General features: G+C 50.1%; 40 protein-coding genes, 1 tRNA gene and 3 pseudogenes (2 of these 44 cut by a window edge). 35 read left to right on the top strand and 9 right to left on the bottom strand.

What is annotated here, in order from left to right; genetic code table 11:
• The 13 genes from EK22_RS00480 to EK22_RS00420 form a co-directional block, all read left to right on the top strand.
• Positions 1-35: the 3' portion of an NADH:ubiquinone reductase (Na(+)-transporting) subunit B gene (locus EK22_RS00480; protein ID WP_020157113.1), read on the top strand. It extends 1168 nt beyond the left edge of the window; 35 of the gene's 1203 nt are visible here — the last part of the coding sequence; its start codon lies beyond the left edge, outside the window; it ends in the stop codon at positions 33-35.
• Positions 28-876, top strand: coding sequence for a Na(+)-translocating NADH-quinone reductase subunit C (locus EK22_RS00475; protein WP_036246988.1), 849 nt, complete (start codon positions 28-30; stop codon positions 874-876). Before EK22_RS00480 ends, EK22_RS00475 begins: the two co-directional genes overlap by 8 nt.
• Entirely contained in the window at positions 873-1553 is a 681-nt protein-coding gene (locus EK22_RS00470; RefSeq protein WP_020157111.1) for an NADH:ubiquinone reductase (Na(+)-transporting) subunit D, read from the top strand. The genes EK22_RS00475 and EK22_RS00470 overlap by 4 nt, the downstream gene beginning before the upstream one ends.
• Positions 1553-2161, top strand: coding sequence for an NADH:ubiquinone reductase (Na(+)-transporting) subunit E (gene nqrE / locus EK22_RS00465; RefSeq protein ID WP_020157110.1), 609 nt, complete (start codon positions 1553-1555; stop codon positions 2159-2161). The genes EK22_RS00470 and nqrE overlap by 1 nt, the downstream gene beginning before the upstream one ends.
• A 12-nt stretch (positions 2162-2173) precedes the next feature.
• Complete coding sequence (nqrF, locus tag EK22_RS00460) at positions 2174-3394, top strand: NADH:ubiquinone reductase (Na(+)-transporting) subunit F (RefSeq protein WP_020157109.1); 1221 nt, start codon at positions 2174-2176, stop codon at positions 3392-3394.
• A 61-nt stretch (positions 3395-3455) separates the two neighbouring features.
• The gene (locus tag EK22_RS00455) at positions 3456-4505 is read left to right on the top strand and encodes an FAD:protein FMN transferase (protein ID WP_036246986.1); all 1050 of its coding nucleotides are present in this window, start codon (positions 3456-3458) and stop codon (positions 4503-4505) included.
• Between the two features lie 4 nt (positions 4506-4509).
• Positions 4510-4689 (top strand): (Na+)-NQR maturation NqrM, encoded by a 180-nt coding sequence (nqrM, locus tag EK22_RS00450; RefSeq protein ID WP_020157107.1) that lies wholly within the window; start codon positions 4510-4512, stop codon positions 4687-4689.
• A 94-nt stretch (positions 4690-4783) separates the two neighbouring features.
• The gene (locus EK22_RS00445) at positions 4784-5182 is read left to right on the top strand and encodes a CBS domain-containing protein (RefSeq protein ID WP_020157106.1); all 399 of its coding nucleotides are present in this window, start codon (positions 4784-4786) and stop codon (positions 5180-5182) included.
• A gap of 23 nt (positions 5183-5205) precedes the next feature.
• Positions 5206-6657, top strand: coding sequence for an exodeoxyribonuclease I (sbcB, locus tag EK22_RS00440; RefSeq protein ID WP_036246984.1), 1452 nt, complete (start codon positions 5206-5208; stop codon positions 6655-6657).
• 158 nt (positions 6658-6815) lie between these two features.
• The gene (locus EK22_RS00435; RefSeq protein WP_036246982.1) at positions 6816-7379 is read left to right on the top strand and encodes an SRPBCC family protein; all 564 of its coding nucleotides are present in this window, start codon (positions 6816-6818) and stop codon (positions 7377-7379) included.
• Positions 7380-7391: 12 nt separating this feature from the next.
• On the top strand, positions 7392-8351 hold the full coding sequence (locus EK22_RS00430; RefSeq protein ID WP_369798166.1) for a YVTN family beta-propeller repeat protein: 960 nt from the start codon (positions 7392-7394) through the stop codon (positions 8349-8351).
• A 5-nt stretch (positions 8352-8356) separates the two neighbouring features.
• Positions 8357-8686, top strand: a complete 330-nt coding sequence (locus tag EK22_RS00425; protein WP_036247163.1) for a YqcC family protein — start codon at positions 8357-8359, stop codon at positions 8684-8686.
• Between the two features lie 15 nt (positions 8687-8701).
• Complete coding sequence (locus EK22_RS00420) at positions 8702-8989, top strand: hypothetical protein (RefSeq protein WP_036246978.1); 288 nt, start codon at positions 8702-8704, stop codon at positions 8987-8989.
• Positions 8990-9022: 33 nt separating this feature from the next.
• On the opposite strand, the gene EK22_RS00415 is transcribed toward EK22_RS00420, so the two are convergent.
• The 5 genes from EK22_RS00415 to EK22_RS00395 all read right to left on the bottom strand — a co-directional run bounded on the left by EK22_RS00415 (position 9023) and on the right by EK22_RS00395 (position 14633).
• Positions 9023-9451: a YcgN family cysteine cluster protein gene (locus EK22_RS00415; RefSeq protein ID WP_036246976.1), complete on the bottom strand. Its 429-nt coding sequence runs from the start codon at positions 9449-9451 to the stop codon at positions 9023-9025.
• Entirely contained in the window at positions 9448-10467 is a 1020-nt protein-coding gene (locus tag EK22_RS00410) for a M14 family metallopeptidase (RefSeq protein WP_369798165.1), read from the bottom strand. The genes EK22_RS00415 and EK22_RS00410 overlap by 4 nt, the downstream gene beginning before the upstream one ends.
• Positions 10464-11897: a glutamate-cysteine ligase family protein gene (locus EK22_RS00405; protein WP_036246972.1), complete on the bottom strand. Its 1434-nt coding sequence runs from the start codon at positions 11895-11897 to the stop codon at positions 10464-10466. Before EK22_RS00405 ends, EK22_RS00410 begins: the two co-directional genes overlap by 4 nt.
• 94 nt (positions 11898-11991) lie before the next feature.
• Entirely contained in the window at positions 11992-12828 is an 837-nt protein-coding gene (locus EK22_RS00400; protein ID WP_036246970.1) for a PHP domain-containing protein, read from the bottom strand.
• Positions 12829-12830: 2 nt separating this feature from the next.
• The gene (locus EK22_RS00395; RefSeq protein WP_051961558.1) at positions 12831-14633 is read right to left on the bottom strand and encodes an ABC transporter ATP-binding protein; all 1803 of its coding nucleotides are present in this window, start codon (positions 14631-14633) and stop codon (positions 12831-12833) included.
• A gap of 122 nt (positions 14634-14755) precedes the next feature.
• Between EK22_RS00395 and EK22_RS00390 the strand changes: the two genes are divergently transcribed.
• From EK22_RS00390 to EK22_RS00340, 10 genes and pseudogenes are all read left to right on the top strand, one after another.
• Positions 14756-16630, top strand: a complete 1875-nt coding sequence (locus tag EK22_RS00390) for a transglycosylase SLT domain-containing protein (RefSeq protein ID WP_036246968.1) — start codon at positions 14756-14758, stop codon at positions 16628-16630.
• Between the two features lie 80 nt (positions 16631-16710).
• Complete coding sequence (gene fabA / locus EK22_RS00385; protein WP_020157094.1) at positions 16711-17226, top strand: 3-hydroxyacyl-[acyl-carrier-protein] dehydratase FabA; 516 nt, start codon at positions 16711-16713, stop codon at positions 17224-17226.
• 11 nt (positions 17227-17237) lie between these two features.
• Positions 17238-18458: a beta-ketoacyl-ACP synthase I gene (gene fabB / locus EK22_RS00380; RefSeq protein WP_020157093.1), complete on the top strand. Its 1221-nt coding sequence runs from the start codon at positions 17238-17240 to the stop codon at positions 18456-18458.
• A 75-nt stretch (positions 18459-18533) separates the two neighbouring features.
• Entirely contained in the window at positions 18534-19388 is an 855-nt protein-coding gene (gene ttcA, locus EK22_RS00375) for a tRNA 2-thiocytidine(32) synthetase TtcA (RefSeq protein ID WP_020157092.1), read from the top strand.
• A 5-nt stretch (positions 19389-19393) separates the two neighbouring features.
• The gene (locus EK22_RS00370) at positions 19394-20125 is read left to right on the top strand and encodes an SAM hydrolase/SAM-dependent halogenase family protein (protein WP_081917707.1); all 732 of its coding nucleotides are present in this window, start codon (positions 19394-19396) and stop codon (positions 20123-20125) included.
• A gap of 18 nt (positions 20126-20143) precedes the next feature.
• The gene (locus EK22_RS00365) at positions 20144-23749 is read left to right on the top strand and encodes a hydantoinase B/oxoprolinase family protein (protein WP_036246965.1); all 3606 of its coding nucleotides are present in this window, start codon (positions 20144-20146) and stop codon (positions 23747-23749) included.
• An 85-nt stretch (positions 23750-23834) separates the two neighbouring features.
• Positions 23835-23925 (top strand) — tRNA-Ser (locus EK22_RS00360).
• Between the two features lie 608 nt (positions 23926-24533).
• Complete coding sequence (locus EK22_RS00355; protein WP_369798169.1) at positions 24534-25484, top strand: DNA topoisomerase; 951 nt, start codon at positions 24534-24536, stop codon at positions 25482-25484.
• Positions 25484-26589: pseudogene (locus EK22_RS25110) on the top strand (transposase); the annotation flags it as partial. The gene EK22_RS00355 and the pseudogene EK22_RS25110, both read left to right, overlap by 1 nt.
• A pseudogene (locus EK22_RS00340) lies at positions 26556-27938 on the top strand (DUF5710 domain-containing protein); the annotation flags it as partial. The pseudogenes EK22_RS25110 and EK22_RS00340, both read left to right, overlap by 34 nt.
• Positions 27939-28927: 989 nt before the next feature.
• Here the strand turns inward: EK22_RS00340 and EK22_RS00335 are convergent.
• The 4 genes from EK22_RS00335 to EK22_RS00320 form a co-directional block, all read right to left on the bottom strand.
• Complete coding sequence (locus EK22_RS00335) at positions 28928-29791, bottom strand: AraC family transcriptional regulator (RefSeq protein ID WP_036246964.1); 864 nt, start codon at positions 29789-29791, stop codon at positions 28928-28930.
• 283 nt (positions 29792-30074) lie between these two features.
• Complete coding sequence (locus EK22_RS25405) at positions 30075-30206, bottom strand: hypothetical protein (protein WP_255360557.1); 132 nt, start codon at positions 30204-30206, stop codon at positions 30075-30077.
• Positions 30207-30218: 12 nt separating this feature from the next.
• The gene (locus tag EK22_RS00325) at positions 30219-30518 is read right to left on the bottom strand and encodes a type II toxin-antitoxin system RelE/ParE family toxin (protein ID WP_036246959.1); all 300 of its coding nucleotides are present in this window, start codon (positions 30516-30518) and stop codon (positions 30219-30221) included.
• Positions 30506-30778, bottom strand: coding sequence for a CopG family ribbon-helix-helix protein (locus EK22_RS00320; RefSeq protein WP_020157081.1), 273 nt, complete (start codon positions 30776-30778; stop codon positions 30506-30508). The genes EK22_RS00325 and EK22_RS00320 overlap by 13 nt, the downstream gene beginning before the upstream one ends.
• Positions 30779-31163: 385 nt before the next feature.
• Between EK22_RS00320 and EK22_RS23410 the strand changes: the two genes are divergently transcribed.
• The 12 genes and pseudogenes from EK22_RS23410 to EK22_RS00260 form a co-directional block, all read left to right on the top strand.
• The gene (locus EK22_RS23410) at positions 31164-31409 is read left to right on the top strand and encodes a transposase (RefSeq protein ID WP_152564964.1); all 246 of its coding nucleotides are present in this window, start codon (positions 31164-31166) and stop codon (positions 31407-31409) included.
• Between the two features lie 219 nt (positions 31410-31628).
• Positions 31629-31958 (top strand): IS3 family transposase, encoded by a 330-nt coding sequence (locus tag EK22_RS23405; protein ID WP_081917702.1) that lies wholly within the window; start codon positions 31629-31631, stop codon positions 31956-31958.
• Positions 31959-32042: 84 nt separating this feature from the next.
• Positions 32043-32213, top strand: a complete 171-nt coding sequence (locus tag EK22_RS25535) for an integrase catalytic domain-containing protein (protein WP_369798164.1) — start codon at positions 32043-32045, stop codon at positions 32211-32213.
• Positions 32183-32371: pseudogene (locus EK22_RS25530) on the top strand (IS3 family transposase); the annotation flags it as partial. The gene EK22_RS25535 and the pseudogene EK22_RS25530, both read left to right, overlap by 31 nt.
• Before the next feature lie 585 nt (positions 32372-32956).
• Complete coding sequence (locus EK22_RS00305) at positions 32957-33202, top strand: MbtH family protein (protein ID WP_036246957.1); 246 nt, start codon at positions 32957-32959, stop codon at positions 33200-33202.
• 723 nt (positions 33203-33925) lie between these two features.
• Entirely contained in the window at positions 33926-35101 is a 1176-nt protein-coding gene (locus EK22_RS00295) for a cupin-like domain-containing protein (RefSeq protein ID WP_235209186.1), read from the top strand.
• Between the two features lie 10 nt (positions 35102-35111).
• A complete protein-coding gene (locus EK22_RS00290) occupies positions 35112-45368 on the top strand; it encodes a non-ribosomal peptide synthetase (RefSeq protein WP_036246951.1) in 10257 nt (3418 codons plus the stop codon).
• Positions 45369-45516: 148 nt separating this feature from the next.
• Positions 45517-47700, top strand: coding sequence for a TonB-dependent receptor family protein (locus tag EK22_RS00280; protein WP_152564963.1), 2184 nt, complete (start codon positions 45517-45519; stop codon positions 47698-47700).
• Positions 47701-47833: 133 nt separating this feature from the next.
• Positions 47834-49153, top strand: a complete 1320-nt coding sequence (locus EK22_RS00275) for a PepSY-associated TM helix domain-containing protein (protein ID WP_036246949.1) — start codon at positions 47834-47836, stop codon at positions 49151-49153.
• Between the two features lie 52 nt (positions 49154-49205).
• A complete protein-coding gene (locus tag EK22_RS00270; protein ID WP_036246947.1) occupies positions 49206-50648 on the top strand; it encodes a cytochrome P450 in 1443 nt (480 codons plus the stop codon).
• The gene (locus EK22_RS00265; protein ID WP_081917699.1) at positions 50638-55344 is read left to right on the top strand and encodes a non-ribosomal peptide synthetase; all 4707 of its coding nucleotides are present in this window, start codon (positions 50638-50640) and stop codon (positions 55342-55344) included. The genes EK22_RS00270 and EK22_RS00265 overlap by 11 nt, the downstream gene beginning before the upstream one ends.
• A protein-coding gene (locus EK22_RS00260) for a non-ribosomal peptide synthetase (RefSeq protein WP_152564962.1) crosses the window boundary here: on the top strand, positions 55295-57671 show its 5' portion. The gene runs 2132 nt beyond the window's last position; only the first 2377 of its 4509 coding nucleotides appear in the window; its start codon is at positions 55295-55297; the stop codon falls past the right edge of the window. Before EK22_RS00265 ends, EK22_RS00260 begins: the two co-directional genes overlap by 50 nt.

Here is a 57671-nt window from a genome sequence, read left to right as displayed (position 1 = left end):
CAAATATTAAGAGAAGGATGAAACGTCATGCCTAACGCAGTCAAAAAATGTGAACATTACGAAAAATTCAAGGTTTACCGGGACAAGATCCTGGCTCTGCATAACGATAGTCTGGAAAAGACTATTGCTATTGCATTATCGCTGTGCTTGCTCTGCGCGGTTTTGGTTTCATTTGCGGCTGTCGCCTTGAAACCTTTGCAAATCGGCAACAAAGAACTCGACATGAAGAAAAATATTCTTGATGTGGCAGGGTTATTGGACGCTGATACCGATATCAACCAGGCTTTCGATGAGCGAATCGAGGCCAAGCTGGTCGATATTGAAACCGGTGATTATGTCGAGAATATGGATGTCGCGGCTTATGATCAACGCAAAGCGGCTAAAGATCCGGCGCAACGCCTGGCCATTCCATCGGAAAAAGATATTGCCAGCATTCGCGCCAAAGCGAAAATTGCCAAAATTTATCTGGTTAAGAAAGACGATGCTATTCAATCCATTATTCTGCCTGTGCATGGATACGGGCTATGGTCGACGATGTACGGGTTTCTTTCATTGGCGGCTGATGGTCAAACCGTACAAAGCATCAACTTCTACGATCAAGCCGAAACACCCGGGCTGGGCGGTGAAGTTGTCAATCCCAACTGGCGTGCGTTATGGAATGGCAAGAAAGTCTATTCCGAATCCGGAGAACCTGTTTTAAGGTTGATCAAAGGCGTGGTGGACACTAGTAAACCAGGCTCCGAATATCAGGTGGACGGTTTGGCTGGTGCTACCTTGACCAGTAATGGTGTAACCAATCTTATTAGATACTGGATGAGCAATGAAGGTTTTGCGCCATATTTAAATAAAGTAAGAGCTGGGGAGAATCAGTCATGAGTGCAATATTAACTAGCGAAACAAAAAAAGTATTGACCACCCCATTGGTCAACAATAACCCCATTACTTTGCAGGTTCTGGGAATTTGTTCGGCCTTGGCGGTAACGTCGCAGATGTCCACGTCGCTGATCATGGCGCTCGCGCTGACATCCGTGACAGCTTGCTCAAGTGCGGCGATCAGTGCCATCAGAAACCACATTCCAAGCAGTATCCGGATTATCGTGCAGATGATCATTATTGCGTCATTGGTAATCGTGGTCGATCAAATCCTGAAGGCCTTTGCTTATGAAATCAGCAAGCAGTTGTCTGTTTTCGTGGGTTTGATTATCACCAACTGTATCGTTATGGGGCGTGCTGAAGCCTATGCGATGAAAAATCCACCGCTGGCAAGTTTCATGGATGGTATCGGCAACGGTTTGGGTTACAGCCTGATTCTTGTTCTGGTGGCCTTTTTCAGAGAAACGCTGGGTTCGGGAAAATTATTGGGTATCGAAGTATTCCAATTGGCCAAAGATGGCGGCTGGTATGACCCTAACGGTTTGATGCTGTTGCCTCCCAGTGCGTTCTTTATCATCGGCTTGCTTATCTGGGCGATTCGACAATGGAAACCGGAACAAAATGAACAGCCGGATTTTAAAATCATGTCGATTGCTCATGGTGAAGGAGGGCATCACTAATGGAAGCATACATTAGCTTATTTATAAAAGCGGTTTTCATTGAAAACCTGGCGCTTGCATTCTTCCTGGGGATGTGTACATTCCTGGCGGTTTCCAAGAAAATTTCGACAGCTATGGGATTGGGCGTGGCGGTCATGGTGGTGCAAACCATTACGGTTCCGGCCAATAATGTCATTTACCATACATTACTAAAAGAAGATGCGCTGGCCTGGATGGGCATTACTGGCGTGGATTTGAGCTTTTTAGCCTTGTTAAGCTGTATCGGCATGATTGCCGCCCTGGTTCAAATTCTGGAAATGATTCTGGACAAGTTTTTCCCGGCCCTGTATTCGGCATTGGGTATTTTCTTGCCCTTGATTACCGTGAACTGTGCCATTCTGGGGGGCAGTTTATTCATGATAGAACGTGACTATAACCTCGGTGAGAGTGTTACCTATGGCATCGGCAGCGGTTTCGGCTGGGCATTGGCTATTACGGTAATTGCCGGTGTGCGCGAGAAACTGAAATACAGTGATATTCCGGCCGGTCTGCAAGGCTTGGGTATTACGTTTATTACTGCGGGTCTGATGTCGCTTGGCTTCATGGCTTTCTCTGGAATCCAACTATAAGAAGGTAGCATAATGCTGGAAATTGCATTAGGGATTATTATTTTCACGGTGATCGTGATTGCGCTGGTGTTTATTATCATCGGTGCAAAAAATAAACTGGTTGCCTCGGGGGATGTTGAAATTCTGATCAATGATGAAAAGAAAATTCATGTACCCGTAGGTTCAAAATTATTAACGGCACTGGCTGACAACGGCTTGTTTGTGCCCTCAGCTTGCGGCGGTGGCGGTACTTGCGCCCAATGTCGGGTAAAAGTACATTCAGGCGGCGGTGAAATTCTGCCTACCGAGACGTCGCATATTACTAAACGTGAAGCGGCTGAAGGCGAGCGTCTTTCTTGTCAGGTTACAGTTAAAAATCCTATGGAAATTGAAGTCGAAGACGATGTTTTCGGCGTCAAGAAATGGGAGTGCACGGTTAAATCCAATCACAACGTAGCGACTTTCATTAAAGAGCTGGTACTGGAATTGCCTGAAGGTGAAGAAATCAAATATCGCGCCGGCGGTTACATCCAGATTGAATGTCCTCCACACGTGGCAAAATACAGCGATTTCAATATCGAAGAAAGATTCCACGAGGATTGGGACAAATATAACTTGTGGCGTTATGTGTCCGAGGTAAAAGAACCGGCTCTGCGCGCTTATTCAATGGCTTCTTATCCTGAGGAAAAAGAAATCATGCTGAACGTGCGTATTGCGACACCGCCTCCGGGGGCTCCCGACAGCGTGCCGCCAGGTATCATGTCCTCTTACATCTTTAACTTGAAGCCCGGTGATAAATGTATCGTTTCCGGTCCTTATGGCGAGTTCTTCGCTAAAGACACCGATGCCGAAATGGTCTTCATCGGCGGTGGCGCGGGTATGGCACCTATGCGTTCTCATATCTTCGACCAACTGCGCAGGCTGAAGTCCAAACGGAAAATGACATTCTGGTATGGTGCTCGGAGCAAGCGCGAAATGTTCTATGTGGAAGATTTCGATATGCTGGCCAGAGAAAATGATAACTTCGAATGGCATGTTGCCTTGTCGGATCCATTGCCTGAGGATAACTGGGAAGGTTATACCGGTTTCATTCACAATGTACTTTTTGAAGAGTATATCAAGAACCATCCGGCGCCAGAAGATTGTGAGTTCTACATGTGTGGGCCTCCGATCATGAACTCGTCAGTCATTAACATGCTATTGGAAAATGGCGTTGAACCAGAGAATATTTTCCTGGATGACTTCGGCGGTTAAGTAAGACCTTGTATCTCGCCCCGCAAGGCCGGTCCTTGCGGGGGCGGGTGAGCGGAATAACATGAAATTTATCAACCAGCAACGAGGAGCATGGCTTTGTCTGCTTCTCGTTTTTTTATTGTCCGCATGTGGCAATAAAGCAGAGCAGCAGCAAGAGTACCCGTTTACTTATTCAGGATTAACCGAGGGTACCAGCTTCCACATCAAAGTGAGCCGGTTGCCTGAACCGGTGCTCCCGGAACAACTAAAGAATCAAATTATGGAGGTTCTGGATCAAATAGACGGGCAAATGTCCACTTATCTAAAAGATTCGGAATTGTCCCGTTTTAATCAAAATACCTCAATTGATTGGGTGCCTGTTTCAGCTCCTTTGTTCACGGTTTTGAAAGAAGCGCAAAGAATTAGCCATTTGACTGGCGGCGCCTTTGACGTAACCGTGGGGCCACTGGTTAATCTATGGGGATTCGGTCCGGATCCGATGAAGTTTGTCGCGCCAGATAATGTATCGATACAGGAGCGATTGAACAAAACGGGCCATAACCATCTAAGTATTAAAGAGGATTCATCCGCTATAAAAAAAGCGATTCCGGAGTTATATGTGGATTTGTCGGCTATAGCAAAAGGTTATGCAGTGGATCAGGTTGGCTTATTATTGGAAAAAAACGGCATAACGGACTACATGGTCGAGATCGGCGGAGAAATAACAGTCAAGGGAAAGAATATTAACGGCGGCCCATGGCGGATAGCTATTGAGCAGCCAACCGCAGAAAAGCGGACGGTAGGGAAGGTGGTTGCCATTACCGATATTTCCATGGCGACTTCCGGCGATTACCGGAACTTTTTTGAAGTGGATGGCGTACGTTTTTCCCATACTATTGATCCAAGATCGGGGAGGCCTATAACGCATATGCTTGCATCGGTCACTATCCTGAGTAAAACGACAATGGAGGCCGATGCATTGGCAACGGCTATTATGGTGCTCGGTCCGGATGAGGGCTATACATTTGCCGAGCGAAATAACATAGCGGCATTTTTTATTATTAAAGCAGCCGAGGGCTTCGACAAAAAAAGTACGCCAGCCTTTACTCGCTATACAGAATTAAAAGGGTAGTATCATGACTTATTTTTTAGTGACTTTTGTATTCATGCTTATCGTTATTGCAATAATGGCGATAGGGGTTATTTTCGGCAGACAGGCGATTAAAGGCTCATGTGGCGGCGCTAATAATGGGAATTGCGTCTGTGTTGAGAAATGTGATAAAAGAAAAAAACTGGAGGCCGAAGGGAAGGTCTAGGATAGCTGGCTTGGCATGCATTTGCCCGAGATAGGGATACGTGCAAAAACGGCAAACTCCAGATGAAATAATTAATAACAATGAGGAGTCCGTTATGTTAGCTAAAATTACTGTTGCAGATTACATGACCAAACGTTTGGTTACGTTGACCAAAGAAACCGACGTTTTTGATGCCATAAAGAAATTGTTGGCTCATAAGATTACCAGCGCTCCGGTTATTGATCAACATGACCACTTGGTAGGTATGTTTTCGGAAAAAGACGGGATGCGGGTTGTCGCGGAAAGTGCTTATAATCAAGGTATGAGCGGCAAAGTGGGCGAATATATGACGACAGATGTGATTCGCGTTGACGCGGATTCAACCATAGTCGATTTGGCGGAAAAATTTCAGCAAGTTGAAGCTCGGAGTTTTCCCGTTTTTGAAGATACTGAATTGGTGGGCATAGTCAGTCGCACTGATGTTTTAAGAGCATTGACTTCGACTGCTGAATAAGATTAGGGATTGATCTTCACTGGATGAAAAATTGCACGTTTTTTTGGCATGACTATGAAACCTTTGGAGTAGATCCGCAAAAGGACAGGCCTGTTCAGTTTGCCGGTATCCGCACCGATTATGATTTTAATATTGTAGACGATCCCTTCGTCGTTTATTGCAAACCATCGGCAGATTCACTGCCTCACCCTGATGCCTGTGTTATCACGGGAATTATTCCTCAGTTTGCCGAACAGAAAGGCGTTTGCGAGGCAGAGTTCACGCGCCTGATTCATCAGCAGTTGTCTCACCCAAATACTTGTACTGTCGGCTATAACAGTATTCGGTTTGATGATGAAGTAACACGCAATTGTCTTTACCGTAATTTTTATGATCCTTATGCACGTGAATGGCAGCATGGCAATTCACGCTGGGATCTGATCGACATCGTCAGAGCCGCAAGAGCACTGCGCCCTGAAGGCATACAATGGCCCGTTAACGAAGATGGACGTCCCAGTTTCAGGCTGGAAGAATTAACGCAAGCAAACGGTATCGAACATTTGTCTGCACATGACGCTCTTTCTGATGTCTATGCCACTATAGCCATGGCCAAATTAATCAGAAAAGCCCAGCCAAAACTGTATCAATTTCTGCTGAATCATCGATTTAAAGCCGAGGCGCTAAACTTGCTGCAATTCGGCAGCTTTAAGCCTGTCGTGCATATTTCGGGCAAATTTGCAGCAGTTAGGCATTGCCTCGCAGTGGTCTTACCCGTGTGTAAACACCCGACCAACAGCAACGGCATCATTGTTTATGACCTTTCTGTCGACCCTGAACCAATGCTGTCTTTATCTGTCGAAGAAATTCAGCAAAGGCTTTTTACTTCCACTGAAGATCTGCCGGAAGGCATCGAAAGAATACCTTTAAAAACAGTCCATATTAATAAATGTCCGGTATTGGCGCCAGTGTCCGTTATCAGACCGAATGACGCCCAGCGGCTGGAGATCGATCTGGCCTTCTGCCATGCCAATCTCGAAAAGATCAAAACGGCAACCGATCTGGAAGCGAAACTATCGTCCGTTTTCAGTCAGGCCTATCCGGAGCGGGAAGTTGACCCGGATCTGGCGCTTTACAGTGGGGGATTTTTTCCTGATTCCGATAAACAGAAAATGGCAAAAATTAGAGCCATGCCCCCGGAGCAACTGACTCAAATAGCTTTTGAGTTTACCGATGTCCGTTTGCCTGATATGGTTTTCAGGTATCGGGCGCGTAACTATCCTGAAACACTGAGTCTTGAAGAGACGCAAAAATGGTATGAATTTTGTAGAAACCGGTTAACAGGCCTTCATGCTGGCGCCGGCATTTTGCTGGATGATTATTTTGATCGTCTGCATGCGCTGAAAAACAATAAAAATATCAATCGGGATATGCTCCAGGCACTGGAGTTATACGCTTTGGATAAAATGGATCTCTTTGGGCTTAAATTGATGCAGTGAAAAAACACTGTAAAATTCATTTTATATTCAGTTGCCTCAGGCAAGATGGGGCCGCGCTCACAAGATTGGGTTTAGAACGCGCTAACGGATGCTTGCAGCACATAGTTGGCATATAATGGGCGGTTCAGTTTTTATGTTTCCATAAGGAAGTTAATATTATGAAGAAAATTATTTTATTTATTTCAGCTTTATTGTTCTTTTTTACTTCAGTTGTCAATGCGCATGGTCCTGTGCGCCAAAAAACTGAAGAAGAAATCACCATCAATGCTCCGGCCGATAAAGTCTGGAATATCATCAAAGACTTCGGTGACATGTCCTGGCATCCAGGGATCAAAAGCGTGACGGTTGACAAAGGCAATGAGAAAGGCTCGGTTCGCGTCCTGACGTTGGCCGACGGCGGCACGATTACTGAAGAGCTGAAAAAACATGATGACAAAAAAATGTCGTACGCTTATAAAATTACCGAAATGAGTACGGCAAAAACCATTACTCATGCCGGTGCCGAAGAAAAAGTGCCTGTGCTGCCTGTTGACAATTATGCAGCTAGTATTGAGGTAAAAGGCAAAGGCGATACCTCCGTTGTGACCTGGAAGGCCGCTTACTACCGCGCTTACATGAACAACAATCCGCCGGAAGAAATGAATGAAGCGGCGGCTAACACAGCCGTAACAGCTGTTTTAAAAGCCGGTTTGGACAATCTGAAAGCCCTGGCTGAAAAGTAAGGGTTATTTAAAGTGTTCCGAGTGAACTATCTGGCTGTAGCGATGGCGGTCGCTACAGCCTGCTTATCAGCACAGCTTGCGGCTGAACCTTTCGCTTATATCAGTAATCAATTGGCGGATAGCGTTTCCGTTATCGATACGGAAACGGGTGCTGTAGTCGATACGATTGCCGTAGCCGGTAAACCGGCCGGTGTTGCCGTTGCATCTGGCAGTAACAGAATTTATGTCAGTGCGCCGGAAGCAAAGGGTTTTGCCGTTCTGGATGCAGTAGACCGCCGGGTTATTTCCAACGTTACAGTCGGCGACGGGGCCTTAGGGATCGCTACAGCACCTGACGGCAAGCGTATTTACGTGGCGGACTGGTATAACAACACGGTATCAGTTATCGATGCCGATAGTTTGAAAATCATTGCAACCGTTGTTGTGGGGCAGTCGCCGTCTGGATTAATGGTGAGCCCTGATAATCAGTGGTTGTATGTCGCGAACCGGCTCGACAATTCAGTGTCGCAGATTGATCTGGATAAACTGACAATCAGAAATACGACCAAGGTTGGCGAGCACCCTTTCGGTCTGACTGTTGACGGCAAGGGCGAACGCATTTATGTCGCTAATGTCGAAAGTGACGATATAACGGTATTGGAAAACAGCCATCTTAAACGGGTTGCAACGGTAAAAGTGAACAGTCGGCCTTATGCGGCAACATTAGCCCAGGGCGACAGTCTTTTGTTTGTTACCAATCAGGATGACGGTTCGGTTTCGGTCATTGATACCGCTACATTAAAGGAAATCGCTCTGATTGATGTCGGCGATAAGCCTGAGGGGATTTATACCCATCCAGACGATCGTCATGTTTATGTGGCCAACTGGTTTGACAATAATGTTTCCGTGATTGACGCGCAAACGTTGGAAGTCGTTAATACGATCCAGACCGGGGAGGGCAGTCGTGCATTCGGGCAGTTTATCGCCAGGTAAAGTTGTTGGTTTGTAATAAACGTCAGCGGGTCGCCGAGCTGTTATTAGACGTGGAAGTTCAGTTACGCCGATTAAATTATTGGCAGGTGACAGCTCCTTCAATTGAGGCGCTTTCGAGCGGGTTGCCTTTTAGTTGCGATACCTTGACATTTCCTCAATGGCTGCAATTTATATTTCTGCGGAAAATACACAATTTGATTGAATGCTCGGCCCCGTTGCCGACAGCTTGCGCCATAACACCTTATGCGAAAGAATATTTCAAGCGAACCGATGACGGCATACAAACCTTGTTGGTGCATTTGAATGAAATTGATACACTGCTCACCGATTTATAATAACGCGGAGCTTATATGGCTGAAACTGTAGATGAATTGACGGTTACGTACGAGGATGGCGGTATCGAAACCGTCAAGGAACTGGATAAAAAAGTATTGACTAAAGGTGCCTGGGCTACGGTAATGTACCGTTACCGGGACTGGGACCGTGCTAAAGAGGCATACGGCCCTGATAAATATACCATCCGCCGTTATCAAAAACGTAATGGCGAATACCAGCAAAAATCAAAATTCAATATTTCCAGCAAGGAGCAGGCGAAAAGCATTATCGCGGCGCTGGAAGAGTGGGTGGAAAAAGAATAGTTTCAGGATGACCTGTTGTCGTCTTATTGAATATCAATCCAGCCATTCAATAATATGATCTTCGAGGTCATCAACTTCCGATTCCTTCATCGCATAACTGCTGATTGAAACGCCTGCTTCTTGTACGCTGTCGGGATTTCCCGACACCAGAGGATGCCAGGCGGGAAGCTCTTTACCATCGGTAAGCAGACGGTAGGCGCAGGTTGAAGGCAGCCAGTTGTATTCAGCAAAATCATGTTGTTTTAAATCGATGCATTCGGGCACGATAGTGCAGCGCTCGGTATAGCGTGTGCATCGGCAGGTCTCCAGGTCGATCAAGTCACAGACGGCGCTGGTAAAGTAAATTTCGCCGGTATCTTCATCTTCCAGCTTGTTCAGGCAGCATTTGCCGCAGTTGTCGCATAATGACTCCCATTCTTCGGTTGTCATTTCAGCCAGTGTTTTGGTTTTCCAAAAGCTCATAAACGGATTCTCTCCATTAAATAGCACAAACAGTCTTGCCTGATCACGCGTTCGTCCAACGTCAGCATGGACGGCATGATGTTGTGCCGGTTTATCAGCAAATTGCCGTTTTGAATAGAGAAATAATCATCAGTGACATTATTGCCGCACTCATCCTGAGCGATGATCGGCATCAGCGAGTCATACTTGGACGTTCCCCAGACGGTACCGGCCGGGATCTCGGTAAAATTCATGCGCTCAAGGTCTTCATTCAATAACAGGTCGGCATCGGCCTGGTTAAAACTGAAGCTTATTTTTTCATGCACTTTGACCTGGGCAACCGTATGAAAAAGATCAATATCCTGATGTTGAACCTGATGCTGGGGCAATGCGGTCAGGTGCAGACAACTGCTGAGGTACTCCAGGACATGTTCGACGCCATAATGTTGGCCGGGCCGGCCGCATTCCAGGGTAACGGCCGGGCATATTTCGGCGAATGCAGCCGATTGTACGCCTTTAGGACGGATAAAGTAGACAATCAGGCGGCCGAATAAGGACGCCAGTTGCAGAAACTGGTTTTCCAGTTTGTTAATGCAGGCGTAATGCGGATTCAATCCGGTATTATTGTGCACATCGACGCTGGCAAAAACATGGCGCTTTTTCATGATTGACACAATTTCCCGTGCCATTTCGGTTTCCGCGCAATTCGGCAGCTCGGTGCCGGGCCAGATGCGATTGTAATCGGGCTGGTTATCGAGTCTTCTTAGATTCTTGCTCGCAGCGCTGACATTGCCGAAAAAGATAGACAATGAGCGAGGTAGTGGCTGGCTTTGATATTTTTTAAGCAGTAATTGCAGCGATAGCAGTCCTGTCGGTTCATTGCCATGCAGTAATACCGAAACAAACAGCGGCTCTGCCTGTCTGCCCGGTAAATGGATCAAGGTCGGGCCAGGCAATATCCGCTGCAGGTTTTCCGGGGTGGCTTCCAACAGGCCGTCAGGTAAATAATCGATCTGGTTAAGGCTCAATATGTTCACGCCATTGTCCATGTGCTGACAGGATTGCCGATAACTTGGTTGTTAAGATAATGTCGGGTCATATCGGTGAAATCATGGTTGTGTTCATTGATGTATTGACGCTGCCATTGGCAGCCGTTTTGTTTATTATCGATACGTTGCCGGATAATATCCAGGTAATAGTCAATATCCGCGCGACAAACGCCCAAGGATTCCAAGCCTGAAATCGCTTCAGGCAAGAGTTCGGTCAAAAGCAAATTCGGCAGGCGCTGCTTTCTGCCGTCGAACCAAATGATACTGCCTTCCAGGCCGTAACGTGCGGCCTGGTAAAAATTATCCTTGGCCTGGGCGAACGGCAGCAGTTGACCCTTGGTCATGATCTCATCACATAGGCTTTTTGCCAAGCCGTAGTAAAAGGCTGCGTTGGCAATCGAATCGATCACGCTGGGGCCTGCGGCGGGCGTTCTGTGTTCTACCCGGATGTGAGGCGTGCCGTCTTCATCAAAGCCGACTAATGGTCTGTTCCAACGCCAAATGGTTCCGTTATGCAGGCGCAAATGCCCGAAGGCTTCGATAGCGGAGTTTTGCTCGACCGGCAACAAGACCGGAAAATGATCGAGATTTTCCTGAAAACATTCCATGATGGAATGTCTGACATAGCCGGATCCGAAGCTAACGCGTCTGACTGGTCCTTGCGAGGCGCCAAAATAGCCTCCGGATTCAACAGCCTGCTCGAACAGGGGGATTCTCGATTCATGCCAGAGTTCCTTGCCGAACAGGAAAGGGGCATTAGCGCATAAGGCGACCATAGGGGCCGATGCGATGATCGAGGCATTATAAAAATGGTGGGCCATTTTTAGCGGCAGCTGGATATGCAGTTGAAATGACGTGGTCGCCGATTCGAGCATGACGTCGTCATGTTCGAATTTCAGATGTTCCACACCAGTGATATCAATATGTATCGGTTTGCCGCGCGAATGCAGGACCTGTTCATTCAAGGCGCGATATCGGTTCATATTTGACATGTTGTTCAGGTTCAAATCTGACTGCCTCAAGGTCGGCAGGATGCCAATCATAAGAACATTACTGTCCAGGGTCTGCGCGTGCTGATGCGCTACATTCCAAGTGTCCTGCAACTGTTCGTGCAGGCGGCTGAAAACGTCGTTCGTCAGCGGAGTAGGCGTACTGTTGAATTCTATATTGAATTTGGCCAGCTCCGCTGACGCCAGCGGGTGGTTAAGCGTAGTCAAATAATATTCATTAATCGGCGACGGACGCATGTTTTGGTCGATCAGCCAGGCTTCTATTTCAAAACCGGCCACAGGTTGACGGGTTGAGCAGGCGTTCTGTTCAATCAGCTGGTTGAGCAGATTCGTCTCTTGCTTGAGTTTTTGATAAAAACGTTCAAAATCGCTTTCATCAAATTGCGATAAAGAGATTTCTTGGCCCATGATTGCACCCAATTTGGCAAAGTTGTGTCATCATACGGCCGTTCAGAAGCCGCCGTCAACGCTATTGGTGTCAGATGCAACATGTGTGCTTGGCCTAAAATTCCAGCAGTTCCCATACCGGTTTGATGGCTGAAGGCAAGGGCGCCAGCCGGCCTAATTCAACCCATTGATTTTCGGGATTGTGAAAGTCAGAGCCTTTTGAACCGGCCAGACCAAAACTAGCAGCGTAACCAGCGATCAACTTAATTTCATCGGCGTTAATCCTGCTTGTCACAACCTCAATGCCTTGCCCGCCTGCTTCCTTGAAAGCAGTAAGCAGCCGTTTCATCCAGTTGGCTGTCAGTTTGTAGCGCAGTGGATGAGCCAAAACGGCAACCCCGCCGGATTCGGTAATCCACTTGATTGCCAGACTCATCTCGGCCCACGACGTCGATACATAAGCCGGTTTGCCCTGGCCCAGATAACGGTCGAACGCTTCCTGCTGAGTAGATACATGATGCTGTGACAGTAGAAAATCGGCAAAATGCGTGCGCGTGATCATGCCATCCCCGGCTGCGTGCTTGACCGCCTCCAGTGCGCCGGGAATGCGTTTTTTCTCGAGTTTATGAGCGATTTTTTCAGCACGCTCCACCCGGACGGTTTGCAGGTCTTGTGTGGCTTGAGCCAAGGGCGGGTAATCGGGGTTGATTCCCAGACCGACGATATGAAAACACTTATCATGCCAACTGACGGAAAGCTCTATGCCGGGTATCAGCCTGATGCCTTTTGCTGTGGCGGCAGTCCGTGCCTCAGCGAGGCCGGTCGTTGTATCATGATCGGTTAAAGCCATTGAGGTAACGCCTTGCTCATGCGCGCGTGTTATTAATTCCGTAGGCGATAATGCACCGTCGGAAGCTGTTGAATGACAGTGCAAATCGTATATTTCAGCCATGATTATTGATAGTCTCCGTAAAGTTTGGCATAAAGACCCTTTTGGTTAATTAAAGTTTCATGCCGACCTTGCTCACAAATTCTGCCGCCTTCAAAGACATAGACATGATCGGCTTGTTTTACGGCGCTCAGGCGGTGCGCGATAATGATGGTCGTTCGACCTTTCAGGAACTCGGAAAGCGCCCGGTGCAGTTTGTGTTCCGTTTCGCTGTCCAGTGCGGAAGTGGCTTCATCGAGTATGACGATTTTGGGTTTGGCAACTACCATCCTGGCAATGGCCATGCGCTGTCGCTGGCCGCCCGAAAGTCTCATGCCATGACGGCCGACTACCGTATCCAATCCGTTTTCCAGGGCGCCGACCGTGTCTTTTAATTGCGCGATTGCCAATGCATTCCATAATTCGGCATCAGCGGCCGGTCTGCCCAGCGTGAGGTTGGCGCGAATGGTATCGTTAAACAGAATGGGTTGTTGCAGCACGGTCACGACATTTTCCCGAACAACTTCAAGACCGATACGGTCAATGGCAACATCGTCAAAATAAATCTGGCCACTGCTGGGCGGATAGAGACCGATGATCGTTTGTATCAGCGTGGACTTGCCGCCGCCGCTGGCGCCGACCAATGCAGCTTTCTCGCCGGCTTTGATTTCCAGATGGATGCCGTTCAGTATTGGCTCCTCGGCGTAACTGAAGTGCAGATTGTCGACACGTATGGAAACGGCTTTCTTGTTCAGGAAAGGATTCTCCAGGTGGGGATAATAGGGTTCCTGCTTCAGTTCATTCAGACGGTTGATGCGCCTTAAGGCCGCTTTGGCCGCATAAAAGGCATATTGAATGTTCAGGACTTCCTGAACCGGCGCCATCATGAACCAGAGATAACCGAACACGGCGAGCATCTGGCCTATGCTGAGGTCGGAATAAAAGACCATGAGCATGGCGCTGGCCCGAAAAATATCGAAGCCGAACAGAAACACCAGAAAGCTCATGCGTCCGGCCGCATCGCTTTTCCAGGCAAAAATCGTTGAGTAATCCTTCACCGATCGGGCGGATTCGATCAGTTGCTGACAGTAATGCTTCTCGCGATTGCTGGCACGTATTTGATGAATCGCTTCCAGCGTTTCGGTTAACGATTGCTGAAAGATTTCGTAAGCTGAGTTTTCCTTGGCTTTAAGATCCTTGACGCGCGAGCCGATGACGCGCGTGAAATAAATCACGACTGGATTTAACAATAAGATAAACAAGCCCAGTTGCCAGTGCATCCATAATAAAACGACGGCGGTGCCGATAATGGTCAGGCCGGCTATCAGCAACTTGCTGACGGTAGAGCCGATAAACGTGTCGATCGTATCAAGGTCAGTCACCAGGTGCGTCACCACGGTACCGGTCCCGAGGCTTTCATATTCGGACATGGAAATCGTTTGTAGCCGCCCGATCAGGTTTTTACGGATACGAAAGATGATGTCCTTGGAGATGAAGGAGAACTGACGAGCCTGGATAATGTTAAAAATGATTGCGATAATACGCAGCAACAAGCTGGCAAGTAACACAACCGCAATGTAAAGAATAGGTGTTTGCCATTGAGCCGGGGCCAGCGAATTGATAATTTCAATGGTTATACCAGGCTTATTCAGCAAAACCTCATCGACCAGCAGCGGCATTAACAAAGGGACCGGTACGCTGGCGATTGTCGCCAGAATTGCGATCAGATGCGCATAGATCAGTTGCTTTTTATGCTTTAAAACGATTTGATAGATATAATCCCAGCCGTAAGATTGTGAGGCCTGCTTTGAGGGATACTTTATTTGCACGATAGAATTGGGATGTTTTCTGTGGACTTTTCATTATATCGGTCTGAAACATCTTTAGGAAAATAAATAAAAACCGTTGTAAAAATATGAATAAGAAATACTGGTGTGGCAATTTGTTGTTAATGTGTCTGTTTGTTTTGCCGGCTGCCGTGTCAGGAAATACGCTGGAGCGGCAACGAACTGATTTTCTACAGGCGGAAAAACTGATTGCCCAGAGAAAGGACCAGGCATTTTTGAATATCAGTCAGTCGTTAACAGGCTATCCGCTGTATTCGTATCTGCAATACCAATGGTTAAAAAATAACTTGCATGAGACAAGCAGGGTCTTGATGTTTCTGTCGGAGCATAAGGATACGCGTTATAGCAGCTTGTTAAGATCGCAATGGTTGAGTTTTCTGGCTCGGAATGAACGCTGGTATGAATTTCTTCAACATTATCGGGCTACCGGCAACAGCGCCCTGGAATGTCAGTTTTATTGGGCTCAATATCAAACGGGCAATAAGCAACCGGCATTGAATGAAGCAAAGCGCTTATGGACGGTAGGGTATTCGCGGCCTGAAGAGTGTGATGCATTGATATCGGCGTTGATTGCGTCGCCTATGTTTACGCAGGATCTAATCTGGCAACGTCTTGAGCTGGCATTAAAGAAGGATAATGTCCGACTCGCCGAATATTTAAAAGGTTTATTAAGTGAGAAACACCAGGCTGCTGCCGATGTTTGGCTGCGGATTCATAAAACCCCTGCCTTAATCAAGGATACGAGTGTGTGGATCAACCCCGACCAACAAGGTGAGCGGATATTCGCGCATGGCATCGACAGAATGGCCAAAACAGATCTGGAATCGGCAATCCAAATCTGGGATGGCAAGAAACGTCATTTTCCTATCGATACGGTAACGGACCAACGGATCGAGAAAAGGCTTGCACTGGCCCTGGCATTCAAAAAGGATAAAAGAGCTTATCAGCGTCTGAATCGCCTGATTAATGCGGACACAGTAGTCAGGGAGTGGAAAGTCAGAGCCGCTTTACTGGAACAAAATTGGCGTCATATTGCCGATGCGTTGGCCGGTTTGACGGATCAGGAGCGTCTGGAGCCGCGATGGCGGTATTGGCAGGCTCGAGCGCTGGCAGAGACTGGCGATATACTGCAGGCGCGGAATATTTATAATAGTCTCGCCCAGGATCGGGGGTTTTATGGATTTCTAGCCGCGGATATTGTCGACAAACCTTATTATTTAGCGGACAAGCCTGTTCTTGTGGCGGAAAGGGAACTGGCGTCACTGGCCGAGGAAAATGATTTTAAGATGGTCCGTGAGCTCAGATTTTTTAACCGGGAACAGGAAGCACGTCGTCAATGGTGGTTTGCAGTCAATAAACTGACCAAGGAGCGGCTGATGACAGCCGCCAAATTGGCTCAGCAATGGCAATGGGAGCAGATGGCCATTTTTACATTAGCCAAATCTGAGTACTGGGATGATATGGAGTTGCGATTTCCAGTTAATTATTTAAACGAGGTCAGCAATAATGCGTATAGACATAATCTTGATCCGGCTGTAGTTTTTGGCCTGATCCGCCAGGAGAGTGTGTTTGACAGTCACGCCAAGTCACCGGTCGGCGCCAGGGGGCTCATGCAAATCATGCCGAAAACGGGCCAGCAAATTGCGCGGGAACTCCATGAAAAATGGCAGTCTGAAGCCAGTCTGTTTAATCCGGATATCAATGTTAAATACGGCACTTTTTATTATAAGAAATTACTCAATCGTTTTAACGGACATTTCGCCCTGGCAACCGCCGCTTATAATGCCGGGCCTGGGCGGGTAGGGCAATGGTTGCCCAATGAAACCGTACCGGCGGACATATGGATTGAAACCATCCCGTTTAAGGAAACCCGTAAATATGTATCAGCCGTTTTTTCTTACATTATGATTTATCAGGAGCGCATGCATAGGAAGGCGCTCAGAATAAAAGATTTTATGCTGGATGTGCTACCCGGCTAAAAATTGAGCTGATTTTTTTTAGTGTCTGTAAGATAATGGGCGTTTGGTGTAAGAATAATTAAATTAGGTACATAAATATTATGGAGAAACAGCATAGTTTTACGCGCGAAGAATTGTTGAAGTCCGGTAGAGGGGAGCTATACGGGCCGAAAAATGCGCAATTGCCTCTTCCAAATATGCTAATGATGGACCGGATTACCCATATATCGGATGAAGGCGGCGCTTACGGGAAAGGCGAAATTATTGCTGAATTGGATATCACTCCTGATTTATGGTTTTTTGCTTGTCATTTTCAAGGCGATCCAGTGATGCCGGGTTGTTTGGGCTTGGATGCCATGTGGCAACTGGTGGGGTTCTATTTATGCTGGATGGGCGGTCCAGGTAAAGGACGGGCTTTGGGGGTCGGTGAAGTTAAATTTACTGGGCAAGTTTTACCAACCGCTAAAAAAGTCACTTACCGGATCAATTTAAAAAGAGTCATAATGCGTAAGCTGGTGATGGGGATCGCTGATGCCACTATGGAAGTTGACGGTAAAGTAATATATGAAGCTACCGATTTAAGGGTTGGTTTATTTACTTCTACAGAAGATTTCTAGGGGCTATAGTAATGAAAAGAGTTGTGGTAACCGGTTTAGGGATAGTTTCCAGCATAGGGAATAACCGAAAAGAGGTTGTCAGTTCCCTAAAAGAAGGGCGTTCTGGAATTGTATTTGCCGAGATTTATAAGGAACTGGGTTTTCGTAGCCATGTTCATGGGCTTGTCAATATAGATCAAGACGAATTTATCGACCGTAAAATAAAACGTTTTATGGGGGATGGCGCTGCGTTTAACTATATTGCCATGCAGCAGGCTATTGATGATGCCGGTCTGGCTGAGTCAGAGGTATCGAATTTCAGGACCGGGCTGGTGATGGGTTCAGGTGGACCTTCTACCTCAAACCTTGTGGACGCGGCAGATATTTTACGTGAAAAAGGTATCAAAAAGGTAGGGCCCTATATGGTGACCCGCACCATGTCCAGCACCAATACGGCCTGTCTGGCTACACCTTTTAAAATCAAGGGCGTCAATTACTCCATCAGTTCCGCCTGTGCGACCAGCGCTCATTGTATCGGCCATGCCATGGAATTGATCCAGATGGGCAAGCAGGATGTCGTGTTTGCAGGCGGCGGAGAGGAAGTCCACTGGACGATGTCCGTCTTGTTTGATGCGATGGGCGCTTTGTCCTCCAAATATAACGACACTCCGTCAACGGCTTCACGACCTTACGATGAAACCCGGGATGGTTTTGTTATCTCGGGCGGCGGCGGTGTTTTGGTCATTGAAGAGTTGGAACACGCCAAGGCACGCGGCGCCAAGATATATGCCGAGCTGATAGGTTACGGCGCGACTTCCGACGGTTACGACATGGTTCAGCCTTCCGGCGAGGGCGCGGTGCGCTGCATGCAGCAGGCTATGGAGACAGTGCATGCCCCGATCGATTATATTAATGCGCATGGCACCAGTACGCCGGTTGGCGATACCAGGGAGCTGGAAGCGTTACGCACGGTATTCGGTGCCGGCGATGTGCCGCCGGTCAGTTCAACTAAGTCGTTGACGGGGCACGCATTAGGCGCCGCCGGCGTTAACGAGGCTATTTACTCATTACTGATGATGGAAGAAAACTTCCTGAGCGCTTCAGCCAACATTACCCAGCTGGACCCGAATGCGGAAGGCATTCCCATCGTACGCGAGCGTCAGGATAATGTTACGTTAAACACAATCATGTCGAACAGTTTCGGTTTTGGCGGAACCAACGCAACATTAATCTTCCAGCGTTATAACGGATAACGCGTTTCATTCCGGGGTTCGACATTGGCGAACCCCGTTTTCCATTCCTAAAATCAGGTCAACAGCCTTCTGACCATGTCAGATTCAAGTAAAAAATCCAGAACTCAATTCAATAAATTGCAAAAACGTCTGCGGCATTGTGTCGGCGATGCGATTGCCGATTACAACATGATCGAAAACGGCGATAAGGTCATGGTGTGCCTGTCCGGGGGCAAGGATTCCTATACCTTGCTGGATATCTTGCTGAATTTGCAGAAGACGGCGCCTGTCGATTTCGAGTTGATTGCCGTCAATCTGGATCAAAAACAGCCCGGTTTTCCAGAGCATGTTTTGCCCGAATACCTGGCATCAATAGGCGTTCCCTATCATATTATCGAAAAAGATACCTATAGCGTCGTCAAGCGCGTTATTCCCGAAGGCAATACAACCTGCGGGCTTTGCTCAAGACTGAGGCGCGGCACCTTATATGGCTATGCCGAAGCCAATGGCGTAACCAAAATAGCGTTAGGGCATCATCGTGACGATATTCTCGAGACTTTTTTCCTGAATATCTTCTACGGCGGCAAGCTGAAGGCGATGCCGCCCAAACTGCTCAGCGACGACAAAAAAAATATCGTAATCAGGCCGTTGGCTTATTGCCGGGAAAAAGATATCGAGCGGTTTGCCGCGTTTAAAGACTTTCCGATCATTCCTTGCAATCTATGCGGTTCTCAGGAAAACCTGCAAAGGCAGGCCATGAAAGTCATGCTGAAGAGTTGGGATAAACAGTTCCCGGGGCGGCTGGAAACCATCTTTACCAGTTTGCAGAATGTGGCGCCTTCACAATTGGCCGATACGCAGCTGTTCGATTTTGCCGGACTGAAACGGAGCGATAGCCTTGAGGAGCAGGTTATTGCATTTAATGCCGGTCTAGAGGTGTTGGCTCAATAAGGATTATGCCAATTATTGTCCTTTTTACCGATTTCGGTCCGTCCGGGCCTTATACCGGGCAGATGGAAGTGGTATTGCGGCAATTGGCGCCGGCCCATCCGGTTATTAATCTGCTCAGCAATGCGCCTGTTGCCAATCCCCGCGCAAGTTCTTATCTTCTGGCTGCGTTGCGGCACAGTTTCCCCGAAGACAGTATTTTTTTGACGGTAATCGATCCCGGCGTCGGCAGCGGGCGTAAAGCAGTTGTTTTGCGCGCCGACGGCCAGTATTTTGTCGGCCCCGATAACGGATTGCTCAATACCGTCGCCGTACAATCCCGGCAGGTGCAGTGGTTGGAGATTATATGGAAGCCAGAGCAGTGCTCGATGAGCTTTCATGGCCGGGATTTATTCGCGCCGGTTGCGGCCAGGCTGGCCTGCAATACCGCCGATGATTTATTGAAGCCGTTTGCCAGGCATGATCTGGCGGCCTGGCCCGAAGATTTGCCAGAAGTGATCTATTTTGATCATTACGGCAACGCCATGACCGGCTTGCGTTACCACGAAGATCTGGCGGGCAAACGGCTGACAATTAACGGAATCGCCATGGCGCAGGCCAATACTTTCAGCGCCGCCGCCGAGCACCAGGCTTTCTGGTATAAAAATGCCAGCGGTTTGGTTGAGATTGCTGTTAATCAAGGCAGTGCGCGGCAACAGCTTGATCTTGAACTGGGCGATAGCATTTCTTTCGTTCTGTAAGACATTGTCGTTATCTTTATGGCCGAATCATCGAATCGCTGGCAATTCTGGATAGATCGGGGCGGGACCTTTACCGATATCGTGGCGCGCAGTCCAGAAGGCGTGCTGGTTAGCCGAAAGCTATTGTCCGAGAATCCGGAACGCTACCAGGATGCCGCTTTGCAAGGGATTAGAGAAATATTGGGCATCCCGGATGAAGCATTGCCGGGCGAAATGATTGAGTCGGTAAAAATGGGTACGACGGTAGGGACTAATGCCCTGCTGGAACGTCGGGGCGAGCCGACTGCTTTAGTCATTACTCGCGGTTTCAGGGATTGTTTGCGCATCGGTTATCAGAATCGTCCCGATATTTTTGCCCTGAATATCCGCTTGCCGGAATTGCTCTATCAAAGCGTCACGGAAATCGATGAACGGGTTAGCGCACGGGGCGACATTCTGTTATCGCTCGATAAACACCGGGCTAAACAACAGTTGCAGGCTATCTATGATGCCGGTTTTCGCGCCATCGCCATTGTGCTGATGCATGCCTGGCGCTATCCCCTGCATGAACAAATCTTGCAAGAATTGGCCGAAGAAATCGGCTTCCTGCAAATATCGGTATCGCATCAGGTCAGTCCCTTGATGAAAATTGTCGGCAGAGGCGATACCACAGTCGTGGATGCCTATCTGTCGCCCTTGCTCAGGCGTTATGTCAAGCAAGTGGCCGACGGCATCAATGGGATCAGCGGCGGCCGGCGTGCGGTCCGGTTGCTGTTCATGCAGTCAAACGGAGGATTGACCGATGCGGTAAGTTTTCAGGGCAAGGACAGCATCTTATCGGGGCCTGCCGGCGGCATAGTCGGCGCCGTCGCCGTATCGGCCAAGGCCGGTTTAGACAAGATCATCGCCTTTGATATGGGAGGTACATCCACCGATGTCGCTCATTATGCCGGCGAATACGAACGCAGTTTTGAAACGGAAGTGGCGGGCGTAAGAATGCGCGCGCCGATGATGCATATTCATACCGTTGCCGCCGGCGGCGGCTCCATCTTGCATTTCGAAACGGGCCGCTACCGCGTAGGCCCCGATTCCGCCGGAGCCAATCCGGGGCCGGCAGGCTATCGTCGCGGCGGGCCTCTGACCGTCACCGATGCTAATATCCTGCTTGGCAAATTGCCGCTGTTTCCCCCTGTTTTCGGGCCGGAGGGCAATTTGCCATTGGACCGTCACCGGGTCAGGCAGTTGTTCACCGTACTGGCGGAACAGATCAATGCAGAAACCGGAAGCCATAGAACGCCGGAACAGGTCGCGGAAGGTTTCCTGGCTGTTGCCGTTGAGAATATGGCGGCCGCGATTAAAAAAATATCGGTACAGAAAGGCCATGATGTCTCCTTGTACAGTTTATGCTGTTATGGCGCCGCGAGTGGCCAGCATGCCTGCGCGGTCGCCGACAGGCTCGGCATCCGGCGCGTTCTTTTGCACCCCTTGGCCGGCGTATTATCGGCTTACGGCATGGGGCTTGCCGATATCAGACTGATGAAGGAGCAGGCGCTGGAGCTGCAGTGGCAGACAACATCTCTGGCCGACTTACAGATGGTCATGGCCGACCTTGAACAGCAAGGCCGTCAGGAAATGCGGGCTCAACATATCGATACCGCTAGGATCACCTCAATCGGTCGCTTGCATCTGCGTTATCAGGGGACAGACACGGCCTTACAGGTCGAGTTTTCCGATAAAGAAACCATGCTTAATGCATTTGAAAGCAAATACCGGCAGCAATTCGGTTTTCTTTACCAGGATAAACCATTGGTGATCGGAGCGGCCTCAGTGGAAATTATAGGCGTAACCGAGCGGGCTGAAGATCAGCGGTTTTATACGGTCCATCCGCATGACCGGCCGCTGCGGATTGCGCGCGTATTCATGCACAATGCTTTTCACCAGACGCCGGTTTACCGCAGAGAGCAATTGCAGGCCGGCAGGCCGATTCCGGGACCGGCCATTCTCGTCGAGCCGACCTCGACTATCGTTATCGAACCGGGTTGGCAGGGTGAAATAACCGCTCGGCAGGAGCTGATTTTAACCCGTGCGCAAACGAAAGCCCGCCAACATATCCAGGCGTCGTCGATGCCGGATCCGGTGATGCTGGAGATATTCAATAAACTGTTCATGTCCATCGCCGAGCAGATGGGCTTCGTGCTGCAAAACACCGCGCACTCGGTCAACATCAGGGAGCGGCTGGATTTTTCCTGTGCGATTTTTGACGGACAAGGGCAGCTGGTCGCCAATGCGCCCCATATTCCCGTGCATCTGGGCTCCATGGGTGAAAGCGTTCAGGCCTTGCTGCTGACGGAGCGTGAGTCTATGCGGGAAGGCGATGTTTATTTGTTGAATTCGCCTTATCATGGCGGCACTCACTTACCGGATATCACAGTCGTCACGCCGGTTTACAAGGAGAGCGAATTATTGTTTTTTGTCGCCTCGCGCGGGCATCATGCCGATGTCGGCGGCATTTCGCCCGGTTCCATGCCTTCCGATAGTCATTATATAGAAACGGAAGGCGTGCTCAGTAACGGCATGAGGATCGTCAGTGCCGGGCATTTTCAGGAGCAGCAGGTTCGAAACTGGCTGCTCTCGGGCGCATACCCGGCACGAAATCCGGACCAGAATATCGCCGACCTGCAAGCCCAGATTGCCGCCAATCATAAAGGGTTGCTGGAACTTAAGAACATGGTCGAGAGCTATTCTTTGGCTACCGTCCGGGCCTACATGCAGCATGTGCAGGACAATGCCGAGGCGGCGGTGCGTCATGTCCTGAAATCACTTTCCGGCGGACAGTTTGTTTACGGCATGGATGACGGCTCCGAGATTGCCGTTGCAGTTACTGTAGACCAGCAGGCAGGAACGGCGACAATCGATTTCAGCGGCACTTCCGCGCAGTTGGCCAGCAACTTCAATGCACCGGCGGCCGTTTGCAAAGCCGCAGTGTTGTATGTATTCAGAACGTTGGTGCAGGATGATATTCCTTTGAATGCCGGCTGTTTGAAGCCATTGGAGATTATCGTGCCGGAAGGCTCATTGTTAAATCCGCATTATCCTGCGGCTGTTGTCGCGGGCAATGTCGAAACCTCGCAATATATCGTCGATGCCTTGTATGGGGCATTAGGCGTATTGGCTGGTTCGCAAGGCACAATGAACAACCTGACCTTCGGTAATGCCCAATATCAATACTATGAAACCATCTGCGGCGGAGCAGGAGCGGGCGCTGACTTCGACGGTTGCGATGCGGTTCATACGCATATGACCAATTCCCGGATAACCGATCCTGAAGTTCTGGAGTGGCGGTTTCCGGTCTTATTGGAAGAGTTCTCGATCAGGCAGGGGAGTGGCGGCAGCGGCAGGCAGAAAGGCGGCAACGGCGTGCGGCGAAGAATCAGATTTAACGAGCCTATGAGCGTCAGTATCTTGTCCAGCCATAGAATCAAGCCCACGTTCGCAGTGAACGGCGCCGCCCCCGGAAAATGCGGCCAAAACAGTCTGATGCGACTAAATGGCGAGAAAGAAAACCTTCCGGGCTGTGCTCAAATTGACGTGCAAGCAGGCGATGCGGTGCAAATTGAAACTCCAGGCGGCGGCGGTTACGGTTAATCAGCATTGATGAGCTGGGATATGAGTAAAAAAATCGATAAATAAGTTGCTTTTAAAATTCGTTCGGTTATCATACTCGGATCGCGGAGAGATGGCTGAGTGGTTTAAGGCAGCGGTCTTGAAAACCGTCGTGGGTTTGTAGCCCACCCAGAGTTCGAATCTCTGTCTCTCCGCCATTTCAATACTGTAAGTTATTGTTTTTTTAAAAAAATTAACTTGCATTCAATATCTACCGTATTTCTTAGCGTGCTTGTGGATTCCGGATAAGAATTCATAAATTTCTGTTTTCGCGCTTTATTTTTCCGCAGCAATTGCCTTTTTAAAATAGCAAGTTGGATAGTTTACCCGGATGAGCATCAATCTTTTTTGATTTAGGCACAAAAGGATTGATATTATCCATTCTCGTATTTTGTGGGATTGCATGTACCATATGCTTCCAAATAAATTATTTAACGCTTACCTTCCTCTTCAGCGTCTAAACTGAACAAATAAAGTTGCATCGCTTTGTTTCCTCAATATTTTAATGTGAATTAAGAGCTGGTTCGTAAAAAAAATCCAGAAAAACAGAGCCGCTGCGAGTTTGCCGAAGACGTGCACCATCAGGCCATTGCAAGAACGCACTTCACAGGCACATTCCATGCCTGTTTTTTCCTCAATCCAGGCAAATAACGCTTCAATCGTTTGCCGGACACGAGAAATGGCTGTGGCCAGTCATTGATCCTGAGGCTCCAGATAACGTTGCTCTTTTTGTTTTTTAACCGGTGCCAGAACTGGCAAGCCCGGCATCATTGCCGAGTATAAGCAAGAAGCCAAGAAACAGAACCAGCCGCTGGCTTTCGCGCTGTCTGATATTACCCTCCTGGCGTCCAACAAATTCGGCTACAGTGCCAAGGATGTGCTGAACGTCTGTCAGGCACTTTATGAAACCCACAAACTGACTTCCTATCCACGCACGGATTGCGCCTATCTGCCGGAATCCCAACATGCCGACGCAGCCGATGTGCTGGCAGCGATCAAACACGTCAATCCCGAGCTGGGCGGGATAGTGGACAGTGCCGATCCAAGCATCAAATCCAACACATGGGACGACTCGAAGATCACCGCGCACCACGGAATCATCCCGACGATGCACAAGGGCGGTAAGGCGAGCCTCACTGACAAGGAGCGCCATATTTATGAGCTGATTGTCCGGGCTTATCTGGCGCAGTTCTACCCGCTGCACGAATACATGAAAACTACCGTGGCCGCAGAAGTCGAGGGCGAAACCTTCACAGCGAGCGGAAAGGTTGTTACCCGTAACGGCTGGCGGTATGCCTTTCAGGCGTCCAACGAAAACAGCAACAAAGATCCGGAAGAGGGCGGCAATCAACACCTGCCGGCCATGAAACAAGGCGACGGCGTGACCTGCACCCGGGTCATCAGACGGGACGCCAAGACCAAGCCGCCGGTCCGATTCACCAAGGGCACACTGACTCGCGCAATGGAGAATATCCATAAATTCGTGTCCGATCCCGAACACAAGAAGATGCTGCGCGAAGGCGACGGCATCGGCACATCGGCCACCCGCGCGTCCATTCTTTCCGAATTGAAGCGCCGCGAGTTCCTGGCACTTAAGGGCAAGCAGATCGTGAGCACGACCCTGGGCCGCAGCGTCATCCCCCTGTGTCATGATAGTTGTCACCCTCCCGCTAACGGGATAATTGGAAATCAGACAGGGGACGGAAAGAGCATGTAATGTCGCATTATTCAGCAGAACGCAAAGCGTCTGTATTAAAAAAACTGTTGCCACCCCATAACCGCTCAGTACCGGAAGTTGCCAGAGAGGAAGGGATTTGTGACCAGACGTTATACAATTGGCGCAAACAAGCCAAAGAACAGGGGGGGGGGGCCGTGCCAGGCAACGGGAAACAAACAGCAGTCTGGTCGCCGGAGGCAAAATTTGCCGCCGTGGTGGAAACCGTGGCCATGACCGAACTGGAACTGAGCGAATACTGCCGCCGCCAGGGCCTTTATCCCGAGCAGATCCGGCGTTGGAAGGACGCCTGCATTCAAGGCGCCCAGAAGGCCGGAGCGCAACAGCAACAGCAGCGACTGGAAGCAAAGCAGGACAAACAGCGCATCTAGGCGCTCGAAAAAGAGCTCAACCGCAAGGAGAAAGCCCTGGAGGAAGCCGCGGCTTTACTGGTGCTGCGAAAAAAGTTGACAGCCCTCAGGGAGGCAAACGAGGCCGACTAACCTCGTACCCGGAGCGGCAATAATTAGTGGCCTGGATTCGCGAAGCAACCTCTGCGTGCGCCCGGAAGCGTTTGGCCTGGGCAGAAGCCGGAATCAGCCTGCGCACCTTCCAGCGCTGGACGCAGGAAGCCGGCCAGATTAGTCAGGACCTGCGCGCGCAAGCGCAACGCCCGGAGCCGGCGAACAAGCTGTCGGAACAGGAGCGGGCTCAGGTATTGGCCATCTGCAACCAGCCGGCCTATGCCAACCTGCCGCCCAGCCAGATCGTGCCGAGACTGGCGGACCAGGGCGTGTATCTGGCTTCGGAGTCCAGCTTTTATCGCATTCTGAAGGCAGCGGATCAGCTGCATCATAGGGGGCGTGCAAAAGACAGACAGAAATCCCGGCCTCCGACCACACATCAAGCCCGAGCGGCTAATGAAGTCTGGACCTGGGACATCAGTTATCTGCCGAGCGGCGTGCGCGGACGGTTCTTTTATCTGTACCTGATCATGGATATCTTCAGCCGTAAAATCGTCGCCTGGGAAGTGCACGAGCAGGAGTGTGGCGAAGCGGCGGCCGCTTTGGTACAGCGAGCGGTCTTGGCCGAGCATTGCTGGCGCAAGCGCGGTCATGGTATATCCCGCCGGGTGTTGACACCGCTCCCTTTGTCAAATGGGCGCAGGGCGCCCGCCAGGCAGCGACAGAACAGCAATCAAGCAAAACTCAGGATCAAGATCAGCGCACTTATCTGGCCGTACCCTATGGCGAGCGTGTCGCAGCCAAGGCGGCAGGCGCTCTGTGGGATAAGGCGGCGAAGTCCTGGTACGCCGGCCCTGATGCCGACATGGCGAAGCTCGAACGCTGGAAGCCCGACAACCTGCGAGACCAACAAGGTCCGGCGATGACGCCCAAAGAGGAATTTGCCGAAGCGTTGCAGTCCTTGGGGTGCATCGTGACTGGCGAACACCCGATCATGGATGGCAAGAAACACCGGATCGGCGTCGAAGGCGACAAAAAGGGCGAAGAGGCTGGCTTCTATGTTGGCCACCTGGATGGCCATCCTGCGGGCTACATCAAGAACAACCGCACCGGCATCGACATGAAATGGAAATCAAAAGGCTATACGCTCGATCCCCAAGAGAAAGCAAAACTGCAGGCCGAAGCCGCAACCAAGCTGGCCGAACGGGCAGCCGAGCAAGAACGACTGCATGAAGCCACCGCGCAACGCGTCAGCCGCCAAATGGAAATCCTGATGCCGATCGATAAGCCAACCCCATATTTGCAAGACAAAGGCATCCAGGTGCACGTCGGCGCTCTGACTGATAAGGAAGGACAAATGACCTACATCCCCGCCTTCGACGTGGACGGCAAGCAATGGACGATGCAGTACATCCAGGAGGATGGCACCAAGCGGTTTGCCAAGGACAGCCGAAAGGAAGGGTGTTTTCATCCGGTTGGCGGCATGGATGCTTTGGCGGTAGCGTCCGTGCTGGTCATTGCCGAAGGTTATGCCACAGCAGCCAGTTTATCAGAGGCGCTGGGCCAAGCTACTGTCGCGGCTTTTGATTCGGGCAATCTACCTACTGTTGCCCGTGCACTGCATGAGAAGTTTCCGGATAAGCCATTCATCATTGCTGGCGATGATGACCGACGGTTGGAGGCGACTCAAGGAATCAATCCCGGCCGGACGAAAGCTAAAGAAGCGGCCAAGGCCGTAGGCGGCAAAGCGACTTTTCCAATCTTCGCACCTGGAGAGCAAGAGAGTAATCCCAAGAGTTTTACTGATTTTAATGATCTTGCCACCAAGAGCGAGCTGGGGCGGAGTGGAGTTGAGCGCCAAGCTATGGCGGCTGTAAGCAAGGCGCTTCTTGAAAAGGAGGAACGCCAAGAACGGATACTACAGCTCGAACAGGAGCAGAAACAGAATGTTCAGCAAGAGCAGCGGCCGCGTCGCGCTATGAAAGTCGGATAGTGCAAGTCATTTTGTAAAGGTGTAAAAGGTTATCCACAAATTCTGTGGATAACCTTGTCAATATTTCGTCATAATTTCAGCTAACTTCTTGTAAAGTATGAAATTTAGTTAAATTGGCTAAAAACTTATCATCGCTATGTTTTATAACCCTCATCGCCTGCATTCGTACCTGGGTTACAAAAGCCCCAATCAGTATGAAGAAGAAATGAATCAACTACAGAATGTTGCTTAACTGGATTGGTCGATTTTACTTGACCATTTCATTTTGAGAAATTTCACCAGATAAAATCACTTAATGTGAGAAGACTAAAAAACAGGGGCAACTAATGCGAGAAAAACTGATTTTATAAAATCAATTAATCCGAGATAAAAAAGCCGGATAAGTGCAAGAAATCGCGATTATGAAATCAAGAAACTACAATTAATAGATATGTGTGGCGGCCTGCAAATATAAACCACAGGACCTGCAAACAGCCATTTTCTCGCCCCGGATTAACTGCCAATAGCCGATGCGTTCGACCCGAATTAAATGAGAATAGACCGGCATTATTTGCCAACAGCCTGCAAACATCGCTCAGGGCCCACATTGTGTGCCAATAAGGAATCAGAGAGGAATCCCAATCGCCAACAGGCAGTTCTGCAATTCCTGCGTCCGGGCTGGAGTCAGGTTGCCCTGCAAGAATGACCGTATTTCAGCGGGTTTGGTATCGAGCAGTTCAGCCAGGGCCTTGGCATTGTAGCCATGCCGGGTTAGTCGAGGCCCTAACGAATTGAGTATTCCGACCAAAAAACAGCTGTGTAAAATGTAGTGTAAGGGAATGCACAAAAACGGGCGGAGCTGTTTGGGTCCCGATACAGCCTATTGTTATATGCACTTTCTGTATACTTTATTGCAATGTGTAAGGTCACTTTAATTCATAAAAACAAGAAGAGGCAGCACAAAACTAGCCGCCTCCCCAGTTATGCAAACTCACTGAGAACTAGTCCAGCTACTTAACAGGCACTAAATAATCCATTTCACTCTCATGTGAATCCAAGCTAAAACGCTCGTCATATACTTCAATTTCTGGCGATTCAATAACTTCCAAGCCCGATTCCGGCAAATAACGGGTCCAAACATTCATAATAAACGCCTGAAAGCCAGATATTGGCCCATTGTATGTATACTTTGCATATTTTTGAGCAGGAACGGTCAGCTTGATCATCCCTGCGGGTACCATTTCTCCTTTATCTGCTTCCTTTGCAGCCATGTACCGGAAGACCCCGGAACAATCATTTTTTTGCCGTGTCTTAGTCGGCACCACTGTTAGGCCATAATAGCAGTTGTTTTCTTTGGACTTAACCTCGTTACTTCTAGACCATAACTCTTGCCATTGAGATAACGCACCAGAAAAATCTGGGGAGTCATAGTCCTTTTGTATACCAATTACTTCAAAGCCATTACGTTCAACAATTTCATGTTTCATAAGCTCTCCTATATGGATTTCAAAAGCTGATTTCAATCCAATAAAACCTTCGTTCGGGCTTCTCACCTTATTCCGAAACTTACTCGGTGTAGTATTAAATTGGAGCTTGAAAGCCCTACTAAAGCTCTCTTGGGTTTCATAACCAACATCCAAGGAGATATCTAAGATACGGCGCTTCGTGTTTAGTAATTCCATCGCCGCCCATTCTAATCGTCTTTTGCGTATAAAGCTGGCGAAATTTTCACCAACCACAAGCATAAAAACACGATGAAAATGATATGGTGAAAAGGCGGCTATCTGAGCCACATCATCAAGTTCAACATTTTCAGGAAGTTTTTCCTGAGCATAGTTCAAAGCCCGATTTATCCTTACACCATATTCGCTCATCGACATCTCCTCAAAGAAGGTGAATTCATCATGCCAACAAATGAACTACTTGTTTTGACATTTTTTGCGAAGAAACTCGGTAGGGCGTATACCCTTTTCGCAAAGGAGGAGGCTATTGTTTCGTCCCATGAATACTGGCTAAACAATGGTTATGATCACGAGAAGCAGTGCGACGACTCGCGTCTGATCCAGACGAAGACCTATTCTTGGCAGGATAACCTATGGCGGCGAATATCCCGGTGTCTATTTCATCTTATCTCATAACAAATTACGGGCTACAAGGTCAAGAATCCTGACCACTACCGGTATCCGAAAGCGTCCAGTCTCTGACCATTTCCTCATCGGAGAAATCCTGCGGCAGGGTAACTGGCTGATAGCGCTGGCGTTGGGGCAGAAATTTTTCATGGGCGGTCATGCTTGGCTGTGTTCATGAGCTGTAACCCGCTTCTTTCTGGTGCCGGAAAGCCAGCACATAGACGGCATCGGCGCTTGCATCAACGCGGTAGAGCGCGACATAACCTGAATCCCCAAAGGGAATGATCAGCTCGCGCAATTCGGGAAGCTCATCGATCGGTCTGCCTATGCCCGGTTCTGTTTCCAGCAAAGAAAATCGGCTGGCGATTACTTGTCCAGCCCTCATTGAGGCCTGAGGATTCTTTTCCGCCAGAAAACGCCGACAGCGCTCCAAGCCCTGGACCGCTCCTTCCGTGACGATCACTCGTGGCACGGCGGAATCTCGGCCTCTTTATCGGTTCCCCAGGTCTTCAACCAGTCACATACTTCCTGGCCAGTCAAGTGCTGTCCGGTTTCTTGATAAGCTGTCCAGGATGCCAAGGCCTCTTGTTTGAAAGATTCCCTCGCTTCCTCGCGTTCGACGTAGTCGCGGATCGCTTCACGCATGATCCAGTGCGCTGAACGGTGCCGTATCTCAGCCAGGTGCTGGATACGGTTTTTCAAATCGTCGTCTAGTTTGACCGATGTCGCCATGCTGAAACCCTCGTTATTACTAGGTATTACTTTTTGATACTATACCATTATTTTACCGGTCTACAAGACAAGCGGTTATTTAATGCGTTCCCGCCGCAGCCGCCTGCGTTATTTTCAGAATGACGACTGCTATTGCCACTTTTCAAAGTGGCTGTCAGTAGCGTTTAAACCAGTTGGCAACACGTTGCAAATCTTCGAGGTCGAAGTCAGCATGTCGCAAAACTCCTAAATTCTGCGACTGATATGGCTACATTAAACCGGACACACAATTTAAAAGAAAGTGAACAGAGAACGTGTGCCCAAAATGAATCAAGAAAAACAAAAAGTCTATAGTGCGGAATTCAGAGCGTCAGCCGTTAAACTGGCGAACGAGTCGGACTAGTCGATTGCTCAGACAGCCAAGGATCTCGGCATCAATGTCAATACGTTGCATACCTGGATCAGCAAATACAGCCGGCCCAAAACCAGCGACAAAGCGGTACGCACTGACGAGCATCTTTACGATGAATTAAAGCGGCTGAAGAAAGAGGTCGCTCGACTCACTGAGGAGCGTGATTTATTAAAAAAGGCGGCGGCGTACTTTGCCAGGGAAACCCGGCCGACTGCATGGATGCAGGAGGTAGAGCACTAACAGTAGGCGCTTTAGGCGCAGCTTCCGCTCCTGCTCACGCTAAGTACCTACATCCCTGTAGGCAACGCAGGAGCAGTTGCCGAGAAGTACGCCTGGATCAAGCAACATACGAATGGCTTTTCAGTGGATGCGATGTGCCGGTTCCTGAAGGTGTCCCGTAGCGCTTATTATGCCTGGTTACAGCGCGGGCAAACAGAGGCCGAGTAAGACGATGCCGCTTTGACGAGCCTCATCCGCACCGAGTTTGACAAAAGCCGGGCGACCTATGGCACTCGGCGCCTGAAGCATATATTGCTCGGCCATCAGCGGATGGTGAGCCGGCGGCGCATAGGCCGTTTGATGCGGGAAGCCAATTTGGCCTGTAAATCCAAACGCAAATTCAAGGCGACTACGGATTCCCAACATGATCTACCCATTGCACCGAACCATCTGGACCGTCAATTTACCGTGAATCAACCTAATCAGACTTATGTCGGCGACATCACCTACGTTCATACTCAGGAAGGCTGGCTGTATCTGGCGGTGGTGATTGATCTGTTTTCCGACTAGTGGCCGGTTGGTCGATTACCCATAGGGCACAAGGGCCGAGCATATGCGGGCCAAGCTGGTGAATGATGCGCTCTTGATGGCTATTTGGCAGCGCAAGCCCGACAAAGGCTTGTTATGGCATACGATCGCGGCAGTCAATATGCCTCGGAAAGCCACCGGGCACTATTAGCCCGGCATGGCGTAAGTCAAAGCATGAGCCGTAAGGGCAACTCTGCTGGGATAATGCGGTTTCGGAAAGCTTCTTCCATACCTTGAAAACCGAGTTGGTGCACCATCAGACCTATCAAACCCGGACTGAGGCTAGACAGGCGATATTTGAATATATTGAGATCTTTTACAACCGCGAGCGATTATATTCAGCCAATGGCTATAGGTCGCCCGTGAATTACGAATTGCGGCATAAAGCGGCTTAACCGTGTGTCCGGAAAAGTGTTGACACATCAATTTGAACGCCATCCCTAAGCTGGCCTTCCGATTGCCGCACTGCTTGGTTTTTGGTCGTTCTAAGGAACCGATGATCATCAGAGGAATCCCCTGTTGAGATGCCTCCGAGTAAAGCTAAGGCAGAAGCTCCAGTTTCAGCAGGTACCACAAATTCAGCAGAATGGCCGGAGCCGATAATCCACTGGCATTGCCGGCACTGGCATAAAAATAATCATTACAGTGTTAACCGCAATGATTGCGGTTTGTAAAAATATTTTTTAAATAAAAATACAGCTGATTTTTATAAAGTGCGGCATATGCCATAAAAAATTTTGGGAGTTGTGTCATATGACATAGTTCTTACTTTTTAAGATGCGACAATTTATCCTGCGACATTTTGTCGCATTTTGTTTCCTTTCTTCGCTGCCTAACATCCCTCCCGACTCTTTGAAGAGTTCATAGACCTTTTCCAAGCGGCGTTACCTCATGGCCGCTCTTTTTGGGAATTTTGTTCAACGAAGCCTGGCGCGGTCAATTCAGCGCCAGTCTAAGATGCTAATAAAAGTGGGTGGAGTATGGCTTGGGACGAAGACGAAGATACGACGACTTATCATGTGGTTGTTAATCACGAGGAGCAATACTCCATTTGGCCGGAGTACAAGACGGTGCCTAAAGGCTGGAAAACTGTCGGCAGAACCGGACAGAAACAGGAATGCCTGGATTACATCAAAGACGTTTGGACGGATATGCGTCCTTTGAGTTTGCGCAAAGCAATGGCGGAAAACGCAGAGCTTAGCGACATCGGTGCAACGAACTGTTAATGACAACGCTCATCCGGGCCGCCGGACGGTTAGAGGCCGGGCAAGCTGATCGCATCTTCTACGGTCCTTTGTCGCTTGAAGAGAAGACTCAAAAGCTCCCGAAGCTCGGTGAAGTTCATGTTTGGTCGGCCCGGCTGATTTCGACGCAAAATAAATTTGGGTTTTTTTTATGGATCGTTGTCGAGGGACGAACGCAAACGAGCGGAAGGTTTCGTTCAAGAACGCGACAGAAACCGATACCTTATCGAACGCGGAATCTTGCAAGACTTGTTGGGACATTATTTAGGTATGGCTCCTGAGCGTGTTTGTTTCTCTTACGGAACCAATGGAAAGCCTCATTTAGCCGATTCATTGGCTGGGAGCGGATTAGAATTTAATCTTTCCCACACAGCCAATTCAGAGGTCTATGCATTTGCCAACCGTATTCAAGCAGGCATGACACAGAGCCGCTTAACAAGGGCCTAGCTTAGTTGAAATTGTTGCGGATCGTGTTTTCTGTGAGGGATCAGGCGAAACTGGACTAAATCCTGAAAGATGAAAAAAGCGGAAACCTTCTTACATAGATGAACACGTAAGAAGCCCCTTATCAAAGGGTGCGGCGCATATTTTTAGTTAGACGCCTTTGATGTGCTTTTGGGATGGCTCGAAAATCCGACTCCCGTTCGGCTATCGAACAAACAGCCTGACAGCGGGTGCTGTGTCGGTCGATCGGATTTCGTGGCTATGCTAACCGTGAACGACGCGCCGCTGCTGTGCAGTATAGCCAATCGCTGGAGCGGTGCCTCCGGCGCGATTAGAGAGAACTCCGTTGGAGGTAAAATGGAAAATTTAATGGGACTAAATTCAACTGCCAAGGATGGAGAAAGTGTAGCAATCGGAACGACAGCATGGGTGCAGGAGGTAGAGCAACGCATGGAGCGGTTGCCGAGGGAAACGATAGGGTCGACCGCTGATTTACCGGTAGTACCGCCTTTGGAGTCGGCACTATTAAAAAAACGATATCCAGTGGTAGAAAGCAGGGAGAACCTATCTTCGACAAATTTCTTTTCCGATTTTGTGGTAAAGAATCGTCCTGTGGTGGTCCCCAAAGCGTTAAAACATTGTCGGGCGCTCTCCTGCTGGACGGACGATTATCTTCGAGAGGTTGTCGGCTCCCGCACCGTCATACTCAAGCAAGGCCTGAACGAGGAAGGAGTCACCGGGCTGAAGACCATCACATCACAATTGAGTGATTATCTGGATTGTATGGCGCTTTTCGAAACCCGGCTGCAACGGAATGAGGTATTGGCCAAGGATAGGCCCCCTTATTTGCACGATCTGCCGTTGTTGTCGGTATTGCCGGATGCGGCGGATGATCTTGACGGATTTCCTTCCGACTATTTTCCGGACTGGTATCGGGCCGATTGGCTTAAATTCGCCCAATTCTTTCTTGGGCCGAGCCAGAGTTTAACGCCCTTGCATTTCGATTGCCTGCTCACTCACAACCTGTTCTTTCAGGTCAGAGGGCGCAAACGCTTCATTTTATTGCATCACGATCAACTGCCGTTCTGTTATCGCTACAAATGGCGCTGGTGCGAGGTGGATGCCGAAACGCCCGATTTTATACGCCATCCTCTTTACCGGGACGCGCAGATTCAAGAATGTATTGTAGAGCCCGGAGACATGCTGTACATGCCGTCGGGAATGCTTCACCACGTCCGCAGTCTCGACTGCTCGATGTCCTTCAATGTGGACTGGCATACGCGCGGCAGCGCTATTCAGGGGATTTTGGCATTGAAACGGGGAATGCCCCTCAAGAACGTTTATTACAATGCGGTCATCGCCCTTGGGCAATGCACCGGACAACCGGCCAGACGCGTGCTTCCCTGGTACCGGTCATATCTGAACTACGTCTCATAAGGAGATCATTGTGCGCTTCATTGAAGAATCCGGATTGACGGGTAGTGTTCAAATAAGCTATTCCAACTTTGTTGAATTGACGTGTAGTAGGGCGGATGAAAAGCCCGACCGGACGGCCTACGTTTTTCTACAGGACGGTGAAAACGAAAGCGGCCGATTAACGTTTGCGCAACTGGATCGGCGCGCCCATGCTGTTGCCGCCAAGCTTCAAAGCATGGGCATGACCGGCGAACGGGCCTTGTTGCTGTATCCGCCCGGGCTTGATTATATCGTGGGTTTTTTCGGTTGTTTATATGCCGGCGTAGTCGCAGTTCCTGCCAGCCCGCCCGCGCGTCGGCAGAGATCCCGGCTTTTGGCCGTGTTTAACGACGCCGCACCGGCCGTTATCATGACCACAACGGATCTTGCAGTGAAATTCCGCAATGAATTCGCCTGTGGGAGCGACGCCTTCGTCGCGACTAAAGCCGCAAGTCGCGACGAAGGCGTCGCTCCCACGATACCGGAACCCGCATGGTTCGCCACGGATAACCTCGAAGCCGAATCTGCCGGAGATTGGGTCAAGCCTGCACTCAACGCCAACAGCCTGGCTTTCCTTCAATACACCTCCGGTTCTACCGGAGATCCTAAAGGGGTGATGGTCAGCCACGGCAACCTGATGGCCAACCAGAAGGCGATAAAACAAGGTTTCGAGCATACCGAACACACCACAGTCGTCGGCTGGCTGCCCTTGTATCATGATATGGGATTGATCGGAAATTTGCTGCAGCCGCTTTATCTGGGAACCACCGCCATCTTAATGCCGCCTATGGCGTTTCTGGAAAAACCCGTCCGCTGGCTCAAGGCCATTTCAAACTACCGGGCGAACACGTCGGGTGGCCCTAATTTCGCTTACGATCTTTGTCTTCGCAAGGTGACTGCGGAACAAATGCAAGAGTTGGACTTGAGTACCTGGACCTTGGCATTCAACGGTTCGGAACCGGTGCACGCCGCTACAATGGAGCGTTTTGCAGAAAAGTTTGCCGACCGGGGTTTTCGTAGGGAAAGCTTTTTCCCTTGCTATGGTTTAGCCGAAGCCACGCTGTTTGTGTCAGGCGCGCATCTGCCCTCCGAAGGAGACGCGCAGCACGCCGAAGACAAGCCGAGAAACCGCCCGGTTTCTTGTGGTGCAACGTCCCATCATCACGAAATCCGCATTGTCGACCCTGAAACGGGCAGTGTTTGCCGGGAAGGGCATATCGGTGAAATCCGGGTGGCCGGTCCCAGTATAGCCCAAGGCTATTGGAATCGGCCCGATGAATCGGAACACACGTTTCGAGCGCGAACGATCGATACGGAGGACGCAGATCATCAAAATATCGGCGCTCGATTCTCTACGGAAAAAAACACCGAGCAAGCTTTCCTCCGTACCGGCGACTTGGGTTTTCTCCACAACGGCCGACTTCATATAACCGGCCGTATCAAGGATTTGATCATCATTCGTGGCCGGAATGTCTACCCGCAAGACATCGAGCAAGCACTGGTCGAGGAAATCCAGGCGCTTATCCCCGACGGCTGCGTAGCTTTTTCGATAAACCATGAAGACGAAGAGCAACTGATCGTCGTCGCCGAGATAACGCGTGCGGCAATGCGCTCGGGCGACTACGAGGCGATTGCCGCTGCAATGCGAAAAGTTCTTGCCGAAGTCTGCGAATTGGCTGCTGCCGAATGTGTTCTGGTGCAACCCGGTACGGTCCTCAAAACATCCAGCGGTAAAATTCGTCGCCAACCCTGTAAACAAATGTATTTGGAAAATTCATTGCCTGTGTTGTTTCGTTCGGGTGAGGCCGGAGCTACTCATTCTAAAACCATGGTAGAAAGCGGCTCTTTGTCGTCACAGCTCCATTTCGCCGGGAGCGAAGTGGGGCGCGTAGAGGCCGTCCATAGAGGGATCCCTCAATTTCAAATTCTGCAACAGGCGCTATTAGCTGTTCCTCAGGCGCAACGTACGGTATTAATCACCCGTTTTCTTAGCCAGAAAATTGCTCTGTTGTTAAAAATTGAAGCATCGGCCCTGCCTGCCGATTCATCTTTACGCGCATTGGGACTCGACTCGCTCAAGGCGGTCGAGCTTAAGCACGAGGCAGATGAGTTGTTAGGCATCGATGCGCCTTTGTCGTTGTTTCTATCTGATGATTCGCTGGAAAAAATAGCCGAAATACTATCTGAAATCGCCGAATTTACAGCAAGGGATTCCACCGCGCAGGTTTCCATGGGACATACCGAGATCGGTGTACATTCCCGTTCAGGACTGTCCGCAACCCAATTTTCCATGTGGACGATGCAGCAATTGGAGCCGAACAGTATCGTCTACAATCTCCATCTGGCACTTCGCATCGCCGGGACTCTCGATCAGGAACGCTTAAAATATGCTTTTCGTTACCTGATGGATCGTCATCCCCTACTGCGCACGTTATACCATGCAGACACCAATAACGAAATCATTCAACAGGTGCTGCCGACGTCCGAGTCACCGGAATTTTTTACAGCCGTCGACGCATCCGCTTGGACGGAATCTCGACTTCAGGATGATATGGCCCGGCGGGCTAGAGAACCTTTTGATCTGGAAGCCGGGCCGCTGTTTCGTACCACATATTATCAACAGGGAAAGACAAGATCGGGTCGAGATACCGATGGTCAATCTTTACCCACTGAAACTGGTAACATTCTTTTAATCTGTGCCCACCATATCGCTGTCGATCTATGGTCCGTGCTCATTCTCGTCAGCGAACTGAAAACAATCTATGCCGATTTGTCCATTGGACAGGAGCCCAGATTAAACAACCTCAACTCAAGCTACACCGATTTTGCAGTCTGGCAACGGCAGTATCTGAAAAGTCCGTCCTGTGATAAAGCCTGGACTTACTGGCAACGGCAATTGACCGGAGAACTCCCGCTGCTTTCTCTGCCGACCGACCGCCCAAGACCGGTGGTTGCGGAGTCATGCCGGGCTGTCCTGCCCGACACCCTGCGGGTAAATACAAATTCGCTCCCGGCGGATTTGTATCGCGGTGCTTCGGTAGCGTTCCGGTTGGACCGTGACGAAACCGAACGACTCAAAAAGCTGGCGGGACAGCAAGGTGTGACACTATTTGCATTACTGCTCACCGCCTACAAAGTATTGTTGCATCGCTATACCCACCAACAGGATCTGATCGTCGGCGTTCCCGCCAGCGGACGCCCTCAAGCACGTTTCGCTTCGGTCGTTGGAAATTTCGTTAATCCGCTGCCATTACGCAGTCACCCTGCCGGTAACAAAGCCTTTTCGGCCTATTTGGCGGAAGTCAACGAGGCCTTGTTAAGTGCGCTGGAATACCAGGATTTTCCTTTTCCCCTGCTGGTGGAACGCCTGCAACCCGAGCGCGTCACCGATCATTGGCCGATTTACCAGACGTTGTTCGTGTTGCAGCAGGCTCAGGCCGGTTTCGATACGAACTTGGCGCAACTCGCTTTGGGGGAGGATGGCGAATTTTCGGATTGGGGAACGATGCGGGCCGGTCCGTTGGCGATACAGCAGCGGGTCGAGAATTTCGATGTCAAACTGATGGCAGCAGAATGCCAAGATGGCTTGCAGTTTTCCTTCCAGTATCGCTGCGATTTGTTTGAGAAAGAAACGATTACCGATTGGGCCGGGCATTTTCAACGATTGCTTGCCGGTATCGTAGCCGATTGCGGTATGAAATTGGACGATTTGCCGTTGCTGTCAGCGGACGAACGGACCCGGCAGATTGCGTGGAATGCCACGGAAACCGACTATTACGGCGCGTGTTGCATCCACCGCTTGTTCGAGGCGCAAGTGGAAAAAATCCCGGATCAGATAGCCTTGATCTATCAGGATCGGCAACTCACTTATCGGGAATTGAATGTCCGCAGCAACCGTTTGGCCAACGCATTGATTGCGGCAAAATTCGGGCCGGATACCCCGATCGGTATTTGCGCCGAGCGGTCATTGGAAATGGTGATCGGTTTGCTGGGCATACTGAAGGCGGGCTGCGCCTACCTGCCGCTCGATCCCGAGTATCCGCAAGAACGCCTTTCGGCTATGTTGAACGACGCCGATGCGCCGCTGATTTTGGCCCAGCCGGAATTCGCGCCTATCTTTTCGGGTTTTAACGGAGCGATTTATCGCCTTGATGCCGAGCTAACGGATTTTACCGGCTTTTCCGAGCGGAACCCGGATGTGCGAATCGGCGATGAGAGTTTGGCCTATGTGCTGTTCACGTCCGGCTCTACAGGACGGCCTAAAGGCGTCGGCGTGCCGCACAAAGGCGTTCGTAACCGTCTCCTGTGGATGCAGGACTACTTCGGCCTTGATTCGGTCGATGCCGTGCTGCAAAAAACGCCTTACACGTTCGATGTTTCGGTGTGGGAATTTTTCTGGCCGTTGATGTCCGGCGCGCGTCTGATCATGGCTGCACCCGGCGACCACAAAGAGCCTGAGCGACTGGTAGAACTGATCGAACGGCACGCTGTCACGACACTGCACTTTGTGCCTTCGATGCTGGGCGCCTTCCTTAACGCAGCCGATTTTGACCGATGCAACTCCTTGCGCCGGGTCATTTGTAGCGGCGAGGCATTGACGGCCGATTTGCAAAAACGCTTTTACCAACGCGCCGATGCCGGACTTTTCAATCTTTACGGGCCGACCGAAGCGTCCATTGACGTTACGGTGTGGGACTGCCGATGCGACCAACACGAAGCCCCGGTGCCGATCGGCCGACCCATTGCCAACACGCAGATTTATCTGCTGGATAGTCAATTGAATCCGGTACCGTCGGGTGTTGCCGGCGAGCTTTACATTGGCGGCGTTCAATTGGCGCGCGGCTATTTGAACCAACCCGGCTTAAGCGCCGAACGATTTGTGCCGAATCCATTCGCCGAAACGGGCGAGCGTTTGTATCGCACCGGCGATCTGGCTCGCTATCGTCGGGACGGCGTCATCGATTACTTGGGACGCATCGACCACCAGGTAAAGATACGCGGTTTCCGGATTGAATTAGGCGAAATCGAAGCCCTGCTGCTGCAACACCCTGCCGTTAGCGAAGCTGCCGTAATCGTCCGCGAAGACGGCCCCGGCGACAAGTATTTGGCGGCATATTGGGTGAGCAACCAGTCATCCGTGCCGGACATGGACGTATTGCAAGACTTTCTTAAGGCGCGTCTGCCCGATTACATGATTCCGACGGTATTGATGGAATTGGAGCGCCTGCCTCTGACAGGTAACGGCAAGCTGGATCGTAAAGCCTTGCCGGCACCGGATTTTGACCTGCAATTCGCCGATCAATATGAGGCTCCTCGGAATGAAGCGGAAAAAGTTTTGGCTCGGATTTGGTCGGATGTGTTGAGGATCGAACGGATCGGTATTCACGATAATTTTTTCGCCCTGGGCGGGGATTCCATTCTGGCGATCCAGGTCGCTGGACGGGCGCGGCAGGCGGGACTGGCATTCGTGCCGCGTCAACTGTTCGAGCTGCAAACGGTCGCTGAGCTGGCGGAAGCGATAGATCAAAGCAGGCCGATGAATTTTGAGCAAGACGATACCGACGATGCGCCATTGACGCCGATTCAGCGCTGGTTTTTCGAACAGAACTTTGCCAATCCCAACCATTGGAATCAATCGGTTCTGTTGGAAGTGAAAACGTCTTTGGATATGGCCTTATTGGAAAAGGCTTTTGATTGCCTGGTCTCTCATCACGATGCGTTAAGGCTTCGTTTCAACCGGAAAGACGGCGTCTGGCATCAGGCGAGCGGGCAGAATAAGGAACATTCGTTGTTACGGCGAGTGGATATGAGCGCGGTGCCCGAAGCGGATAAGGCCGGCTTGGACGCGGAGTGTAACCGCAGCCAAGCCGGCCTGGATGTGAGTCAAGGCCCCTTGTTGCAAGCGATTTGGTTCGACCGGGGAGAGTATCAAAGCGCCCGTCTGTTTATCGTTATCCATCATTTGGTAGTAGACGGGGTATCCTGGCGCATCCTGCTGGACGATCTGCAAAGCGTTTATTTTCAATTGTCGACGGCTAAAACAGTCGTACTGCCGGCCAAAACCACTTCCTTTAAACACTGGGCGGAGCAACTCAATGCGTTTGCCAAAAGCGGAGCTTTGCAAAGCGAGGTCGACTATTGGCTCGATAGCATTGCGGCGAATCCCGCCTCTTTACCTGTCGATCACCCCGAGGGAGCGCGCCTCGAAGGCGTTACCGCAAGCTGTAGCGATGAATTAAGCGAAGCCGGTACACAGGCTTTGCTGCGTGACGCCCTTATTACTTACCGCATCAGCGTTGACGATTTGCTGTTGGTCGCACTGGTGCAAACCCTATCTGAGTGGTGCGGTAGCGACAGCGTGTTTTTTGATCGTGAAGCCCATGGGCGGGAAGCCTTGTTTGACGATATCGACGTATCATCGACGGCGGGTTGGTTTACCAGTGTCTATCCGCTTTGCCTTCGCTTGCCCGAAGATGCGTCGATCGGCGATACGATAAAATCGATCAAGGCGCAGTTATCTCGTATTCCAGGCAAAGGAATCAGCTACGGCTTGCTGCGTTACGCGGGCTCGCCGGATATCTCGTCGAAACTGGCGGCAGCGCCCAAAGCGCAACTGCTATTCAATTATCTTGGCCGCCTCGACGAAGCATTCATCGATGCGTCCTGGCATCTTGCTTCAGAGGCACAAGGAGCATCCCGCGACGCCGATAATTCAAGGGCTTATGAACTGGAAATCAACGCCTATGTGAGCCGAGGGAAACTGCGGACCGAATGGCGGTACAGCGCAGAGCGTTATCAAAAGGAAACGGTTGCAGGGCTGGCCGGGCGATTTACCGAAATATTGCAAGGACTGGTCGATCATTGTCTTGCCGCTGAGCCGGCAGGCTTGATGCCGTCCGATTTCCCTTTGGCCGCTTTGGATCAGGAAACGCTTGACACTTTGCCGTACGCCGCCCGCGAAATCGAAGACATCTATCCGCTTTCGCCGATGCAGGAAGGCATGCTGTTCGATACCTTGATGGCTCCCCGGTCGGGAATTTATCTGATGCAGGATCGTTTTGACGTACACGGCGTAATAGATGAAACATGCTTTCAACGCGCCTGGCAGATGATAATTGACCGTCATACCGCCCTGCGCACCGGCTTTTTGTGGGAAACAAGCCCTCATCCGGTACAAATCGTGCATCGCCATGTCAATTTACCTTTCGAATATCACGATTGGCGATTGTTAAACTCCGCGGATAGGCAGGATCGGCTGGAAACTATGCTGGCTGAGGAACGCCAGCAAGGTTTCGATTTTCTCAAGCCGCCATTGATGACCGTTCGTTTGATACGCTTGGCGGAAGAGCGATACTGTTTTGTCAGAAGTTATCACCATATATTGATCGATGCCTGGTGCATGTCTTTGATGCTGGTCGAATTGATGGCTAACTATAAAGCCTTGTCCCTAGGGCAATTGCGACCTCAACTGCCGGCGCCTCGATTTCAGAGCTACATCGCCTGGCTGCAAAAACAAGATAAGGACGCTGCAAAGCAATTTTGGCAACGCTATTTGCATGGAATGACCGAATCGACGCCGTTTAACGTCGATAAATTGTTGCTTGACGCAGAGAAAGGCGAAGCGAGCGTCGACGATGCGATTGTTTTTCTGTCGGCGCAAAATACCAAGCAATTGAACGCAATGGCCCAACAATACCGGGTCACGCCGAACACCTTTGTGCAAGCGGCTTGGGCAGTGATGCTGAGCCGATACAGTGGACGCGGGGAAGTGGTCTTCGGCGTGACCGTATCGGGACGTCCTCCAGAATTGCCTGGCAGTGAAGACATGCTGGGTGTATTCATCAATACTCTGCCGTTACGGGTCGCCGTCAATGCAACGCTGCCGGTATCGGAATTTTTGAGCGGCTTATTACAGCAAAACATCGAATTACGGCAGTATGAATATTGCCAACTGGTGCAAATACAAAGCTGGAGTGAAGTGCCGCGCGAACAGCCTTTGTTCGAGAGCCTGCTGGTATTTGAAAATTACCCCGTCGATCCCAGCCTGCGATCAAACGAAAGCCCGTTAAACATTGTCAATGTGGCGACACGCACCCATACCAATTATCCGCTCAACGGCATGGTTATTCCGGGCGAGCAATTGCATTTGCAGATTACCTATCATAAAAACAGGTTCGAAACGGCAGTCGTGGATCGTATGCTCGGACACTTCAGGAATCTGCTGGAAGGAATGATCGCTAATCCCGAGCAGCGGATATGTGAAATTCCGCTGCTCGCGGAAGAGGAACGCCGGCTCATGTTGCAACAATGGAACCGAACGGTGCATGCCTATCCGGAACCCTGCGATACGATCACCCAGTTCGAGTCGGTAGCGGCGCGCAAGCCCGATGCCGTTGCGGTGGCTTGTTTAGGGAAACAATTGACTTACGGAGAACTCAACAAGCGCGTCAACCGGGTCGCCCACGCACTTATGTCCGAAGGAGCGGATCCCGAGATGCTGATCGCTCTGTTTAGCGAGCGCGGCATCGATTATCTGGTCATGATGCTGGGCGCCTTTAAAGCGGGCATGGCTTATCTGCCGCTCGACCCGAGCCACCCCGACGGTAGGATCGCCCAAGTGCTGAAAGAAAGCGGAGCCGCCTGGGTATTGACCTGTGAATCGAATTTTGACCGCGCGTCGGATTTGGCGGACAGGGCGGGAGAGACGGCGGGTGCGGTTCAGCAGGCACCCAGATCATTGGGCCTTCAACTGCTGTCTCGGCCGGATGTCCTCGTTCTGGAGGAATTGGAATCGGGCGAAAACGGCACGGAAAATCCACCGAAACGTCATGGCCCCGACAATCTGGCCTTCGTCATTTTCACCTCCGGTTCAACGGGCAAGCCGAAAGGTGCGATGGTTGAATATAAGGGCATGTTCAACAACCTGATCACCAAAGTACCGGCCCTGGACTTGACCGAACAGGATGTCATCGCGCAAACGGCCGGGCAATGTTTCGACATTTCCGTTTGGCAGCACCTGACCGCATTGGTATGCGGGGCGCGGGTCGAAATCCTTCCGGACGAAATTGTCAAGGAGCCTTACCGGCTGCTGGCGCAATTGGGCGAAAGCGGCGTGACTGTTTTGGAAGCCGTGCCGTCGATGATCCAGGCCTTGCTGGATAGCGTGGATATTCTCGGGCTTCCCGAGTTGCGATGGCTGATCGCCTGCGGCGAGGCATTTTCGCCGGAATTATGCCGCCGCTGGATGGAGCGAATGCCCCATGTCAAGGTGCTCAACGCCTACGGTCCCGCCGAATGTTCGGACGATGTGTCTTACTACGAAGTTCCGGCGATACCAAGCGACGCCGAAACCATCGTTCCGATCGGCCGACCGGTGCACAACACAAGACTGTATCTTTTGAATCGATGGCTGGAGCCTGTGCCTGTCGGCGTACCCGGAGAAATCTGCGTGACCGGTATTCAGGTTGGGCGCGGCTATCTGGATCGCCCGGATTTGACCGCCGAAAAATTTATTCCGGATCCTTTCGATGAAACCGGCTGCCGCATGTATCGCACCGGCGACCTCGGCCGTTATCGCGAGGACGGCGCCATCGAATTTCTGGGGCGAATCGATCATCAGGTCAAAATTCGCGGTGTTCGCATCGAGCCGGGTGAAATCGAAGCGCAACTGCTGACTTTTCCTAACATTGAACGAGCCCTAGTCACGGTCCGGGAAGGCGGCGCCTCCGGTAAGATGTTAGTGTCTTATGTCGTATGCAGCAAACGATTCGTCAACAACGATGCCGAGCTATTCGCAAAATTACGAGAACACTTAGCTACCCGGTTAACCGATGCGATGATGCCGCAGGCTTTCGTTCGGCTGGATGTCATGCCGCTCGGTGCCAACGGCAAGATCGACCGCAAGGCATTGCCCGCGCCCGATATGTTGGGGCAAAGCGACCGTGCCTATATTGCGCCGCGCAATCCCGCGGAGGAGGCATTAGTCGATATATGGAAAGAAGTGCTGGGCATTGAACGAGTTGGGGTGGCGGATAACTTTTTCGATCTGGGCGGCCATTCGCTGTTGGCCGTGCAGGTATTGTCGCGGCTGCGCAGAACATTCGGTATCGAAGTGCCGCTGCGTCGGCTATTCGAAGCGTCCACTATCGAAGCCTTGGCGTTACTGGTCGAAGAATTGCTGATCGCGCATTTGGATAATCTCTCGGACGAAGAAGCTGAGGCCTTATTGCTTGATGATGAAACGTTTTGATGAATTTCAAATGGCTAAAGGACAAGAAAAAATAATAACCGTTGGAGCTTCTCAATGCTTTTGAAGCCGGGCCACTTGGTCAGCAAAGCCAGGTTCAGAAAACATTGCTGATAAATAATTATAAAAACCTTAAAAACAATCTTAAAAAATGACAAGAAAAAAAAACATATACAACCTTTTACATCCAACCTCATTGGCGCTAGCCTTACTTATATCAGACTCCTGCATGGCGGCCGAGGAGTTAAATGATAAAAAAACGACTGCCAGGAATACCGGTGGGAGGGTATCGGCTTCCGAAACATCCGATATCATAGAATTGCAAGCGTTAACGGTGGTGGGGGAAGATTCAGGTGACCCGTCTTTGACAACGCCCTCCATAGCTGACTCTAAACGTGAATTAAGCCAAGTTCCCGGAGCTACGACGGTCATTGACGCCGAACGTATTAAAGAAGGCGCGCCGCTGACTGTCAGCGATGCTCTCGCCAATACCGCAGGCGTTTATGTAGGAGACCTTGGCAGTGGCATTGCTGGAGGATCACGCATTTCCATCCGGGGTTCTGACGTCAATTCGATCATTTCTCCAATTCGGGGACTGAAATTTCTTCGAGACGGACTGCCTTATACTAACGCTAGTGGTGCAACTGATACCGAATCGCTCAATTTTTATGCAATTGACCATATCAATGTTTACCGGGGCGCTAGCGCCCTTGAATATGGCTCTAGCAATTTGGGCGGGGCTATCAATTTCATCACGCCCACCGGTTATACGGCTGACCGGCTTAGGCTGGGCATGACCTATGGAACTAACGGTTATGTGATGCCCAGCATCAGCGCAGGCGGAATATTGGGAAAAGGCTTTGATGCTTATGGGTCGTTCTCCTATATTGACACCAATACCACCCGTAATCTCAACGACCAAGAACATTTTTTTGGCTATGGCAATATTGGCTATCGCTGGAACGAGAACCATGAAACCAGACTTTCCGTTGATATTCAAAATCATAATTACCTGTATCCCGATCCGATAACCAAGCAACAAATCAGCGAAAACCCCAACCAAAATACTACGACATCCGTACCACCGACCGGTTTTCCTGTTTATCGTGTCGATTTACGCCATTCGATAAGGCTGGCCGATGGCGATCGCTTTGATATGGGGGCTTATTACTTCAACAAAAACTTTTCCTTCTCCTTTCCTTTCGGTTTTTTCCGGGATAACTGGCAAGATGCCGGTTTTTCATGGCGGCATGAGATCAACGGCGGGTTGCTTGGCTTGAAGAATAAAGTGGTGTGGGGAGGGTTAAATCAATGGATGTGGATTAAGGACCGCAATTTTGATGGCACCACAAATCCAGATGGAAGCGTCCGGAGAGGGGCCTTGCTTAACCAGGAGCGGGATCACTGGATTAATACAGAAGTCTATCTGGAAGATCAATTAAGCCTCACTGACGCCTTTAACTTGGTTGTTGGCGCGCAAATCAACTATCGCAAGGTCGACTATGAAAGGACGGTAGGCTATGAGCCTAGCCCGGATAGGCCGAGTAATCAGGCTGACCAGGACTTTTTTAACTTCAATCCCAAGCTGGGCTTTACTTGGCAAGCCACCAAGGAAGCGCAGATTTATGGCAACTTGAGTCGCAGTTCGGAGCCGCCCCCTTTAATTGATTTAATTAGTGTATTTCAAAAACCAACCCTGACCAGCCAGACAGCTAGCACCGTGGAAATCGGTACCCGTGGTCAAGCGGATTGGCTGAAATGGGATTTGGCTTTTTACCATGCGTGGTTGAATGATGAACTCCTTGTCATCCCCACACCACCTTTTGGTAGCGGAGATTTCACGACTGCCAACGCCGGGAATACCCAGCATACCGGCATTGAATTGGCTCTTGAAAGTACAGTGCCGCTAGATGTCATTGCATCGGGCGACCAAATCAGGCTGAGTGGAAATTACACCTGGAATAACTTCCATTTCGATAGTGATGAGCGGTTAGGCGATAATCGTTTGCCCGCTATTCCTGAACATGTTGCGCGTGTTGAAGCGCTCTATCAACATCCCAGTGGTTTTTACATAGGACCGAATGCACAAATTGTTAGCTCCAATTGGGTGGATTTCACTAATACCTTAGCCGCCAAGCCTTACGCTTTATTGAATGCCAGAATGGGTTGGGACGACGGCGAGCATTGGAAAGTATTCGTAGACGGACGTAATCTTACCAACGAGTATTACACGGCTTCAGTTTCTGTTACTGGCAACGCCGGAGGCGCAGATACCGCACTGTTCAATCCAGGCTCTACGCGTACAGTGTTTGGTGGCTTCGAGTATCGATACTGAGGTGTTAGTCGAATCGCTTGCGGTTTGGCGCACCCATTTTTCGGTAATGGATTGGTTTAACGATTAAATGCTTGGTCAGGCCAAGCTGCCACTTTTCCCAATACCTTGAGACGAGATTCTATCAGAAAAAGCCATGAAAAAATTTGATCAACATTTAACGGTGATTAAGGCAATGAAAGCATCTGATGCCGACTTCAGACTTATAAACCTAAAAGCTCGCCGGAAAAGATGGTTGTCCATACATTTGTGGCTGGGACTCACCCTCGGCTTCTTGCTCGCCATTTACGGACTGACGGGTAGCATCCTGGTGTTCCATGATGAAATCGACGAATGGCTAAACCCTGAATTATTAACGGTTGTGCCACCGAATGGTAATCAGCCCTACAAACCACTGACGGAAATCATTGAGGCGGGCCAACAAGCCATACCCAAGCAAGCCGTGCATGTTTACAGCGATTATCCCCGCAATGACAGCTCCGTTTTTAAGCTGTCCTACCCGATGCCGTTAGCGGGGGTGACTGAAAACTGGGAGATATATGTGAATCCTTATACCGCTAAAGTATTGGGTAAGCGATTGATGAGTTCTTCCGATAGCGCCATTCCCAAAACCTTTATAGGCTTTATTTTTGAATTACATTATGACTTGCTGTTAGCCCCCGAAATAAGCCCCGCCATTGTGGGATTTTCCGGCGCGCTGCTGATTATTTCGGCACTGACCGGCTTGATTGTCTGGTGGCCGTTGACCGGGCGTTGGCGACAGGCTTTAACGATTAAACGTAAAGCAGGAACTGAACGCTTAAACTTCGATGTGCATAAAACATCCGGGGTTTATAGTTCGTTGATCATGATCCCAGTGCTGTTTTCCGGGGTTTATATGGTGTTGCCTGAACGCATCGTACCTGTGGTCGAACTGTTCTCGCCGGTCACTTACCGCTACTGGTTCAGTTCCACACCGGAACCTAGCCTGGAACCCATCAGTATGGCTGATGCGGTGACTATTGCCAGACAACGTTATCCAAAAGGACGCCCGCACTGGATCTATGGCGCGCCTGGCAGCACCGACACCTATACGGTGTGCCTGAACAGTGTCGACCGGCCCGGCAGTTGGCTGCAACGGGTGTGCGTGGTGATGGACCGCTATACCGGTAAAGTGCTCGATATAGACGATCCAGCTGAAGTCACAGCTACTGCGGGTGAAGTGCTTACGCAATGGCAATGGCCGTTACACTCTGGACAGGCCTTTGGCATGATCGGAAGACTGTCGGTGTGCGCAATGGGTTTGGCTTGTCCGGTGCTGTTCGTCACAGGCGTTATCCGCTGGCGGCAAAAGCGTCGGGCTATCCGAAAAAAACGGTATAAGATCGAAATCGGCATTAAAGCTCGCAAAGCTTCAGGCATAAGAATTGAAGATCTTGATCCTAAACATGCCAGTCCCTTTGAGCAACACCGATAAACATGGATCAACAGATGTTATTAATCCTTCAACAACAGAGGACTGCCACATCATGAGCATTATCAAAAAAATTTCCGAACTTCCCAGCCATCCTGACCCGGTGATAATGGAACCCGACTTAACTCGGGTTCATGAGATTTTTGAGAAATTGGCGGACCGCCATGGAAAAATGTTTACGGTTCAGTTTGCTGACCAACTTATGATGGTGGTGGCGGACGCTAAAATACTCAATTTTATTGTTTGCAAAAGGCCGGAATTGTTCGGCCCTTATCGCAGAAACAGCAGAATTCTCGAAGCCATAAAGACAGACGGCATCGAAACCGCAGACGGCCATGACTGGAAGCGGCAACGGGAGATTATCGCCGCATCAATGGAGTCCATTTACTTGGCGCAATACTTCGAGACCATCAAGGCGGCTGTTGAAGCGTTAAGAAATCGCTGGATCACTTATGGTGAAAATCTTGCCGAAATCAATTTGGAAGCCGAGATTTTTGGTTTTTCCATTTCGGTGTTTACATCCATCATGTTCGGTGATATGGCCGATATGCCAGCCGACGAACGGGAGGCTGCCGAAAGCCTCATGTTTAATCTGGTTTCCGTCTTAGGCAAGCGCATTGATGCTCTGCTGCCGCAGATGCACTTGGAAAACATCTCTGAAGATAAAGATTTCGAAGAGGCAATAAAGAAACTGTTGACTGTTATTGAAAACCGAATTGCGCATAGCAGAAATATTTTGGCCGGGAACAATAAAACCGGCAAAATCCGGAGCCAGCTTCAGGTTCTCATGGAAACCATCGAAAAAGAGGGCTTGGCTAACCACGATGTAAAACTGACCGAAAATATCTTGCAGCTACTGCTCGCTGCCGAACCTACCACGGCAGACACCCTGCTTCGGGTGCTGCATTGCATAGCCGAAAATCCCCAAGCGCAAAAGGACATTCAGGATGAAGTCTATGCCCTGTTGGGCGATTGCAGCCATATCGAGGACTTTAAAGATATTAAAAAGCTTAAGTGCATTGACGCCGTTATTTTAGAAACGATGAGGATAGCGTCGAGCTCCCGCCTGGTTCTCGTAGAGGCGAAAACGGATTTATTACTGGAAGACATTGAGGTGCCAAGCGGAACGCCATTGGTATTGCTTATTGCATATTGCGGCCTAGATGCAGAAAATTTTCATCAAGCTGCCGTCTTTGATCACCGGCGGTGGCAACGCGAAAGCAAAGCGGAATCCGAGCCACATAACAGCAAAGCGGCTTTAGGTTTCGGCGCCGGACCACGGTCCTGTCCAGGACGAGGTTTGGCGATGCTGGTTATGAAAACAGTCTTAGCGATGATTTGCGCAAATTTTCAAATCCGGCGCGTACCCGAAACACCGCTATCTAATGAAACAATGTCTAAGCACCAGCCATTTTCCTTAGGTTTTACCCTCAAATTTCGCGATAGACACCACGACTTCATAGCGATTGAAAGCAGAGAGATTGATAATGTTTATTGACTTACAGCATTCAGGACAAAAGCCAAACCTTTCGCCAGCCAAAAAAGCACTGCTTGAAAAGCGTTTACAAGGGAGAAATTCGGAGAACTTGGATTTAACCATTCAGAAACGGACAAGCGATTTCTCACCTTTATCTCCGCCACAATTGCGTTTGTGGTATCTATACCAAATGGACCCGGAAGACCCCGGTTACAACTATTCGACCGCGATTCGCTTGATCGGCAATCTGGACATTCCGGTATTACAAAAATGTATTAACGAAATTGTTCGCCGCCATGAAAGCCTTCGCACTACCTTTCTGGAAAGAAACGGCCAACCTGCGCAAATTATCACCGCTGTGCTGAATGTTTCGCTGGAAACGCATGATTTGAGCTATTTGACGAAACCGCTGCGCGAAGCTGAGTGTATCCGTTTAGCTAAAATGGATGGAAAAAAGCCGTTTGATCTATCGAACGGGCCATTGCTCAGGGTGACTCTAATCCACGCTGGTGACAATGAGTTTGTCTTGCTGTTTACTGTCCACCACATCGCTTTCGACGGCTGGTCGGCAGGCGTCTTGCTCAAAGAGTTTGCCACTCTCTATCGGGCTTTTGCCAAAGGCGACAGGTCTCCTTTACCGGAACTGCCTATCCAGTATGCCGATTTCGCTTGCTGGCAATATAACAAGGGCTTGCAATGCCAGCAATTCGAACGGCAATTAGCCTATTGGAAGCAGCAGCTTAAAGGCATCCCGGAACTGCTGAGTTTGCCTTCTGACCGGCCCCGTCCCCCGGTAATGAGTTATAAAGGCGCCATTTATTCTTTCTCCCTGTCATCTGCGTTGACTGAGCAACTGCATAAAATTGGCCGCTCATTGGACTGCACGCTTTTTACTCTATTGCTCAGCGCATTTACTATGCTGTTGCATCGTTATAGCGGCGCAAATGACATCTGCATCGGCATACCTGTTGCCGGCAGAACCAAGGTGGAACTGGAGAGTTTGATCGGCTTTTTTGTTAATACGCTGGTGATACGGACACAAATTGACAGTAACGCTACTTGCGCCGGGATCATTAAAAAAACCCAAGAACGGGTGCTGGATGCCCAATCGAATCAGGATGTGCCTTTCGATAAGCTTGTCGAAGAGCTAAGGCCACAGCGTCATGCGGGCTATAACCCGATTTTTCAGGTTATGTTCGTCTTGCATGATGTGCCATCGCAGGCGCTGGATCTTCCCGAACTTAGTCTGGAAAAACTAGAGCTGGATTATGAAATTTCTAAGTTTGATTTGATTCTTCACGCCACCGAAACGAACGGCCTCGAACTGGCATTTGAATATAGCACGGAACTTTTTGATCCTGAGCGTATTGAACGCTTAGCAAATTATCTGAAATTAATTGTACAGCTGTTCGTTAATAATCTAAACGCTCATATCGGCAATTTTGCCTTGCTATCCGAACAGGAACGCAACGAAATTGCAACATGGAATGCAACGCAGCGCCTGTTTCCGCGCCGACAATTTTTGCATACCGGTTTTGAAAATCAGGCACAAGCCCGGCCTCAATCGGTGGCTGTCAGTTGTGGCCAGCAAATGCTTAGTTATTACCAGCTGGATCGCCGCGCTAATCAACTGGCCCATTGGTTGCGTTTGAAGAACGTAGGTGTAGATGTGCGGGTCGGCATTTGCCTGGAACGCTCAGTGGAAATGATTGTTGGGGTTTTAGCTATCCTGAAAGCGGGCGGCGTTTATGTACCGATTAATCCAGCTTATCCCAAGGAGCGGATTGCCGATATTTTGCAATCCTGCGGCGCGTCAATTCTCTTAACTCAAGATCGGCTATCTTCAGACTTGCCATGCACCGGCCTGAGCGTTTTTTGCATGGATAGCGCTTGGCAGACAATTTCAAGCTTGCCTGATGATCATCTTGCCCTTGCGTATCAGAATTCCGCCGCCTATGTCATCTATACGTCAGGCTCTACAGGAAAACCCAAAGGAGTCATCGTTACTCATGAAAATGCTGTTGCTTCGACATTGGCTCGCTTTGATTATTACTCGGAACCTTTAGAGGGCTTTCTGCTGATGTCGCCGCTGGCGTTTGATAGTTCAGTCGCTGGTATATTTTGGACCTTAAGCCAAGGTGGACGGCTCTGCATTCCAACAGAAGCGGAAACACATGATATAGAAGCCCTGATAGACAAAATAGAACAACACCAGCTAAGCCATCTGCTTTGCCTGCCTTCGCTATACAGCATTATCGTAGAGAATATTAGCCCACAACGGGCGGAGGCTTTACGCACAGTCATTGTCGCGGGTGAAGCGTGTCCGCCCGACTTGGTTGCCAAGCACTACGCACGCTTGCCCACTGTGCAACTTTACAATGAATACGGTCCCACCGAAGGCACGGTATGGAGTAGCGTTTATGCAGCGCACAACGCCGATTCAGTGTCCGGTACATCGCTTTCTATAGGCAAACCTATCGCCAACAGCCAACTCTATTTGCTCGACCGCTATTTGAATCCCGTTTCTGTGGGTGTTCCGGGCGAACTTTATGTTGGCGGGCTTGGAGTGACCCGAGGCTATCTTGGCATCGCCGATTTGACCGCCGAACGTTATCTGCCCGACCCGTTTGGGCCAGCATCCGGAGGCCGATTGTATAAAACCGGCGACTTAGCCTGTTATCGGCCGGACGGTAAAATCGATTTTCTTGGCCGCATCGACCATCAGGTCAAGATTCGCGGCTTCCGAATAGAACTCGGGGAAATTGAGACTAAGCTTCGTCAATATCCGGAGATTCAGGATGCCGTGGTTACTGCGCATGAAGATGCCACTGGCAACAAACGGCTGGTGGCTTACTGGGTCAATGACCCGAATTGTTTTTCCGAAACAGAAGAGCTACGAGCATTTCTTAAGGCGGCCTTGCCCGATTACATGATTCCTGTGGCTTTTGTCCGTCTGGATAAGCTGCCGCTGACGCCCAACGGCAAGCTCGATCGTAAAGCGCTGCCCGACCCTGATTTCAATGGGCAATCCGGGCAACCGTATGCAGCGTCGCGTAATATGGTCGAACAACAGCTGACCACTATTTGGCGCCAGGCTTTAGGTCTTGAGCGGATTGGCGTCCATGACAATTTTTTCGCTTTGGGCGGCGATTCCATAATAGCCATTCAGATGGCTGGCAAGGCGCGTCAGTTTGGTTTAGTCGTAGCGCCCCAGCAACTCTTTCAGCATCAGACCATCGCTGAGTTGGCGCTGGTTGTAGGTGGCCTTGCCAATAGCCAAAACGCCGAACAAGGGCTGGTAAGCGGCTCAGTCCCGCTCACCCCTATTCAATGCTGGTTTTTCGAACAAAACCTGCCAGACCCAGGGCATTGGAACCAGGCTGTTTTATTAGAGATAACCGGCGCTGTCGACGCATGGGTTTTTGAACAGGCGCTAGCGCATCTGCTTGCTCACCATGATGCTCTGCGTTCGCGTTTCAGCTTGGACAATGGGCGTTGGTCGCAGACGATTCTGGAGCAGGAGTTTAATGTACTCTTTCACCGGATCGACCTTAGCGAACTTCGGCAAATAGATCACGCCGACCTCATAGAGGCCGAATGCAGTCGCTGGCAAGCCCGTCTGAATCTGGCTGAAGGCCCTTTATTGAGGATGGTCTGGTTCGATCTGGGCATAACAGGTAAGCCGCGTCTTTTAATAGTCATTCACCATTTGGTTGTGGATGGCGTGTCCTGGCGTATTTTGCTGGAAGACTTGCAGACCATCTGCCTGCAATTGATGCAAAGCGAAACCGTTATGCTACCCGTCAAAACGACCGCTTTTAAGCATTGGTCGGAACGCTTGCAGCAATGGGCGCAACGTGAAGACTTGCAAAAACAGATGGCTTATTGGCAGAGCGTCAGCGAGGCCGGCATGGCGCCTTTACCCGTAGATTGGCCTGACGGCTCCGCTAAAAACGGCCATGCTGCAACGGTTATGACAGCTCTAAGCAAAACTGAAACGCAGGCATTAGTGCATGAAGTCGGCGCCGCTTATCGGACTGAAATTAACGACTTGTTGTTATCGGCGCTGGCCCAGACTGTGGCGGCTTGGGCTCATGGTGCTGATATTTTGATCGATATGGAAGGTCATGGCAGAGAAGGGCTATTCGATGAGGTTGACTTATCGCGTACGCTAGGATGGTTTACCAGCCTATATCCGCTACGCCTCACTTTACCTGGCGATAATAACCCCGGCGCCGTCATTAAAACTATTAAGGAAACTATCCGCCGGATTCCCGATAAAGGCATTGGCTATCAGGTACTGCGTTATTTGCAGGCCGATGGCAGCGCCGGTTCTTTGCGTGCCCATTCCGGCGCGCCAATCTTATTCAATTATCTCGGCCGGTTCGATAGAGTGCTGGCTGAAGACGCATTGTTTATCCTGGCACAAGAGTCGGCGGGGCAAGCGCTAGATGCTGAAGGTTTGCGCTGCTATGAGTTGGAAGTTAATGCCCATATCGCCAATGAGCAGCTGCATGTGCTATGGACTTACAGTAGCGAACGCTACCGGCGGGATACCATTGAAGGCCTGGCGGCGTCGTACATGCAAGCGTTAACGCGGCTGATAGAGCATTGTTTGCAGCCCAAAGCCGGCGGTTTTACACCGTCTGATTTTCCCTTGGCAAACATTGGGCAAGCCAAGTTGGATTCTCTACTATCAAGATTGGCAAAAAAATAAATGCTGTCAACAGCAAGATCCCAATCAACAAGCGATGCGAGAAATTATGAATAAAAACGAAACGGCACCTATCTGCAAGCCGGACACGATTGCGTCTATTGAAGACATGTACCCACTCACCCCATTGCAACAAGGATTGCTATACCACAGTTTGGCCGCCCCTGATTCCGGTGTTTACACCGAGCAATTGACTTGCATTTTTGAAGGCGATCTTGATGTGGCCGTTTTTTTTGAGGCATGGCGACAGGTAGTGGATGCCAACGCCATTCTGCGTACTGCTTTTGTCTGGGCGGATCTGGATCAACCCTTGCAGGTGGTGTTGAAAAGCGTGCAGCTGCCGTTTGCTCAGCAGGATTGGCGTGAGCTTGCCATTGAAACCCAGGCGACGCGTTGGTCTGAGTTTCTGGAGGCGGATCGCAAGCGGGGCTTCGATGTCGATCATGCGCCGCTGATGCGGATGACCTTAATCAGGCGCTTAAAAACCAGCTATTATTTTGTTTGGACGCATCACCATGCCTTACTTGATGGCTGGTGCCTATCGCTGATCATCAAAGACCTGTTTGCATTTTATGAATCCTTACGTCGCGGACAGGCTGTGCATGCGATGTTCCGGCGACCCTATCGGGATTATATCGCCTGGCTTAGCAAACAAGACAGGCCTGCAGCGGAACACTATTGGCGTAACCGACTGAGCGGCTTTGCCAACCCGACTACACTGACATTAGGCGCTTCGGGGTCGAACCGGACTGAAGGGGCAAAGCCTGAAGAAAAGCGACTGTGTCTTGCCCAAGCGGATAGCTTGTTGCTAAACGCCATGATCAAGCAGCACCATCTGACCTTGAACACATTGGTGCAAGGCGCATGGGCCTTGCTTCTCGGCCGTTACAGCGGAGACCACGACATCCTGTTTGGCGTGACCGTAGCGGGACGCCCGGCCGAATTGACGGGCGTCGAAGAAATGTTAGGACTCTTTATTAATGCTCTGCCATTGCGGCTACAGATCAGACCGGATGCTTTAGTTAAGGACTGGCTACAAGCATTGCAAAACCAGAACCTGGAAATGCGCCGGTTTGAATACGCGTCATTAGTTGATATTCAGGGATGGAGCGAAATAGCGCGAGGGCAACTGATGTTTCAGAGCCTGCTGGTCTTTGAAAATTACCCGCTGGACAAAATGGTCAACGACGCGGTCAGTAGTCTGGCGGTAACAGAGATTTGTTTTATTGAACAAACGAATTACCCGTTGACTCTTGTCGTGCACCCCGGTGAACAATTGGAAGTTCGTATCATCTATGATTCGGTGATGTTCGAAGATACGTCAATTGACGGACTATTGAATCATTTGGAAATTCTGTTGAAAGGAATGATAGCCAGTCCTGACTCCCCGCTTTCAGAGTTGCCGCTAATGGCATCATCTGAGTATCATCAGATTGTCCATGACTGGAATGACACACTGGCGCATTATCCTCAAGGCCAGTGTATTCATAAGCTTTTTGAGGCGTACGCTGAACATAGCCCCGAATCTGTAGCGTTGGTTTTTGACGAGAAGCAATTAAGCTATGGTGAATTGAATGCGCAAGCCAACCAGCTGGCGCATTACCTGCTTGGACAAGGCGTGAGTCCTGATAAGCTGGTGGGAATTTGCGCGCGTCGCTCCATCGAACTGATCGTAGGCCTGCTCGGTATCATGAAGGCGGGCACGGCTTATCTGCCGCTTGATCCGGATTATCCGCAAGAGCGCTTATCTGTTCTGGTCAAGGATGCCGGGTTGCAGTGGATTTTATTGCAAACTGAATGCGCAAATGCATTGCCGCCATCGGATGCGCGGCTGATTCATCTGGATCAGGAGTTGACAGAATTTGTGTTATCGTCGAAAGCCAACCCTATCATCAATATTGCCCCCGACCAGCTGGCTTATGTGCTTTATACCTCGGGTTCTACCGGGCGGCCCAAGGCGGTAGGCGTACCCCACAAGGGCTTGTGGAACCGCCTGCTTTGGATGCAGGAGCGTTTCAACTTAAGCGCTGCGGATGCCGTCTTGCAAAAGACGCCATATAGCTTCGACGTATCGGTATGGGAATTTTTCTGGCCGTTGCTGGTTGGCGCACGGTTAGTCATTACGGCGCCGAATGATCATAAAAACCCTGATAGACTGATTGCTCTCATCAACATGCACTCAGTCACTACCATTCATTTTGTGCCTTCGATGCTGCGCGTTTTTCTGGAAGCAAGCGCCGTCAATTGCTGCCCTACGCTCAAGCAGGTTATTTGCAGCGGCGAGGCACTGACAGCGGAGCTTCGCCAATTATTTTTTGCGCGCCATAACG

It is taken from the genome of Methylobacter sp. BBA5.1 (genome assembly GCF_000746145.1).
Classification (GTDB): Bacteria; Pseudomonadota; Gammaproteobacteria; order Methylococcales; family Methylomonadaceae; genus Methylobacter; species Methylobacter marinus.
Note: the sequence above shows the minus strand (reverse complement) of the source record. Positions and strands in the feature narration are given on the sequence as shown.

Excerpts from the sequence above, each read along its gene's own strand:
- EK22_RS00475 (WP_036246988.1), top strand. The coding sequence starts at position 28 with ATGCCTAACGCAGTCAAAAAATGTGAACATTACGAAAAATTCAAGGTT.
- EK22_RS00470 (WP_020157111.1), top strand. The coding sequence starts at position 873 with ATGAGTGCAATATTAACTAGCGAAACAAAAAAAGTATTGACCACCCCA.
- nqrE (WP_020157110.1), top strand. The coding sequence starts at position 1,553 with ATGGAAGCATACATTAGCTTATTTATAAAAGCGGTTTTCATTGAAAAC.
- nqrF (WP_020157109.1), top strand. The coding sequence starts at position 2,174 with ATGCTGGAAATTGCATTAGGGATTATTATTTTCACGGTGATCGTGATT.
- EK22_RS00455 (WP_036246986.1), top strand. The coding sequence starts at position 3,456 with ATGAAATTTATCAACCAGCAACGAGGAGCATGGCTTTGTCTGCTTCTC.
- nqrM (WP_020157107.1), top strand. The coding sequence starts at position 4,510 with ATGACTTATTTTTTAGTGACTTTTGTATTCATGCTTATCGTTATTGCA.
- EK22_RS00445 (WP_020157106.1), top strand. The coding sequence starts at position 4,784 with ATGTTAGCTAAAATTACTGTTGCAGATTACATGACCAAACGTTTGGTT.
- sbcB (WP_036246984.1), top strand. The coding sequence starts at position 5,206 with ATGAAAAATTGCACGTTTTTTTGGCATGACTATGAAACCTTTGGAGTA.
- EK22_RS00435 (WP_036246982.1), top strand. The coding sequence starts at position 6,816 with ATGAAGAAAATTATTTTATTTATTTCAGCTTTATTGTTCTTTTTTACT.
- EK22_RS00420 (WP_036246978.1), top strand. The coding sequence starts at position 8,702 with ATGGCTGAAACTGTAGATGAATTGACGGTTACGTACGAGGATGGCGGT.
- EK22_RS00415 (WP_036246976.1), bottom strand. The coding sequence starts at position 9,451 with ATGAGCTTTTGGAAAACCAAAACACTGGCTGAAATGACAACCGAAGAA.
- EK22_RS00405 (WP_036246972.1), bottom strand. The coding sequence starts at position 11,897 with ATGGGCCAAGAAATCTCTTTATCGCAATTTGATGAAAGCGATTTTGAA.
- EK22_RS00400 (WP_036246970.1), bottom strand. The coding sequence starts at position 12,828 with ATGGCTGAAATATACGATTTGCACTGTCATTCAACAGCTTCCGACGGT.
- EK22_RS00390 (WP_036246968.1), top strand. The coding sequence starts at position 14,756 with ATGTGTCTGTTTGTTTTGCCGGCTGCCGTGTCAGGAAATACGCTGGAG.
- fabA (WP_020157094.1), top strand. The coding sequence starts at position 16,711 with ATGGAGAAACAGCATAGTTTTACGCGCGAAGAATTGTTGAAGTCCGGT.
- fabB (WP_020157093.1), top strand. The coding sequence starts at position 17,238 with ATGAAAAGAGTTGTGGTAACCGGTTTAGGGATAGTTTCCAGCATAGGG.
- ttcA (WP_020157092.1), top strand. The coding sequence starts at position 18,534 with ATGTCAGATTCAAGTAAAAAATCCAGAACTCAATTCAATAAATTGCAA.
- EK22_RS00370 (WP_081917707.1), top strand. The coding sequence starts at position 19,394 with ATGCCAATTATTGTCCTTTTTACCGATTTCGGTCCGTCCGGGCCTTAT.
- EK22_RS00365 (WP_036246965.1), top strand. The coding sequence starts at position 20,144 with ATGGCCGAATCATCGAATCGCTGGCAATTCTGGATAGATCGGGGCGGG.
- EK22_RS00335 (WP_036246964.1), bottom strand. The coding sequence starts at position 29,791 with ATGAGCGAATATGGTGTAAGGATAAATCGGGCTTTGAACTATGCTCAG.
- EK22_RS25405 (WP_255360557.1), bottom strand. The coding sequence starts at position 30,206 with ATGACCGCCCATGAAAAATTTCTGCCCCAACGCCAGCGCTATCAGCCA.
- EK22_RS00320 (WP_020157081.1), bottom strand. The coding sequence starts at position 30,778 with ATGGCGACATCGGTCAAACTAGACGACGATTTGAAAAACCGTATCCAG.
- EK22_RS00305 (WP_036246957.1), top strand. The coding sequence starts at position 32,957 with ATGGCTTGGGACGAAGACGAAGATACGACGACTTATCATGTGGTTGTT.
- EK22_RS00295 (WP_235209186.1), top strand. The coding sequence starts at position 33,926 with ATGCTAACCGTGAACGACGCGCCGCTGCTGTGCAGTATAGCCAATCGC.
- EK22_RS00280 (WP_152564963.1), top strand. The coding sequence starts at position 45,517 with ATGACAAGAAAAAAAAACATATACAACCTTTTACATCCAACCTCATTG.
- EK22_RS00275 (WP_036246949.1), top strand. The coding sequence starts at position 47,834 with ATGAAAAAATTTGATCAACATTTAACGGTGATTAAGGCAATGAAAGCA.
- EK22_RS00270 (WP_036246947.1), top strand. The coding sequence starts at position 49,206 with ATGAGCATTATCAAAAAAATTTCCGAACTTCCCAGCCATCCTGACCCG.
- EK22_RS00265 (WP_081917699.1), top strand. The coding sequence starts at position 50,638 with ATGTTTATTGACTTACAGCATTCAGGACAAAAGCCAAACCTTTCGCCA.